43 protein-coding genes, 3 tRNA genes, 1 pseudogene and 1 riboswitch are annotated in these 53,476 nt (G+C 66.8%); of the genes and pseudogenes, 25 read left to right on the top strand and 22 right to left on the bottom strand.

Features of this window, described 5'->3' with window-relative positions; all coding sequences use genetic code 11:
- Positions 1-63 precede the first annotated feature (63 nt).
- The 9 genes from hslU to QPK32_RS23750 form a co-directional block, all read right to left on the bottom strand.
- Positions 64-1,401, bottom strand: coding sequence for an ATP-dependent protease ATPase subunit HslU (gene hslU, locus QPK32_RS23790; RefSeq protein ID WP_290415258.1), 1,338 nt, complete (start codon positions 1,399-1,401; stop codon positions 64-66).
- Positions 1,402-1,434: 33 nt separating this feature from the next.
- A complete protein-coding gene (hslV, locus tag QPK32_RS23785) occupies positions 1,435-1,971 on the bottom strand; it encodes an ATP-dependent protease subunit HslV (RefSeq protein WP_290415257.1) in 537 nt (178 codons plus the stop codon).
- Positions 1,972-2,161: 190 nt separating this feature from the next.
- Positions 2,162-3,481 carry an STAS domain-containing protein gene (locus QPK32_RS23780; RefSeq protein WP_290415256.1) on the bottom strand — a complete coding sequence of 440 codons (1,320 nt, stop codon included), beginning with the start codon at positions 3,479-3,481 and terminating at the stop codon, positions 2,162-2,164.
- 256 nt (positions 3,482-3,737) lie between these two features.
- Entirely contained in the window at positions 3,738-4,190 is a 453-nt protein-coding gene (gene dksA, locus QPK32_RS23775; RefSeq protein ID WP_308632666.1) for an RNA polymerase-binding protein DksA, read from the bottom strand.
- A 169-nt stretch (positions 4,191-4,359) separates the two neighbouring features.
- A complete protein-coding gene (locus tag QPK32_RS23770) occupies positions 4,360-5,427 on the bottom strand; it encodes a GTP-binding protein (protein WP_290415254.1) in 1,068 nt (355 codons plus the stop codon).
- 104 nt (positions 5,428-5,531) lie between these two features.
- Positions 5,532-6,485, bottom strand: a complete 954-nt coding sequence (gene xerC, locus QPK32_RS23765) for a tyrosine recombinase XerC (RefSeq protein WP_290415253.1) — start codon at positions 6,483-6,485, stop codon at positions 5,532-5,534.
- Positions 6,485-7,147 carry a DUF484 family protein gene (locus tag QPK32_RS23760; protein WP_290415252.1) on the bottom strand — a complete coding sequence of 221 codons (663 nt, stop codon included), beginning with the start codon at positions 7,145-7,147 and terminating at the stop codon, positions 6,485-6,487. Before QPK32_RS23760 ends, xerC begins: the two co-directional genes overlap by 1 nt.
- Positions 7,148-7,265: 118 nt before the next feature.
- Positions 7,266-8,540 (bottom strand): porin, encoded by a 1,275-nt coding sequence (locus QPK32_RS23755; protein ID WP_290415251.1) that lies wholly within the window; start codon positions 8,538-8,540, stop codon positions 7,266-7,268.
- 236 nt (positions 8,541-8,776) lie between these two features.
- The gene (locus QPK32_RS23750) at positions 8,777-9,859 is read right to left on the bottom strand and encodes a porin (protein WP_290415250.1); all 1,083 of its coding nucleotides are present in this window, start codon (positions 9,857-9,859) and stop codon (positions 8,777-8,779) included.
- A gap of 443 nt (positions 9,860-10,302) precedes the next feature.
- Between QPK32_RS23750 and QPK32_RS23745 the strand changes: the two genes are divergently transcribed.
- Entirely contained in the window at positions 10,303-11,880 is a 1,578-nt protein-coding gene (locus QPK32_RS23745; protein ID WP_290415249.1) for a hypothetical protein, read from the top strand.
- A 210-nt stretch (positions 11,881-12,090) separates the two neighbouring features.
- Here QPK32_RS23745 and dapF read toward each other — a convergent pair whose 3' ends face one another.
- The 3 genes from dapF to QPK32_RS23730 are packed head-to-tail and all read right to left on the bottom strand — an operon-like array spanning position 12,091 to position 14,689.
- On the bottom strand, positions 12,091-12,954 hold the full coding sequence (gene dapF, locus QPK32_RS23740) for a diaminopimelate epimerase (protein WP_290415248.1): 864 nt from the start codon (positions 12,952-12,954) through the stop codon (positions 12,091-12,093).
- Positions 12,955-12,977: 23 nt separating this feature from the next.
- Positions 12,978-13,841, bottom strand: a complete 864-nt coding sequence (locus QPK32_RS23735) for a lysophospholipid acyltransferase family protein (RefSeq protein ID WP_290415247.1) — start codon at positions 13,839-13,841, stop codon at positions 12,978-12,980.
- Positions 13,838-14,689, bottom strand: a complete 852-nt coding sequence (locus QPK32_RS23730; RefSeq protein WP_290415246.1) for a lysophospholipid acyltransferase family protein — start codon at positions 14,687-14,689, stop codon at positions 13,838-13,840. The genes QPK32_RS23735 and QPK32_RS23730 overlap by 4 nt, the downstream gene beginning before the upstream one ends.
- 182 nt (positions 14,690-14,871) lie before the next feature.
- Between QPK32_RS23730 and metK the strand changes: the two genes are divergently transcribed.
- The 4 genes from metK to metF all read left to right on the top strand — a co-directional run bounded on the left by metK (position 14,872) and on the right by metF (position 19,020).
- Complete coding sequence (gene metK, locus QPK32_RS23725; RefSeq protein WP_290415245.1) at positions 14,872-16,041, top strand: methionine adenosyltransferase; 1,170 nt, start codon at positions 14,872-14,874, stop codon at positions 16,039-16,041.
- Between the two features lie 97 nt (positions 16,042-16,138).
- A riboswitch (S-adenosyl-L-homocysteine riboswitch) is annotated at positions 16,139-16,211 on the top strand.
- 28 nt (positions 16,212-16,239) lie between these two features.
- Positions 16,240-17,655, top strand: coding sequence for an adenosylhomocysteinase (gene ahcY, locus QPK32_RS23720; RefSeq protein WP_308632665.1), 1,416 nt, complete (start codon positions 16,240-16,242; stop codon positions 17,653-17,655).
- Positions 17,656-17,849: 194 nt separating this feature from the next.
- Positions 17,850-18,203 carry a phage holin family protein gene (locus QPK32_RS23715; RefSeq protein WP_290415243.1) on the top strand — a complete coding sequence of 118 codons (354 nt, stop codon included), beginning with the start codon at positions 17,850-17,852 and terminating at the stop codon, positions 18,201-18,203.
- Complete coding sequence (metF, locus tag QPK32_RS23710; protein ID WP_290415242.1) at positions 18,190-19,020, top strand: methylenetetrahydrofolate reductase [NAD(P)H]; 831 nt, start codon at positions 18,190-18,192, stop codon at positions 19,018-19,020. The genes QPK32_RS23715 and metF overlap by 14 nt, the downstream gene beginning before the upstream one ends.
- A gap of 71 nt (positions 19,021-19,091) precedes the next feature.
- Here metF and QPK32_RS23705 read toward each other — a convergent pair whose 3' ends face one another.
- Positions 19,092-19,622: a 5-formyltetrahydrofolate cyclo-ligase gene (locus tag QPK32_RS23705; protein ID WP_290415241.1), complete on the bottom strand. Its 531-nt coding sequence runs from the start codon at positions 19,620-19,622 to the stop codon at positions 19,092-19,094.
- Positions 19,623-19,740: 118 nt separating this feature from the next.
- Here QPK32_RS23705 and QPK32_RS23700 point away from each other — a divergent pair, with 118 nt between their 5' ends.
- The 7 genes from QPK32_RS23700 (at position 19,741) to QPK32_RS23670 (ending at position 26,010) form a co-directional block, all read left to right on the top strand.
- Positions 19,741-21,765, top strand: a complete 2,025-nt coding sequence (locus QPK32_RS23700; protein WP_290415240.1) for a lytic transglycosylase domain-containing protein — start codon at positions 19,741-19,743, stop codon at positions 21,763-21,765.
- 10 nt (positions 21,766-21,775) lie between these two features.
- Complete coding sequence (locus QPK32_RS23695; RefSeq protein WP_290415239.1) at positions 21,776-22,738, top strand: complex I NDUFA9 subunit family protein; 963 nt, start codon at positions 21,776-21,778, stop codon at positions 22,736-22,738.
- A 22-nt stretch (positions 22,739-22,760) separates the two neighbouring features.
- Positions 22,761-23,477 carry a glutathione S-transferase family protein gene (locus QPK32_RS23690; protein WP_290415238.1) on the top strand — a complete coding sequence of 239 codons (717 nt, stop codon included), beginning with the start codon at positions 22,761-22,763 and terminating at the stop codon, positions 23,475-23,477.
- A 5-nt stretch (positions 23,478-23,482) separates the two neighbouring features.
- On the top strand, positions 23,483-24,592 hold the full coding sequence (locus QPK32_RS23685; RefSeq protein ID WP_290415260.1) for a multifunctional CCA tRNA nucleotidyl transferase/2'3'-cyclic phosphodiesterase/2'nucleotidase/phosphatase: 1,110 nt from the start codon (positions 23,483-23,485) through the stop codon (positions 24,590-24,592).
- 53 nt (positions 24,593-24,645) lie between these two features.
- Positions 24,646-25,308: a GNAT family N-acetyltransferase gene (locus QPK32_RS23680; protein ID WP_290415237.1), complete on the top strand. Its 663-nt coding sequence runs from the start codon at positions 24,646-24,648 to the stop codon at positions 25,306-25,308.
- 127 nt (positions 25,309-25,435) lie between these two features.
- Entirely contained in the window at positions 25,436-25,636 is a 201-nt protein-coding gene (locus tag QPK32_RS23675) for a hypothetical protein (RefSeq protein ID WP_290415236.1), read from the top strand.
- A gap of 17 nt (positions 25,637-25,653) precedes the next feature.
- On the top strand, positions 25,654-26,010 hold the full coding sequence (locus QPK32_RS23670; RefSeq protein ID WP_290415235.1) for a hypothetical protein: 357 nt from the start codon (positions 25,654-25,656) through the stop codon (positions 26,008-26,010).
- A 1-nt stretch (position 26,011) separates the two neighbouring features.
- On the opposite strand, the gene QPK32_RS23665 is transcribed toward QPK32_RS23670, so the two are convergent.
- The 3 genes from QPK32_RS23665 to QPK32_RS23655 are packed head-to-tail and all read right to left on the bottom strand — an operon-like array spanning position 26,012 to position 29,284.
- Positions 26,012-26,965 (bottom strand): carbohydrate kinase, encoded by a 954-nt coding sequence (locus QPK32_RS23665; protein WP_290415234.1) that lies wholly within the window; start codon positions 26,963-26,965, stop codon positions 26,012-26,014.
- Positions 26,965-28,176, bottom strand: a complete 1,212-nt coding sequence (locus tag QPK32_RS23660) for an AGE family epimerase/isomerase (protein ID WP_290415233.1) — start codon at positions 28,174-28,176, stop codon at positions 26,965-26,967. Before QPK32_RS23660 ends, QPK32_RS23665 begins: the two co-directional genes overlap by 1 nt.
- 58 nt (positions 28,177-28,234) lie before the next feature.
- On the bottom strand, positions 28,235-29,284 hold the full coding sequence (locus QPK32_RS23655; protein ID WP_290415232.1) for a LacI family DNA-binding transcriptional regulator: 1,050 nt from the start codon (positions 29,282-29,284) through the stop codon (positions 28,235-28,237).
- A 531-nt stretch (positions 29,285-29,815) separates the two neighbouring features.
- Here QPK32_RS23655 and fucP point away from each other — a divergent pair.
- Together fucP and QPK32_RS23645 are read left to right on the top strand one after the other, a co-directional pair.
- A pseudogene (gene fucP / locus QPK32_RS23650) lies at positions 29,816-31,039 on the top strand (L-fucose:H+ symporter permease); the annotation flags it as partial.
- An 85-nt stretch (positions 31,040-31,124) separates the two neighbouring features.
- Positions 31,125-33,368: a beta-glucosidase gene (locus QPK32_RS23645; RefSeq protein ID WP_290415231.1), complete on the top strand. Its 2,244-nt coding sequence runs from the start codon at positions 31,125-31,127 to the stop codon at positions 33,366-33,368.
- 66 nt (positions 33,369-33,434) lie between these two features.
- Here QPK32_RS23645 and QPK32_RS23640 read toward each other — a convergent pair whose 3' ends face one another.
- Positions 33,435-33,935, bottom strand: a complete 501-nt coding sequence (locus QPK32_RS23640) for an Lrp/AsnC family transcriptional regulator (protein ID WP_290415230.1) — start codon at positions 33,933-33,935, stop codon at positions 33,435-33,437.
- 168 nt (positions 33,936-34,103) lie between these two features.
- Between QPK32_RS23640 and QPK32_RS23635 the strand changes: the two genes are divergently transcribed.
- From QPK32_RS23635 to QPK32_RS23620, 4 genes are all read left to right on the top strand, one after another.
- Positions 34,104-37,667, top strand: a complete 3,564-nt coding sequence (locus QPK32_RS23635; protein WP_290415229.1) for an indolepyruvate ferredoxin oxidoreductase family protein — start codon at positions 34,104-34,106, stop codon at positions 37,665-37,667.
- A 186-nt stretch (positions 37,668-37,853) separates the two neighbouring features.
- A complete protein-coding gene (locus QPK32_RS23630) occupies positions 37,854-39,428 on the top strand; it encodes a S41 family peptidase (protein ID WP_290415228.1) in 1,575 nt (524 codons plus the stop codon).
- A gap of 183 nt (positions 39,429-39,611) precedes the next feature.
- A complete protein-coding gene (locus QPK32_RS23625) occupies positions 39,612-41,372 on the top strand; it encodes a M14 family metallopeptidase (RefSeq protein ID WP_290415227.1) in 1,761 nt (586 codons plus the stop codon).
- Between the two features lie 258 nt (positions 41,373-41,630).
- Positions 41,631-42,536, top strand: coding sequence for a hypothetical protein (locus QPK32_RS23620; RefSeq protein WP_290415226.1), 906 nt, complete (start codon positions 41,631-41,633; stop codon positions 42,534-42,536).
- A gap of 13 nt (positions 42,537-42,549) precedes the next feature.
- On the opposite strand, the gene QPK32_RS23615 is transcribed toward QPK32_RS23620, so the two are convergent.
- From QPK32_RS23615 to QPK32_RS23595, 5 genes are all read right to left on the bottom strand, one after another.
- Positions 42,550-43,263, bottom strand: coding sequence for a YjjG family noncanonical pyrimidine nucleotidase (locus QPK32_RS23615; protein WP_290415225.1), 714 nt, complete (start codon positions 43,261-43,263; stop codon positions 42,550-42,552).
- Positions 43,264-43,273: 10 nt separating this feature from the next.
- Complete coding sequence (locus tag QPK32_RS23610) at positions 43,274-44,566, bottom strand: sugar MFS transporter (protein ID WP_290415224.1); 1,293 nt, start codon at positions 44,564-44,566, stop codon at positions 43,274-43,276.
- Positions 44,567-44,846: 280 nt separating this feature from the next.
- Entirely contained in the window at positions 44,847-45,782 is a 936-nt protein-coding gene (gene ttcA, locus QPK32_RS23605; protein WP_290415259.1) for a tRNA 2-thiocytidine(32) synthetase TtcA, read from the bottom strand.
- Positions 45,783-45,793: 11 nt separating this feature from the next.
- On the bottom strand, positions 45,794-46,192 hold the full coding sequence (locus QPK32_RS23600) for a dihydroneopterin aldolase (RefSeq protein WP_290415223.1): 399 nt from the start codon (positions 46,190-46,192) through the stop codon (positions 45,794-45,796).
- Positions 46,193-46,213: 21 nt separating this feature from the next.
- Positions 46,214-47,050, bottom strand: a complete 837-nt coding sequence (locus QPK32_RS23595) for an SDR family oxidoreductase (RefSeq protein WP_290415222.1) — start codon at positions 47,048-47,050, stop codon at positions 46,214-46,216.
- 67 nt (positions 47,051-47,117) lie between these two features.
- On the opposite strand from QPK32_RS23595, the gene QPK32_RS23590 reads away from it, so the two are divergent.
- The 7 genes from QPK32_RS23590 to QPK32_RS23560 all read left to right on the top strand — a co-directional run bounded on the left by QPK32_RS23590 (position 47,118) and on the right by QPK32_RS23560 (position 53,346).
- Entirely contained in the window at positions 47,118-48,266 is a 1,149-nt protein-coding gene (locus QPK32_RS23590) for a class I SAM-dependent methyltransferase (RefSeq protein WP_290415221.1), read from the top strand.
- Positions 48,267-48,459: 193 nt separating this feature from the next.
- On the top strand, positions 48,460-49,413 hold the full coding sequence (locus tag QPK32_RS23585; RefSeq protein ID WP_290415220.1) for a J domain-containing protein: 954 nt from the start codon (positions 48,460-48,462) through the stop codon (positions 49,411-49,413).
- A 145-nt stretch (positions 49,414-49,558) separates the two neighbouring features.
- Positions 49,559-51,208: a tetratricopeptide repeat-containing response regulator gene (locus QPK32_RS23580; protein WP_290415219.1), complete on the top strand. Its 1,650-nt coding sequence runs from the start codon at positions 49,559-49,561 to the stop codon at positions 51,206-51,208.
- A gap of 18 nt (positions 51,209-51,226) precedes the next feature.
- Positions 51,227-52,801 carry an HDOD domain-containing protein gene (locus QPK32_RS23575; protein WP_290415218.1) on the top strand — a complete coding sequence of 525 codons (1,575 nt, stop codon included), beginning with the start codon at positions 51,227-51,229 and terminating at the stop codon, positions 52,799-52,801.
- A 219-nt stretch (positions 52,802-53,020) separates the two neighbouring features.
- Positions 53,021-53,105 (top strand) — tRNA-Tyr (locus QPK32_RS23570).
- A 55-nt stretch (positions 53,106-53,160) separates the two neighbouring features.
- Positions 53,161-53,234: transfer RNA gene (locus tag QPK32_RS23565), tRNA-Gly, on the top strand.
- A gap of 37 nt (positions 53,235-53,271) precedes the next feature.
- Positions 53,272-53,346, top strand: a tRNA-Thr gene (locus QPK32_RS23560).
- The last annotated feature ends 130 nt before the right edge of the window (positions 53,347-53,476 follow it).

The following is a 53,476-nucleotide window of genomic DNA, read 5'->3' as shown; positions in this document are numbered from 1 at the left end:
TCCCCGGGAAAGCGCGATGAACCAAAAAAAAGGCGCCCTCGCGGGCGCCCGTGCAGCGTCGCGTTACAGCACGTAGCGCGACAGGTCTTCGTTGACGGCCAGCGCGTCGAGGCGCTCGTTGACGTAGCCGGCGTCGATCGTCAGGGTCTGGCCAGACTTGTCGCTGGCCGAGTAGGAAATCTCCTCGAGCAGCTTTTCCATCACCGTGTACAGGCGGCGCGCGCCGATGTTCTCGGTGCGTTCGTTGACCGAATAGGCGATCTCGGCCAGGCGATGGATGCCGCCCTCGGCGAACTCCAGCTTCACGCCCTCGGTCGCCAGCAGCGCCTCGTACTGCTTGGTCAGGCTGGCGTGGGTGGCGGTCAGGATGCTCTTGAAGTCCTCGATCGACAGCGATTCCAGCTCGACGCGGATCGGGAAGCGGCCCTGCAGCTCCGGAATCAGGTCCGAGGGCTTGGACAGGTGGAAGGCGCCCGAGGCGATGAACAGGATGTGGTCGGTCTTGATCATGCCGTACTTCGTGTTCACCGTCGTGCCCTCGACCAGCGGCAGCAGGTCGCGCTGGACGCCGGCGCGCGAGACGTCGGCGCCGCCGTGTTCCGAACGCGAGGCGATCTTGTCGACCTCGTCCAGGAACACGATGCCGTTCTGCTCGACGTTGGCGATGGCCTTCTGCTTCATCTCGTCTTCGTTGACCAGCTTGGCGGCCTCTTCGTCGATGAGCAGCTTCAAGGCCTCCTTGACCTTCATCTTGCGCGGCTTCTTGCGTCCGGCCCCGACGCCGGCGAACATCGACTTGATCTGCTCGGTCATTTCTTCCATGCCCGGCGGCGCCATGATTTCCATCTGGGGCGCAGCGTCCGATACCTCGATCTCGACTTCCTTGTCGTCGAGCGCGCCTTCGCGCAGGCGCTTGCGGAAAGTCTGGCGGGTGGTGTCTCCGCCTTCCTTGCCGTCGCCATTGCTGACGTTGAAGCCGAAGTCGCGTGCCGGCGGCACCAGGATGTCGATGATGCGGTCTTCGGCCGCGTCCTCGGCGCGCTGGCGCACCTTCTTCATTTCGCTGGCGCGGGTCTGCTTGATGCCGATGTCGATCAGGTCGCGGATGATGGTGTCGACGTCGCGGCCGACATAGCCCACCTCGGTGAACTTGGTCGCTTCGACCTTGATGAAGGGCGCGTCGGCCAGCTTGGCCAGGCGACGCGCGATCTCGGTCTTGCCGACGCCGGTCGGGCCGATCATCAGGATGTTCTTCGGCGTGATCTCGTGGCGCAGCGGTTCCTCGACCTGCTGGCGCCGCCAGCGATTGCGCAGGGCAATCGATACCGCGCGCTTGGCCTTGCCTTGGCCGACGACGTGCTTGTCCAGTTCCGACACGATTTCGGAAGGGGTCATATTCATGAGTTGGTTCATTTCAGGTTCCCTGTCGGACGCTCAGTCGAGCGTCTCGATGATGTGCGACATATTCGTATAGATGCACAGTTCGCCGGCGATGGTCAGCGCCTTCTTGACGACGTCGGCCGGGGCCATGTCCGTGTTTTCCTGCAGGGCCTTGGCGGCCGACTGCGCATAGATGCCGCCCGAGCCGATCGCGCCGATGCCGTCTTCCGGTTCGAGCACGTCGCCGTTGCCGGTGATGATCAGGGTCTTCTCGCGGTCGGCCACCAACAGCATGGCTTCCAGGCGGCGCAGGACGCGATCCGTGCGCCAGTCCTTGGCCAGCTCGACCGAGGCGCGCAGGAGGTTGCCCTGGTGTTTTTCCAGTTTCGCTTCGAAGCGGTCCAGCAGGGTAAAGGCGTCGGCCGTGCCGCCGGCGAAGCCGCACAGCACCTTGTTCTGGTACAGCTTGCGCACCTTGCGCGCCGAACCCTTCATGACGACGTTACCCAAGGTGACTTGTCCATCGCCGCCGAGCGCTACCTGGTTGCCGCGCCGGACGCTGACGATCGTCGTGCCGTGAAATTGTTCCATATTTGCCTCGTGGTTGATCTGCTCACCGCAAGTGGGGATGTCATATGAAATTGCAAGATATTGACGTGTCGATCGTCAATTCTTGCCTATTCGGCAAGAGTGTGATCGTAGGGTGGGCACCATGTGCCCACCGAGCGCAGACGCAGTGCCGACATTTGGCGGGCACATGGTGCCCACCCTACGGTTATGATCAATACTTGTGGGCGTAGAGACGCACCTGCCCGCCCGCACCCAGCAGCCGCAGCAGCACGGCGACGACGTGGTTCAGGTCGCGCAGCACGACCTCGCGGCCATGGCCGGCAATGCCGCGCAACTGGGCTGCCAGCGCGTTCGCGGCCGCGTAGTCGATGTGCGCCAGGCGCGAGCAATCCAGCACCAGCGCCGGATGCTGGGCCGCGTGCGCGGCGATGGCGTCGAGGAGCGCCGTGGCGTCGCCGCGGATGGCGGCCGGCAGCAGGAAGCGGTCGGCCGTCGGCCCCGGACTGGCGCCCAGGCTGATGGCGGCCAGCTTCGGCGCTTCGAACGAGGGCGGCGAGACTTCGAAGGTGAGGCAGTAATCCATCGCCGTTTCCTCGAAATCCTTTTCGCGGTTGGCCAGCAGCAGCAGTTCCAGCAGCAGCAGCCAGGGCGCTTCGGACGCGGCGCGCTCGCCGATGGCAAGCATCGGGCGCAGCAGGGCGGCGAGCTGGTCGGCGCCGGCCAGCACCAGTTCGCGTTCGCTGCCGCGCAGCGTCTGCAGGGCGGACAGCAGCAGGAAGCAGCCGGCCGGGGTGGCGTCCGTCACCGCCTGGAACTCGAAACGCACCAGCGGACTGGGGGAGGACGCGAGGGCGCGCGCCAGTTGCGGTCCGATCGATTCGTCCAGCCTGCCGGACAGGATCGCGGTCGGCACGGGGCCGGCGAACTGGCGCGCGGGTGCGGCGGCGCCAGGCGCGGACAACGGCGTCCAGGCCGGCGGCGACGTCTCGAAACGGCTCGCATAGTCGATCGCGACGCTGTCGAACTCGCGTTCCAGGCCCATGACCTGGTACAGGTCGAATAGCATCCACCAGGGCTGGCGCTCGCTTCCCGCTTCGGCCAGGCTGGCGCGCAATACCAGGCAGGCGGCGTCGAGCTGGTCGTTGGCGTACAGGATGGCGGCTTCCTCGACGGCCGGCGCGCTGGATGGCGCGGCCGCCGCATCGGGCAATTCCTCGGCGCCCAACAGGCTGTCCGCGTCGGGTTCCGGCGCGGCGGCCGCGGCGATGCCGGACGCCGCGGCGGGAACGCGGCGCTTGCCGGCCCAGGTCTCGTCGTCGAAGATGTCGGCGATCATCTCCAGCTCGATCTCGTCGATCTTGGCGGCGGTGGCGCGCGCGATCTCGCGCTGGCGCTCGCGTTCCTCCTCGGTCTCGAGGCTCATGCGCGTGGACGGGCCGGCGAGGGCGGGCGCTGGAGTGGGCGCAGTAGCGGGCGCCTGAGCAGCGGCGGGCGCATCGTTCTTTTTCTTCAGGAAGGAGAAAAAACCCACGTGTTCCTCGTCGGCGGAAATCCAGTCGACATCGCGCTCGGCAGGGCCGGGATGCCGGTCGAAACAGTAGCACGGCCACGCGCGCTGCATGGCACGCACAACTGCGTTGCGTCAATCGCCGCGTGTGTCGCACGCGCGGCTGTCGCTCGTGTCGCTAGTGTAGACGATAGGAAATGTCTCGTGCATATATGTGCACGGGCCTGAAAACAAAAAAGCATGCGACAGGCGCATGCTTTTTCGTGGGGCGCGGCGGCGATCAGTCGCCGTAGAGCTTCTGCTTCAGTTCGCGGCGTTGCTGCGCTTCCAGCGACAGCGTGGCGGTCGGACGGGCGATCAGGCGCGGGATGCCGATCGGTTCGCCGGTTTCTTCGCACCAGCCGTATTCGCCGGTCTCGATCGAGGCCAGCGACTGCTGTACTTTCTTGAGCAGCTTGCGTTCGCGGTCGCGGGTACGCAGTTCCAGCGCGTGCTCTTCCTCGATGGTGGCGCGGTCGGCCGGATCGGGGACGAGTACCGTTTCGCGCAGGTGCTCGGTCGTCTCGCCAGCATTCTTGAGGAGTTCCTTTTCGAGCTCCTGGAGGCGGTTCTTGAAGAACGCCAGCTGTGCCGGGTTCATGTAGTCGTCGTCGCTCATGGCCCGAATTTCTTCTTCCGTCAGGAGGCGTTCTTCGGGCTGCGCAACGGTATTCGGTTTGCTTGTTTTAGTCATGACTTCACTTACCTTTGATACGACAGAGTTTCCATTTTAACAGCTAACTCGGCGCTGACCCTGTTGCTGAGTTGTGCGCGCGGGTGGCTACCGTAAGGCGCGAAACCCCTCCGCGCCTGCCCTGCCTTTCCGTGTGACAGGGCTTTTCAGTCCATAGAACCGGGCTAGTTTATACCAAACATTGTTCCAATCCGCGAATAAAGACGTCTTGCGGTAAATTTTTACCAATAAATACCATCTTGCTGCCACGCGCCTCGTTTTCCGCCCACTTTGCACCCAGGTCGCTGCCCATGATTTGATGCACGCCTTGGAAAACGACCTTGCGATCCGCCCCGGCCATCAGCAGCACGCCCTTGTAGCGCAACATGTTGGGGCCGAATACTTGCACCATGCTGCCAAGGAATTGATCCAGGCGCTCGGGGTCGAAGGCGCGCTCGCTCTTGAACACGAAGGCGGCGATGTCGTCCGTGTGGTGGCTGTGGTGGTGGTCATGGCCGTGGCCGCATGCCTCGGTGTGCTCGTGATCGTGACCGCAGCCGGGGCCGTGCTTGTGATCATGATCGTGGTCATGGTCGTGCTCGGCGGCGAGGAAGTCCGGATCCAGTTCCAGCTTGTCGTTCAGGTTGAAGCCGCGCAGGTCGAGCACTTCGCCGATCGGCGCGCGGCCGAAGTCGGACGTGCTGATCGGGGCGCGCGGATTGATGCGGCGGATGCGCGCCTTGAGCGCCTCGAGCGCGGCGGCATCGACCAGGTCGGTCTTGGACAGCAGGATCTTGTCGGCGAAACCGACCTGGCGCTGGGCTTCCTCGTGGCGGTCCAGCTGGTCCATGGCGTGGCGGGCGTCGACCACGGTCACCACCGCGTCGAGCAGGTAGTGGGCGCCGACTTCCTCGTCGACGAAGAAGGTCTGGGCCACCGGACCCGGATTGGCCAGGCCCGTGGTCTCGATGACGACGCGGTCGAAGTTCAGCTCGCCGGCCTCGCGCTTCTTCGCCAGGTTGGTCAGGGCGACGATCAGGTCGCCGCGCACGGTGCAGCAAATGCAGCCGTTGTTCATCTCGACGATCTGCTCGCTCGGATCCTGCACCAGGATCTCGTTGTCGATGTTTTCCTGGCCGAATTCGTTCTCGATGACGGCGATGCGCAGGCCGTGCTGTTCCTGCAGGATACGGTTGAGCAGCGTGGTTTTGCCGGCGCCGAGGAAGCCGGTCAGGATAGTGCTCGGGATCAATTCCATATGTCGTCATCCAATCAGAAGGGCCCGATGGGCTCCGGAGAATCGATGGATTATGCCGGAATTTATGGAATGTCACCACCAGCCACGGATGCGGCCGTATTCGCTCAGTCTTTGCCTGAGTCTCTGCGTTTGGCGCGCGGGTGGGCCTTGTCGTAGACGGCCGCGAGGTGCTGGAAGTCGAGCGCGGTATACACCTGGGTCGAGGTGATGCTGGCGTGGCCGAGCAGTTCCTGGACGGCGCGCAGGTCGCCCGACGATTGCAGCAGGTGCGAGGCGAAGGAGTGGCGCAGCACGTGCGGATGGACGTGCACCGGCGCGCCGGCCTTCTGGGCGTGCAGTTTCAGGCGCTGCTGCACGACGCGCGGACTGATGCGGGTACCGCGCGTGCTCAGGAACAGCGCGTGGCTGCCGTCGCGCGCCGGCGGGCGCACGGCCAGCCAGGCGGCCAGCGCGGCGCGCGCCGGTCCGCCCACCGGCACCCGGCGCATCTTGTTGCCCTTGCCGGTGACGACGACTTCCCCGGCATCCGCCTCCAGCCAGCCGAGCGAAGCCGGTGCGTGTTCGCCGGCCGCCACGTAGCGCACGTCGAGCCCAGCCAGCTCGGAGACGCGCAAGCCGCTCGAATACAGCAGTTCGAACATGGCGCGGTTGCACAGTTCGGCCGGATCCGGATGGCCGTGCGCATGGTGTTCCATCAGCTGCACGGCATCGTCCACGGCCAGCGCCTTCGGCAGGCGTTTCGGACGGCGCGGCGCGCGCACGCCGTCGACCGGGTTGGCCGCCAGCGTCACCTGGCGCGACAGCCATTCGAAGAAGCCGCGCCAGCCGGACAGCTTGCGGGCGATCGAGGTCGGGCCCTGGCCGTCGGCGTGCAATTTGGCGGTGAAGCGGCGGATGTCCGCATGGGTCAGGCGCGCCCAGTCGGCGTGGCCGGCCAGGCGGGCCAGTTCGGCCAGGTCGCGCCCGTAGGCGGCAATCGTGTGCGGCGAGAGCTGGCGCTGGGTGGCCAGCTCGGCCAGGTAGCGGCCGGACCAGGCATCGGCGGCCGCGATGTCCATCAGGCGCGCAGCGGCGCCAGCGCGGTGCTGGCGGTCTCGCCGATGTGGACGAGGAAATCGGTCGCCATCGCGGCGCCGAAGCGTTCCGGATCGTTCGAGCCCAGCACCAGGAGGCCGAAGGCGGTGCCGCCGGCGCGCAGGGCGACCAGCGCGGTCGAGCGGACGTCGTCGGCGTTCTCGAGCCAGCGCACGGCTTCGAAATCGCGGTTCGGGCCGCAGTAGGGCGCGCGCAGGCTGCTGGCGAACAGGCGGGCGTCGTCGCTGACGCCTGCCGTGTAGGCACTGCCTTCGTGGTCCGGCTTCAGGTTCCACAGGCGCAGCGTGGCTTGCGGGACGATGAAGTGTTCGACCAGGCCGTCGGCGACGGCGGCGGGCATGGCGGCCGCGTCATGGGTGCGCAGCAATTGCTGGGTCCAGCCGTGGAAGCGGTTGGCGATCGCCGCGTTTTCCTCGGCATGGCGCGCCAGGCCGGCCATGCGCAGTTCCAGCGCGTTGTACTTGGCGCGCATGACTTCCATCTGGCGCTCCTGCAGCGACACGGCACGGCCGGTCAAGGGGCTGGACAGCCTGACTTCGCCCAGCAGGGCGGCGTGTTCTTCGAAAAACTGCGGGTGGTCGGCCAGGTACTGGGCGACGGCGGTGGAATCCAGGAGAGCGCTCATTGCTGCGTGGTCGTGTTGCAAAAGTTGGTCGCTCATTTTACCTGACCGCAACGATTGCCATGCACAAAAACCTGGCGGACGGGGCGCCCGCGCCACGCTTTGCGCCGCCGGGAGCCGCCTAGAACCGGTGCCGCACGCCCAGCTGGAAGGCGCGCCCGTCTTCGCCGGGGAACTTGGTGAAACCGCCCGGCGCACCCGCCGTCGCCGGGCTGTACTGCGCCTCGTTGTCGTTCTTGATGAAGGACGCCACCGCATAGATGTCGGTGCGCCGGGACAGGTAATAGTTGTAGCCGAGCGCGAACAGGGTGGCGTCGCTGTCGGACGGCGTCTGGTCGTCCTGGTGCGCGACCGATGCCACGATGCGTCCCGGACCGCGCCGGTACTGCAGCCCGACCTGCACGCTGGCCGCATCCTGCTGGCTGTTGATCGTGATGTTGTCGACGAACACGGTGCGCAGGGCGGCCGCCGTGGCCGCGCCCAGCGGCGCCAGCGCCGGCGCGATCTGCGCATCCCAGCCGGCGATATAGGTCGGCAGCCAGGCCGAGTTGCGGTTGCGCTGGTCGTGCCAGCCGGCGAAGAACTTCCAGTCTTCCCACAGATACGAGCCGCCGATGGTGGTCGAGCGCAGGCTCGGCGCGCCGCGCGGGTCGTAGCCGTGGTTGTGGCCCACGCCCACGTCCCAGGGACCGGCCTTGTACGTGAGCGCCGCGCCCCAGAACTTGTTGTACAGGCCGAGGTAGCCGGAGCCGCGCCCGGCCACCATCAGCGAACCGCCCAGGCCCGAGGGCAGCGCGATGCGGCACTGCAGGGCGCGCTGGGAACGGATGTCGGCGCCCAGCGCCGTGAAGCCGGCCGTGCCCCCCGTGACGCTGCCCCAGGTGCCGCCGGTGCCCACCTCGAAGGCGTCGGCGGCGGCGAACACTTCGTAGCCGGGCGTGTACATGCGTCCCAGCAGGATCGCGCCGAACGGCGTCACCAGGCCGCCCATCGCGGTGCGGTCGAACAAGGCTTTTTCCGGATTCACGGCGGGACCGCCGGGCGGCTGCAGCGATCGGCGCACGGCGGCCAGGATGGGCGCGGGCAGGGATTCCATGCCGCGCGTGAGGTAGTAGCCCTGGTTCTCGTTGACCAGCGTGGGCCACTGGGTGCCGGTATCGAGTTCGATCCGCGCCTCGAGGTTGAAGACGGCCTTCAGGCCGCGCCCCAGTTCCTCGCTGCCCTTGATGCCCAGGCGCGAGCCGTCGGCGCCGCCGCTGATGATCTTGGGCGAGGAGCCGCGCTGCCACATCACGCCGGCGTCGGCGATGCCGTAGAGTTGGACGCTGGTCTGGGCCGGCGCCGCGGCGGGCAGCAGGGCGGCGGTGCAGATGGCGGCGCGCAGGGACTTGTTCATCGCTCCTCCTTCACAGGGCAGCGGCGGCAGGCAGGAACGCCGTGCCGTCTGCCCGGACAGCATGGGCGCGGGCGCCGGCGCCGCGTTTAAGCTTGTTCAATGAAGTGGCGGGGTGTGGCGCGGATCGGACGAGCGCTGCGGATAGCGGGGCCGAATGCAACAAGGGCGGACCCGGTTGCCCAGGTCCGCCCTTGCGGATCGCGCTGGCGGGGCGAGGCCCCGCGCTCGTGTCGCGATTAGAACGAGTGGTTGATGCCCACGTCGTAGTAGTTGACGGTCGGGACGCCAGCCAGGCCGCCGGTGACCGGGTTGATGATGTCCTTCTTGCGCGATGCGTCGATGTACAGGTAGGTACGCTTCGACAGGCTGTACTCGTAGCCCAGCGACATCTGCTTGGTCTTGGCGACCGAGTTGTCCTGGTCCTTCTGGCCGTAACCAGCCAGGATCTTGCCCGGGCCGACGGCGTAGGTCGCGCCCAGCACCCAGCCCTTGGTATCCGGACGGATGGTGTTGATGTGCTCCTGGTTCTGCTTCGAGAAGGTCGCCATCAGCTTCAGTTCCGGGGTCACGGCGAACGATGCGGCGCCCGACCAGACCTTGGTTTCGACGCCGTTGCGCTCGTAGGCCAGCATCGCTGCCGCCGGGCCGTTGTTGTAGGTACCGGCGACCGAGAACGGGTTCACCGAAGCCTGCGAGTTGGCAGCGTACGATGCCGCGCCGACGCCCTGGCCGGTGATGGCTGCGCCGCCGTTGGCTTCTTTCGACGCCCACGATGCGTTCACCTGGAAGCCGCCAGCGACCGGCGAGTTATAGAAGATCGCGTTCGAGATACGGTTCTGGTTGGCCGAGCCCGGGGTGCCGTTGCCGTAGCGGGCATCCAGCGGAGCGGACACGAAGCCGGCGACCGAGATGTCGGTATAGAAGCCGGCCTGGTTCGGCAGGCCGTGCCACGGTTCGAACGAACCGACGATTTCCTGGTACGGGGTCAGGCCGCGACCCAGGCGGACCATACCGAAGTCGCCCTGCAGGCCGACGCGGCTCTGGCCCTGGAACAGCGGACGGTTGTTGCCGTTTTCGGTGGTGCCGGTGTCCGGCTCGTAGCGCATTTCGATCTGGAACAGTGCTTTCAGGCCGTTGCCCAGGTCTTCAGTCCCCTTGAAGCCCAGGGTGTTGGCAGCGCGCTTGCCGATGTTCAGGGTCTGGCCGGAGCTCTTGTTGACGCCGACGTCGATGTTACCGTAGATCTGAACCGAGGTTTGAGCGTGTGCTACGCCGGCGAATGCGCCCAGCAGAGCGACTGCCAAGAGTGATTTTTTCATCTAGTTATGTCCTTATAAAATGAATCGAAGGAATCCGGAGAGCATTGAGATTTTTATTAGTTTCTGAACACTCGGATGTGTGAACCTTAAATGCTTAATGCGTCAAGATTGGTGGGTTGGTCAATTATGACCGTTTCACTTGGTGGAAAGCCAATAAAACCAATCGTGCTGTTGTATTTTCGAAACGCATCTGTCATGAGGAGGTAACAAACTTCGGGTTAGTTTAAGTTTCTCGAAGGCATTATTTCATCCGCATGACATGGTCATATTTGTGCCCGCTCAAAGGCTCGACAAATCGCAAACGAATCGTGCCGGCGCGGCTTTAGACTCTGGGCCATCCGACATCCCTGCCGTCGAAAAGCGCTCCAGATGAGTCCATTGGAGCCGATCCGTGCGCTTCTGCGCGCATTTTCTCGACGTCTCTTACATTCAAACAAAGAACGATGGCAAATCGCGAAGAATTGGCAGTGATCCGCGGTGCCCGGGCCGGACGCGCCGAGTCCCAGCTGGCGCTGGGACGACTCTATCTGTTCGGCAGCGCCGGCCTGCCGCGCAGCCTGCCCACGGCGTTGCACTGGCTCGACCGTGCCGCCCAACAAGGCTGCGCCGAGGCCTGGGAACTCATCGGCAACCATATTCCCCTCGACCTGGCCCGCCACAGCCCGCACCCGGTGACGCTCTGGTACGAACGCGCCTACGACAACGGCCTCACGCGCGCCGGACTGGTCTATGCCCAGTTGGTGCTCGGCACGCGCGACAAGCGCCCGGCCGCCCTCCAGCGCAGCAAGGCCTTGCGCGCCCTCGAGGAGGCGGCCCATGCCGGCTTCCCGGAAGCGCAGTGGCTGCTGGCGCGCGAGCATGGCGTCGCCCCGGAGCCGCAGGCGTCCCAGCCGCAGGCCGCCGCGTCCGCTCCCGTGCCCGCCGCGCCGGCACCTGCGCCGAATGCGGCCGCCGGCAGGCGCTGGCTGCGCGAGGCGGCCGACAACGGGCTCGAGCCGGCGCAGTTCGCCCAGCTCGAGCAGGACTGGGAGAGCGGCGACCGCGCCGCCTACCTGGCACGCGCCCTGCCGCTGGCGCGCGCGCTGGCCGGCTCCGAGGCCGCCCAGGGCCGCGCCGCCGCCCGCCTGGCGCCCGACGAGGTGCTGCTGCTGTCGCGCTGCGCCCGGCTGGTGGCCGCCAACGCGGCGGCGCACGACGTCGGGCCGGCCGAACTGCAGCGCTTCTGGGAGCTGGCGGCCACCGAGCAGGACCGTCATGCCCAGCTGGCGCTCGGCCTATGGTGTGCACGCATGCGCATCGACGGCAAGCGCATCCCGGGCGGCAGCGGGGCGGCCAATTTCAAGAAGGCGGTGCGCTGGCTGACGCAGGCCGGCGAGCAGGGCCTGGCCGAAGCCTGGTACGCGCTGTCGCGCATCTATATCAAGCCCGAATTTTCCCAGCGCAATGTCGTGGAGGCGCAAAAATACCTGGAGCAGGCGGCCGGCATGGGTTACCGCGATGCCCAGCTCGAGTGCGGCAATGCCGCCTGGCGCGCGCGCCGCGAGAACGAGAACAACGACGTGCGTGCCCTGTTCTGGCTGCAGCAGGCCGCACGCCAGGGCTGCCCGAAGGCGAGCGTGGCCGTGCGCAAGATCGCGCCGCGCCCGCCGGATGCCTGGAAGGGATTGGCGGGCCTGCTCGCCGGCCGCGACCTGTCCGCCCATCCGCTGCTGGCGGCGCGGCTGGAACTGGCACTGGCGTTCGGCCTCAGCCGGGCCGAGGCCCTGTTGCTGGATGTGTGCAGCGCCGATCGCGGCCACTGCCTCGTGATCGACATCCGCGCCAGCTATGGGCGCAGCCGGCGCCGTCTCGTACTGATCGAGACGGTCCAGGAGCGCCAACTGCTCGATCGCGTGCGGCTGCTGTTCGAGGGAATCGATTGCAGTCCGGGCGGTACGGAAGGAAATTACCGCCAGCGCCTGTATCGGCTGCGCAGCCTGCTGCCGGAAGACGTGGATACGGATTATTCACTGGCGGCATAGGGTCAGAGCCCGGTTCTTCGTTTAAAGCGGCTCAGGCAGGGGTCAGAGCCCGGTTCTTCCTTTAAGGGGCTCTGACCCCGGTGTTCAGCCGCAAAGCTGAAAGAACCCTGGCCGTCGGTGTTCAGCCGCAAAGCCAACCCCGGCTGTTCGACGGCAGGCAACTCCGGGGTCAGAGCCCTTTAGAGGCAAAACCGGGCTCTGACCCCTGGATCAGATCTCGATCTCGCCTTCGAAGACGGTCTCGGCCGGCCCGCTCATGTATACAGGCTCGCCTTCGCCGGCCCAGCGGATGGTCAGGCGGCCGCCGCGCGCCTGCACCTCGACGGGGGAGTCGAGCAGGCCGCGCCGGATGCCCGCCACGACCGCGGCGCAGGCGCCGGTGCCGCAGGCCAGGGTTTCGCCGGCGCCGCGCTCGAACACGCGCAGCTTCACGTGGCCGCGGTCCAGCACCTGCAGGTAGCCCGCGTTGACGCGTTTCGGGAAGCGCGGATGGTGTTCGATCTGCGGACCGGTCTCCAGCACGGGAGCCGTCTCGACGTCGTCGACCACCTGGACCGCGTGCGGATTGCCCATCGAGACGGCCGAGACCAGCACCGTGCGTTCCTCGGCGCCCACGCGTACCGCGAGCGGCCACAGCGTGTCGCGGCCCTGGGCCGTGCCGTCCAGGCCGGCGCTGTCGAACGGTACGCGCGCCGGTTCCAGGATCGGCGCGCCCATGTCCACCGTCACGCTGCCGTCGTCTTCCAGGCGCGGCGTGATGATGCCGGCCATGGTCTGCACGCGGATGCTGCGCTTGTCCGTCAAGCCCTTGTCGCTCACGAAGCGCACGAAGGCGCGCGAGCCGTTGCCGCACTGTTCCACTTCGCCGCCGTCGTTGTTGTAGATGCGGTAGCGGAAGTCGCAACCGGCCTCGGTCGGGCGTTCGACGATCAGGATCTGGTCGGCGCCGATGCCGAAGCGGCGGTCGGCGAGGCGGCGCCACTGTTCCGGACCCAGGTCGAGGGCCTGGTTGACGGCGTCGATGACGACGAAGTCGTTGCCCGCACCGTGCATCTTGGTGAACTTCAGTTTCATGTACTAAAAATCCTAATTAATACTTAGTCGTAGAACGACGGTTCGCCATTCGGGCGGGTCTTGAAGCGTTTATGCGTCCAGAAGTATTCCGCCGGATGCTCGCGCACGCGTTCCTCGATGAAGGCGTTCATCCGGCGCGTGGCGGCGATCATGTCGTCGCCGGGGAAATCCTGCCAGGCCGGATAGAACACGACGCGGTAACCCTTGTAGTTTGGCAGGAAAGTAGCGATGACGGGGATGACCTTGGCATTCGCGGCCGCGGACAGGCGGCCGAGCGCCGTCAGCGTGGCGGCCGGAATGCCGAAGAAGGGCACGAAAGCGGCATCCTTTTCGCCAAAATCCATGTCGGGCAGCATGAAATAGGGCAGGCCGTCGCGCAGCGCGCGCAGGATCGGCTTGACGCCGTCGGTACGGGTAAACAGGCGCACGGGGCCGAAGCGCTCGCGGCCGTAGCGCAGCAGGTCGTCGAAGGCCTTGTTCTTCTGCGGCGAATAGATCGTCGCCACGGGAATCACGCGCGATGCCACGCCGGCCACGTCCAGGCACACGAAGTGCGGGCACAGCAGGATGGTCGGGCCGCTTTCCATCTCGGCCTGCGGCACCGCCGGTTCGACATGGATCAGGCGGCGCAGGCGCGGGATCGGCGCCCACCAGATCAGCGAGCGTTCCAGGATGCTGCGCGAATAACTCTGGAAGTGGCGCTTGGCGATGTCCACGCGCTCGGCCTCGCTCAGTTCGGGCATGCACAGGCGCAGGTTGACCAGGGCGATCTTGCGGCGCTTCGGGATGGCGTAATACATCAGGCTGCCGACGGCGGTGCCGATGCGGCCGAGAATGGGCAGCGGCAGCCAATGCAGCAGCCACAGCAAGGCAATCAGGAACCTCATTGAACGACCTCGGCTTGCGGTGCATCGACGCCTTGCGGGCGCTTGTAGCGGTTGTAGCTCCAGAAATACTGGGACGGGCAAAGCGCGATCAATTGTTCCATCGCGCGGTTGATGGTGGCGGCCTGTTCGGTTTGGGTGCCGGCCAGCTCGCCCTCGAAGGGCACGAAGCGGATCGCATAGCCGCGTCCGCGCGGCAGGCGCTCGGCATATACGAGCAGGATGTCGGCCTTGCCCAGCTGGGCCAGCTTGGCGGGCAGCGTCATCGTGTAGGCATCGCGGCCGAAGAAGGGCGCCCATACGCCTTCGCCTTCCTGCGGCACCTGGTCGGGCAGCACACCGACGGGCTGGCCGCCCTTGAGCGCCTTGACCAGCATGCGCACGCCGGCCAGGGTGGCCGGCGCCAGGTGCATGTGCTGGCGCGCGCGCGCATCCTCGACCAGCGGCTTGAGCGCGCTCTTGCGCGGCGGACGGTACATGACCGTCAACTCGACGCGCAGCGAGACTTGCTGGGCGGTCAGCTCGAAACAGCCCAGGTGTGGCGTCAAAAATACAATCCCTTTGCCAGAGTCGAGCTGGCGCTGGACCAGTTCCCAATTCTCCATCGTGACGTGGCGGGTGACGCGCTCCTGCGGCGCGCACCAGACGAACGGCAGTTCGGCGATGGCCTTGCCGGATTCGGCGATGGCGGCCGACAGCCGGTTTTCATAGCCGGCCAGGGCCAGATTGCCCCGCAAGCGGCGGCGGTAGGAGGGGGAAGCGAGATAGACCAGCCAGCCGAGCCCGGCGCCGAGGGCATGCAGCACGGGCAACGGGAACACTGACATGAAGCGGAACAAAAAAACGAGCATGGTTTGATTCAGGATGGATAAGCGATGCCTTGCTACACCAAAATTTTTTAAGGAGCGTAAAATACCACTTTGAGCAGGATCCGCGGAGTTAATGACAACTTGCGAAGCGGAATATAAATATCGCTAAAGCGTCGCAGGCATCGGTACTGCGGCAATTATTTAACAGTATCAGGAGCCTCCAATTGTCCTCGAACGACTTCCTTTTTACTTCCGAGTCCGTCTCGGAAGGCCATCCCGACAAGGTCGCTGACCAGATTTCCGACGCCATCCTCGACGCCATCCTCGAGCAGGATCCGACGGCGCGCGTGGCTGCCGAAACCCTGTGCAACACGGGTCTCGTGGTGCTGGCCGGGGAGATCACGACGCACGCAAACGTCGATTATATTCAAGTTGCACGTAATACCATCAAGCGCATCGGTTACGACAACACCGACTTCGGCATCGACTACAAGGGTTGCGCCGTGATGGTCTGCTACGACAAGCAGTCGCCGGACATCGCCCAGGGCGTGGACGAAGGCGCTGGCATCGACCTCGACCAGGGCGCGGGCGACCAGGGCCTGATGTTCGGCTACGCCTGCGACGAAACCCCGGAACTGATGCCGGCCGCTATCTACTATGCGCACCGCCTGGTCGAGCGCCAGTCGCAGCTGCGCAAGGACGGCCGCCTGCCCTGGCTGCGCCCGGATGCGAAATCCCAGGTCACGCTGCGCTACGTGAACGGCCGTCCGGTGTCGGTGAACACCGTCGTGCTGTCGACCCAGCACGCGCCGGAAGTGTCGCACAGCCAGATCGAGGAAGCGGTGATCGAGGAGATCATCAAGCCGGTGCTGCCGAAGGAATGGCTGCAGGACACCCGCTACCTGGTCAACCCGACCGGCCGCTTCGTCATCGGCGGCCCGCAGGGCGACTGCGGCCTGACCGGCCGCAAGATCATCGTCGACACCTACGGCGGCGCGGCACCGCACGGCGGCGGCGCGTTCTCCGGCAAGGATCCGTCCAAGGTCGACCGTTCGGCCGCCTACGCGGCCCGCTACGTCGCCAAGAACATCGTGGCCGCCGGCCTGGCGCGCCAGTGCCAGGTGCAGGTGAGCTACGCGATCGGCGTGGCCAAGCCGATCAACATCACCGTCTACACCGAAGGCACGGGCGTCATCTCGGACGACCGCATCGCTGAACTGGTGGCCGAACACTTCGACCTGCGCCCGAAAGGCATCGTCCAGATGCTCGACCTGCTGCGCCCGATCTACCAGAAGAGCGCCGCCTACGGCCACTTCGGCCGCGAAGAGCCGGAGTTCAGCTGGGAGCGCACCGACAAGGCGGCGGCGCTGCGCGCCGCGGCCGGCCTGGCGTAATCGGCATGCGATGGTGGGCACCACGTGCCCACCACGCGCAGCCGCAAGCCCGGCAAAAAGCACGTAGCCCCGCGGCGCCACCCATGCTAGACTTATGAATTCCGAGGAGCGTTGCGACGAAAGAGTCCTCTTTCGCCAGGCTCGGATCATCAACACCGCGCTCACGTTACTTTTTTCTTAACTTGAAAGGAGGGCGTGATGAGCGCCGTACTCAAAGACACCACCCAGGATTACCTCGTTGCCGACATCTCCCTCGCGTCCTGGGGCGAGAAGGAAATCCGCATCGCCGAAACCGAAATGCCGGGCCTGATGGCCATCCGCGAGGAATACGCGGCCAGCCAGCCCCTGAAGGGCGCGCGCATCGCCGGTTCGCTGCACATGACCATCCAGACCGCCGTGCTGATCCGCACGCTGGAAGCGCTGGGCGCGCAAGTGCGCTGGGCCTCGTGCAATATCTACTCGACCCAGGACCACGCCGCCGCCGCCATCGCCTCGGTCGGCACCCCGGTGTTCGCCGTCAAGGGCGAGACCCTGGACGAGTACTGGGAATACACCCACCGCATCTTCGAATGGCCGAACGGCACCTACGCCAACATGATCCTGGACGACGGCGGCGACGCGACCCTGCTGCTGCACCTGGGCGTGCGCGCCGAGAAGGACATCTCGGTGCTGGACAAGCCGGGTTCGGACGAGGAAGTCTGCCTGTTCAACGCGATCAAGGGCCGCCTGGCCGTCGATCCGCAGTGGTACTCGAAGCGCCTGCCGGAAATCCAGGGCGTCACCGAGGAAACCACCACCGGCGTGCACCGCCTGTACCAGATGCACGCGGAAGGCAAGCTGGCCTTCCCGGCGATTAACGTCAACGACTCCGTCACCAAGTCGAAGTTCGACAACCTGTACGGCTGCCGCGAATCGCTGGTCGACGGCATCAAGCGCGCGACCGACGTCATGATCGCCGGCAAGATCGCCGTCATCGCCGGCTACGGCGACGTGGGCAAGGGCTCGGCCCAGGCCATGCGCGCCCTGTCGGCCCAGGTCTGGGTCACCGAGATCGACCCGATCTGCGCGCTGCAGGCGGCCATGGAAGGCTACCGCGTCGTGACCATGGACTACGCGGCCGAACACGGCGACATCTTCGTCACCTGCACCGGCAACTACCACGTGATCACCGAAGCGCACATGCAGAAGATGAAGGACCAGGCCATCGTCTGCAACATCGGCCACTTCGACAACGAGATCGAAGTCGCCGCACTGAAGAAGTACCAGTGGGAGAACATCAAGCCGCAGGTGGACCACGTCATCTTCCCTGACGGCAAGCGCATCATCCTGCTGGCCGAAGGCCGCCTGGTGAACCTGGGCTGCGGCACGGGCCACCCGTCCTACGTGATGAGCTCCTCGTTCGCGAACCAGACCATCGCCCAGATCGAGCTGTTCACCAACACGGCCGCCTACCCGGTCGGCGTGTACACGCTGCCGAAGAAGCTGGACGAGAAGGTCGCGCGCCTGCAGCTGAAGAAGCTGAACGCGCAACTGACCACGCTGACCGAAGAGCAGGCCGCCTACATCTCGGTGAGCCAGGAAGGTCCGTACAAGCCGGAGCACTACCGCTACTGATCGGTGCATGCGTTCGTGGGCACGGGGTGCCCATGAACGCCGGATCCATGCCGGCGTCGCAGGGTGGGCATCACATGCCCGCCAGGCAGCCGGCCGGTATGTTTTCTTGGTCTTCTGGTAATCTCTTCCGTGATATGGCGCTATATATATATATATCGAGCGCCCCGGATCCGTTCGCCCTCACGAAAGACACTATGCGTTTGCTCCTGACCTGGTTGATCAATGCCGCGGCCCTGATGGCGCTGCCTTACCTGATGCACTCCGTGACCATTACCCATATCGGCAGCGCCTTCGTGGCCGCGCTGGTACTGGGCCTGGTCAATACCCTGGTTCGTCCCGTGCTGGTAGTCTTGACGCTGCCCGTGACGGTACTGTCGCTCGGACTGTTCATCCTCGTCATCAACGCATTGCTGTTCTGGCTGGTCGCCCACCTCGTCGAGGGGTTCCACGTGGCCGGATTCTGGTCGGCCTTCCTGGCGGCTATCCTGTACAGCATCATTTCGTGGGCGCTTTCCACCTTATTGTTGAATAAAGATGGCAACCCCTGACATCAGCATCGAATTCTTCCCGCCCAAGACTCCCGAGGGCGCGGAAAAACTGCGTGCGGCGCGCCAGAAACTGGCCGAGCTGCACCCGAAATACTTCTCGGTGACCTTCGGCGCCGGCGGCAGCACCCAGCAGGGCACGCTGTCGACCGTGCTCGAGATCCAGGCCGAAGGCCACGACGCTGCGCCGCACCTGTCCTGCGTCGGCGCTACCCGCGACTCGATCCGCGCCATCCTGGCCGAATTCAAGGCCAAGGGCATCCGCCGCATCGTCGCCTTGCGCGGCGACCTGCCCAGCGGCTATGGCGGCGCCGGCGAACTGCGTTACGCCAGCGAGCTCGTCGAATTCATCCGCGCCGAGACGGGCGACTGGTTCCACATCGAAGTCGCGGCGTATCCGGAAATGCATCCGCAGGCCCGTTCGCCGCAGGACGACCTGCAGGCGTTCGCGCGCAAGGTGCAGGCCGGCGCGAATGCCGCGATCACCCAGTATTTCTACAATCCGGACGCCTATTTCCAGTTCGTCGACAATGTGCGCAAGCTGGGCGTGGACGTGCCCATCGTGGCCGGCATCATGCCGATCACTAATTACACGCAGCTGATGCGTTTTTCCGACATGTGCGGCGCCGAGATCCCGCGCTGGATCCGCCTCAAGCTGGCCAGCTTCGGCGACGATTCCGCGTCGATCAAGGCCTTCGGCCTGGACGTGGTGAGCGGCCTGGCCGAACGCCTGATCGCCGGCGGCGTGCCGGGCCTGCACTTCTACAGCATGAACCAGGCCGCGGCGACCACCGCGATCTGCCAGCGCCTGAAAGGCTGATCCGCCGCGGCGCCATGTCGATGCCCGCCCGGCCGACCGGCTGCGCGGGCATCGTCGCATCGGGCGCGGCGTCAGGTGATCCGGCTCGATTCCGTCACGATCACGTCCAGCGGCACGTCGTGCGGCGCATGCGAGAACTGCGCTTCCTGGTTGCTGTAGGCGATGCCCAGCGTGTAGGGACGCGGCGCGGCTTCCAGCGTGCGGTCGTAGTAGCCGCCCCCGTAGCCCAGGCGGTAGCCGTCGGCATTGAAACCCAGGCAGGGGATCAAGAGGGCGGGCGGGCGTTCGACGAAGCGCAGCTCGGCCGGCACCTGCACGCCCATCTCGTCCGGGATCATGGGTTCGCCCGGCGTCCAGTGGGTGAAGGACAGCGGCGCGTCGCGCTCCATCACGACCGGCAGCGCCAGGTGGACGCCGGCCGCGTGCAATTCGGCATAGGCGGCGCGCAAATCGGGTTCCCCGGCCAGCGGCCAGTACACGCCGATCGCCGCGACCTGGCGCAATCTCCACCAGGCCACGACCTGGGCGCCGATATGCGCATCCCACTGGACCTTGATGGCAGGATCCAGCGCCCCGCGTGCGGTTCTGAGTGCCTTGCGCAACGCCGTCTTCGCCATCTGCTTGTGATTCGCGCCCGGTTCTGGCTGTTGGTCCGGGTCGCGTGTTATTCTTGATTCGCCGGTCATGGATGAAATGAAGCCTCTCTTGAAAATTGGTTTGATGTTCCCGCAGAAACTGTTCGCCGGCGCTGCTTTCGCCGCCACCTTCGCCGCCTCGGGCCTGTTCCCGGCGCCTGCCGCCGCCCAGGTCGAGCCGGCTGCTTCCGCTCCCGCTTCCGCCGCCGCGCCAGCCGCGCCAGGAGGCAATATCGCCGTTCTCGCGCCCGCGCCGCCTGCCGACGCCCAGGACGATGTGTTCGCGCAACTGCGCGAAGCGGCGCGCAAGGGCGATGCCGACAAGGCGGCGGAACTGGCGGCGCGCCTGCCCGATTATCCGATTCCTTCCTACGTCGACTATTATCGGCTCAAACCGCGCCTGCGCGACGCATCGCCGCCTGAAGTGCTGGCCTTCCTGAAGCGCTGGGAGGGCAGCGCCATCGCCGACCGCATGCGCAACGACTGGCTGCTGGAGCTGGGCCGCCAGCGCGACTGGTTCAATTTCGACCGCGAACTGCCCCTGTTCGTCAAGAACGACGACTACCAGGTCAAATGCTATGCGCTGCTGTCGCGCGCCAGCAAGGGCCAGAATGTCGCCGCCGAGGCGCGCACCCTGCTCGACAATCCGCCGCTGTACGGCGAAGCCTGCGCGGCCCTGGTCGCCCAGCTGGCGCAATCGGGCCAGTTCACCACGAACGATTTGTATGCGCAGCTGCGCCTGGCCGGCGAACAGCATGCCACCGGTCCCGCACGCCGCACCACGCTGCTGCTGGGCGGTTCCGATACCCGAGCGGCCCAGGCCGTCGACTTGCCGGCCGTGGCGATGGCGCGCGGCGTGGGCAATTCGCGCCTGGAGCACGAGATCTACCTGGTGGCGCTGGGCCGCATGGCCCGCACGAGCCTGAAGCTGGCGACGGTGGCGCTGAACAAGAACGCCCCGAAATTGTCGGCCGAGGAACGGGCGATCGGCTGGTCGAACGTGGCGCTGGCCGCGTCGATGACGCTGGCGCCGGAAGCCTACGGCTACTGGCAGCAGGCGGCCAATGCGCCGCTGTCGGCCTACCAGCGCGAATGGAAGACCCGGATCGCGCTGCGCCGCGGCGACTGGAAGATGGTGCGCGCCACCATCGAATCGATGCCGCCGGAACAGCAGCAGCAGGCCGCCTGGACCTACTGGCTGGGCCGCGCCCTGCTGGCCCAGGGCCGCAAGGAAGACGGCCAGGCGCTGTTCCGCCAGATCGCCAGCCAGAACCATTTCTATGGCCAGCTGGCGATGGACGAGCTGGGCATGCAGGTCACGATCCCGCCCGCCGCCATGCCGCCGACGCCCGCCGAGCTGGGCCAGGTGAGCGCCGACCCGGGCTTCAAGCGCGCGCTGAAGTTCTTCGCGATGCGGATGCGCTTCGAAGGCACGCGCGAATGGAACTGGACCGTGAGCAACTTCAACGAACGCCAGCTGCTGGCCGCCGCCGACTACGCGCGCCAGAACGGCATCCTGGACCGCATGGTGAATACCTCGGAGCGCACCCGTACCGAGTTCGACTATACCCAGCGCTTCCCGGCCCCGCACGACGACATCCTGCAGCCCACCGCGCGCAACCTGGGCCTGGACCGCGCCTGGGTGTATGGCCTGATCCGCCAGGAATCGCGCTTCATCACCGATGCCCGTTCCGGCGTCGGCGCGTCGGGCCTGATGCAGGTGATGCCGTCCACCGCAAAATGGGTGGCGGGCAAGATCGGCTTGTCCGACTACGCGCACGACATGCTGCACGATATCCGCACCAACATCACGCTCGGCACCAACTACCTGAACATGGTGCTGGGCAATGCCGAAGGCTCGCAGGTGCTGGCCACCGCCGCCTACAACGCGGGCCCGGGCCGCGCGCGCACCTGGCGCGGCCTGCTGGACGCGCCGATGGAAGGGGCGGTGTTCGTCGAAACCATTCCCTTCGAGGAAACCCGCACCTATGTGCGCAACGTGATGTCTAACGCGACGAATTACGCGGCGCTGTTCGAAAAACGTCCCCAGTCGCTCAAGGCCCGGCTGGGCACCGTCACGCCGCGCGGCAACGGCATCGGCCTGCCCTAGCGAGGTTGACATGCACGCATCATCGGTGGTCGTATTCGGCGGTACCGGATTCATCGGACGTCATCTGGCGGCGCGCCTGTCCGAGCACGGCATGGCCGTCGCCATCGCGGCGCGCGGAGAGCGCCAAGCGACGCACCTGATGTCGCTGCCCGGCGTCGACGTCGTCCGCACCGACCTGCGCGACGACGCGGCGCTGCGCCGCCTCGTGGCCGGGCGCGATGCCGTCATCAACCTGGCCGGCATCCTGCATTCGCGCCGCGGCGACCCCTACGGTCCCGACTTCAAGGCCGTCCACGTCGACCTGCCGCGCCGCCTCGTCGATGCCTGCGCGGCCGGCGGCGTGCCGCGCTACCTGCACATGAGCTCGCTCGGCGCCGACCGCCACGGCCCGTCGATGTATTCCCGCTCCAAGGCCGACGGGGAACTGGCCGCGGCGAGCCGGACCGACGTCGCCGCCACGATCTTCCGTCCCTCGGTCGTGTTCGGCCCGGAAGACAATTTCCTGAACACGTTCGCGCGCCTGCAACGCTATGTCCCCGTGATTCCGCTGGCCGGCAGCCGGACGCGCTTCCAGCCCGTGTACGTGAACGACGTGGCGCAAGCCTTCGTGCGCGCGCTGCTCGACCCCGTCACGGCCGGCAAGACCGTCGAGCTGGGCGGGCCCCAGGTCTACACGCTGGCCGAGCTGGTGCGCCTGGCCGGGCGCTACGCGGGCCACGAGCGCCGCGTCCTGGCGCTGCCCGACGGCCTGGCGCGCCTGCAGGCCATGCTGTTCGAGGTGCTGCCTGGCGAACCGATCCTCACGCGCGACAACCTCGACTCGATGCGGGTCGATAATGTTGTCAGCGCGTCCATAAAAGCCTTGACAGCGGAGGCGCTGGGAATCAAAGTCACACCGCTCGAAGCGGTCGCGCCGCAATACCTGTCGCCGGCCGGCCGCCCGGGCGTCTTCGGGGCCCGCGCCGGGCGCTGAACCGTCACCCATTCCTTACGCCATGCAGACCATCGAACTCGATCCCACCCTCACGCAAACCCTCGACAACGCCCGCTCGGCCGGCCTGACCCTCGTCATCGGCAACAAGAATTATTCGTCGTGGTCGATGCGGCCCTGGGTGGCGGCCGTCGCCGCCGGGATCCCGTTCACCGAAGTGCGCGTGCTGCTCGACCAGCCGGATACCTCGGCCAACATCGCCAATTATTCGGCGGCCGGCCGCGTGCCCGTGCTGCTGGCCGGCGACATGACGATCTGGGACAGCCTCGCCATCTGCGAATACCTGGCCGAGCAGTTCCCCGACAAGCATCTGTGGCCGCAGGATGTCGCCGCCCGCGCGCTGGCGCGCTCGGTGGTGGCCGAGATGCACTCGGGCTTTCCCGACCTGCGCAGCGCCATGTCGATGAACATCAAGGCCAGCCTGCCGGGCCGCGGCCGCACGCCGGGCTGCCAGGCCGACATCGGCCGCATCTGCGAGATCTGGGAAGAGTGCCTGGCGCGGTTCGGCCACCACCGCTTCCTGTTCGGCGACTTTTCCATCGCCGACGCCTTCTTCGCGCCCGTCGTGACGCGCTTTAAAACCTATGGCGTGGCGCTGGCGCCGGCCGCGCAGGCGTATTGCGACCGCGTACTGGCCCATCCGGCCGTCGCGCGCTGGGTCGAGGAAGCGCTGCGCGAAACCGAGATCGCGGCCGGCCACGAAGACGACCTGCCTGGTTGACGGCGATGCAGGCGTATGTCGTCGGCGGCGCCGTCCGCGATGCCTTGCTCGGGCTGCCGGTGCAGGACCACGACTGGGTCGTGGTCGGCGCCACGCCGGAGCAGATGGTGGCCCAGGGCTTCCGCCCCGTCGGCAAGGATTTTCCCGTGTTCCTGCACCCGGACACGCACGAGGAATACGCGCTCGCGCGCACCGAGCGCAAGACGGCGCCCGGCTACCATGGCTTCGTGTTCCACACGGCGCCCGACGTCAAGCTGGAAGACGACCTCGTTCGCCGCGACCTGACCATCAATGCGATGGCGCGCGCCGCGGACGGCAGCATCGTCGACCCCTACGGCGGACGGCGCGACTTGCAGGACCGTATCTTCCGTCATGTATCCGATGCCTTCGCCGAAGACCCGGTGCGCATCCTGCGCCTGGCCCGCTTCGCCGCGCGTTTCGCCGACTTCCGCGTGGCCGACACCACCAATGCGCTGATGCGGCGCATGGTGGACGAGGGCGAAGCCGATGCGCTGGTGCCGGAACGCGTGTGGCAGGAAGTGGCGCGCGGCCTGATGGAGAACACGCCTTCGCGCATGTTCGCCGTGCTGCGCGACTGCGGCGCGCTGGCGCGCATCCTGCCCGAACTGGACGCCTGGTGGGGCCCGGCGCTCGCGCAGCGCATCGACGATGCCGCGGCGCGCGCGCTGGCCCTGCCGGTGCGCTTCGCCGTGCTGGTGCGCGAGTTGGACCCGCAGGCGATTGCCGCGCTGAGCAAGCGCCTGCGCGTGCCGGCCGATTGCCGCGACCTGGCCGTCATGACGGCGCGCGAGCAGGGCGAGATCCGCCGCGCCCAGGCGCTGGATGCCGAGGCGCTCGTCGCGCTGCTCGAGCGCAGCGACGGTTTCCGCAAGCCCGAACGCTTCGCGGACATGCTGAGCGCCGCCGGCGCGGAGGACGCGCAGGCGGCGCGCCTGGCGCGCGCGCTCGATGCCGCGCGCGGCGTGGATGCGGGCGCCGTCGCGGCGCGCTGCGCGGACGACCGGTCCAGGATCCCGCGGGCGGTGCACGCGGCTAGGGTCGATGCCGTCGCTGCCGCCGATGCCGCGCATGGCGAGCGGGCGTCGCGTCCCTGAGCGATCCTTTACAATAACGGGATTGCTGCGACGCACAAATCGGAAAGAGCACCATGCAGGACAATCCACTGCGGCGCTGGCTGAAGAGCCTCGCCGCCAGGAAGGGCGGCCGGACCGTGCTGGTCAAGGCCCTCTCCAAGCGCGACCGGCGCCGCGTGCTGCGCCATTTCCTGGCCCTCGACAAGGACGACCGCCTGCTGCGCTTCGGCAGCATGCTGGCCGACGAAGGCATCGTGGCGTACGTCGACAAGCTCGATTTCGCGCGCGACATCGTGTTCGGCGTCTACAACCCCACGTTCCAGCTGGTCGGCGTCGGCCACCTCGCGTTCACGTCGAAGGAAGCGCACCCGGACAGCATCCACTACACCGACAAGGAAAAAGTGGCCGAATTCGGCGTCTCGGTATCGAAGTCGGCGCGCGGGCAGGGCGTGGGCACGCGCCTGTTCGAGCGCGCCGCCGTCCACTGCCGCAACGTCGACGTCGACACGCTGTACATGCAGTGCCTGTCGTCCAACCGCACGATGATGCACATCGCGAAAAAAGCCGGCATGGAGATCCGCCGCGAATACGGCGAGGCCGACGCCCACCTGCACCTGCCGCCTCCCAGCCCGTCCAGCGTGCTGGCCGAAGCCCTGGAGGAACAGATGGCCAAGATCGACTACACGTTCAAGGCGAATGCGCGCGGCGTCCTGAAATTCTTCAAGCCGAAGCGCTGAGCGTTTGCATACATGAAATAACATGGCGATGTTCGCGCCCTGAATGTGGACGATTTTGCCGGTATCATTTTGTGTCCGTACAAAACGCGTAAAATATACGCAGAATTTACGTCACAAGGAAGTCGACATGGCTACGTCGTTCAATATCGATCCCAAGCTCGACCAAACGCTCGAGCAGTTGAAGAAACACTTTGGTGCTTCATCCAAGAGTGAAATCTTGCGCAAAGCCGTCGCTTTGCTGAACGTGGCGGCGAAGCACGAGAACGACGACGGCAGCGTTACTATTCTTCAGAACAAGAAAGACGAAACCAAGATCATCCTGCGCTGATGTATCCGGAGGCCGTCGTGAATGAAGATACTGTGGATCTGCGTGCCGGTAGCCCGGACGTGGAAAAGGTCGGCAGGATCGAAGCGGCCAAGGCACTGAGCATTACGTCCGACATCTGGCTGCGCGGTTTCATGGTTGCTGTCGTCAGTTCGATTTTTATCTGGCTCAACTGGCAAATCATCGATCTGGTGCGTGACGCGATGCAGAGCGACCTTGCGCAGATGGCCGCCAAGCCTCCCTTGCCGGCCACCGAAAGGCTGATCACGTCGAATGTGATCATGTCGCTGATTGGCGCCACCGTCGTGCAGACCGGTGTCGGTTTTATCGCGATTACGTCCTACCTTTTCCCGAAACGCATGGCGCAGGAAGCCTGACTCATCCAGCGAGATGCCGTCCCGCATCCATTCCCGCCAGCAGGCCGTCGATGGCATCGAGCGCCGGCGGCGTCGCGCCCGCCGCCAGGCAGGCCGCGGCGCCGGCCGCGACCGCGAAGCGCAGGTGCGCCAGGCCGTCGCGCTGCGGCGCATGCAGCATGCTCCAGGCCAGCGCCGCGATGCTGGCGTCGCCCGCGCCGACGGTATCGACCGGGGTGATGGCCGGCGCCGCCACTTCCCACGCGGCGTCCTTCCAGTGCAGCGACGCGCCCTGCGCGCCCTTGGTGTACAGGTAGCAGGCGTCCGGATTCCACGCGCGCAGGCGGGCGAAAGCGGCGTCGAGGTCATCGGTGCGCAGCAGGCCGGCCAGGTCTTCCTCCGACACCTTCACCACGTCGGCCAGCGCCGTCATGCGCGCCAGCGTGGCGTCGTAGCCCGCGTCCATGATGGCGCGGAAGTTCGGGTCGTAGCTGATGCGCACGCCCCGGGCCTTGAGCGCTTCGGCCAGGGCCACGAGCTTGCCGGCCAGCGGCTGGCGCGCCAGGCTGATGCCGCCGAAGTGGGCCCAGCGGCATGCCCCGTCCCAGCCCGGCGGCAGCAGCGCCGCATCGAAGTGCAGGTCGGCGCTGTCGTCGCCGACGAAGAAATAGCTGGGCGGGTCGAGCCGGTGCACGATCGCCAGCAGCGGCGATTTGTCCAGGCGCTGGACGAAGCGCGGGTCGAGCCCCGCGTCCAGGCTGGCCTGCCACAGCTGCTCGCCGAACACGTCGCGGCTGATGGAGCCGGCGAACGCGCTCGGCGTCCCCAGGGCCGCCATCGCGCGCGCCACGTTCCAGGTCGAGCCGCCCGTGACGCTGGTCCAGCGCGTCGCGCCTTGCTGGTCATCCGCCGCCACGATCATGTCGGTCAGGGCTTCGCCGGCGGCGACGAAGACGGGGAAATCGGGGCTCGCCATCAATCTTTCTCCAGTACGGTCAGCACCTCGTAGCAGGCGCCCATCGTGTGGTAGTCGACCTTGCCGGCCGGGCTCTTCTCGTCCGTCAGCTTCTCGTTGGCCGGGCCGAGGATGCGGTACCAGGCGCCGTGCGCGTGGTCGACGAAGTGTTCCCAGCTGTAGGCCCAGATGCGGTCGTACCAGTCCCAGTAGGCTTGTTCTCCCGTGCGCGCGCCCAGCAGGGCGGCGGCGGCCAGGCTCTCGGCCTGCACCCAGAAGTACTTGTCGGCGTCGCACACGCCGCCGTCCGGCGCGAAGCCGTAGACGATGCCGCCGTGCTCCGGGTCCCAGGCGCGCGACAGCGCGGCGTCGAACAGCTCCCTGGCGCGCGGCAGCAGCCAGTCGGACGGCGCCGCCAGGTGCGCCTTGTGGCGTTCCATGATCAGCAGCAGCTTGGCCCATTCGGTCAGGTGGCCCGGCTGGTAGCCCCAGGGACGGAAGATATTGGTCTTGTCGTCGCGGTTGTAGTCCGGGTCGACGCTCCAGTCGCTGCGGTAGTGTTCCCACACGAGGTTGCCGTACAGGGCGGCCTGGCGCACCGTGATGTTGCGGGCCAGCGTCTCGGCGCGGTGCAGGTAGCGCGCGTTGCCGGTGGCGTCGAAGGCCGCCAGCATCGCTTCGCAGGCGTGCATATTGGCGTTCTGGCCGCGGTAGCCGGATAGCGTCGACCAGTCGCCGCTGGCCTCGTCCGCATACAGGCCGTGGGCGGGCTCCCAGAAGCGCTGCTCCATCAGCGCATACGTCTCTTCCAGCCACAGGCGCGCCTCGTCCACGCCGGCCATCAAGGCATGCGCGTAGGCCAGCAGCACGAAGGCCAGGCCGTAGCAGTGGTTGGTGTCGTCGAGGACCTTCTTTTCTCCCTCGTTCCAGTCCAGCATCCAGGCATAGCCGCCGGTGGCCGGGCTGCGGTGCGCCTCGCGCAGGAAGCGCAGGCCGTGCAGCAGGCGCTCGCGGTCGGCCGCTTCGCCGAATTGGCGCGACGCCATCGCGAAGTTGAACACGAAGCGGGTGCTGCTCACCAGGTGGCGCGTGCGCGCGTCGTAGACCGTGCCGTCGTCCTTGTAGAAGTGGTAGAAGCCGCCGCTCGGGTCGACACAGCGCGGATCGTAGAAGCTGCGGGTATGGCGGATGTGCTGCAGCAGCACGGCGCGGGAATGGAAATCGGGTAGCATCGTGGGTCGTGGATCCTCGTGGTGGGGGCCGGCAGGCGCCGGCGGCGCGCGGCGGCGCTCAGCGCCGCGCGCGGTAGTCGTCGCAGACCGTGCTCGCGCGCACGATCAGTTCGACGGGAGAGACTTTTTCGAGCGGCGGTTCCTGCACCCCGCGCAGCAGCAGCTCGACGCCCAGCGCGCCCAGCTCCTTCTTGTCGATGCGCAGCGTGGTCAGGGGACGGTGGCCCAGCACCGCGCTCGAGATGTCGTCGAAGCCGACGATCGATACGTCGTGGGGCACCGTCAGGCCCTGCGCCAGGCAGCAGCGCATCGCGACGAGGGCGGCGGCGTCGTTGTAGCAGAACACGGCATCGGGCGGATGGGGCAGGGCGAGCAGCTGCTGCATCGCCTCGTAGGTCGCGGTCTCGAGGTCCACGCCGTCGGCCAGGCATACGTCCAGGCGCGGGTCGGCCAGGATGCCGGCCTCGAACAGCGCCTGGCGGTAGCCGCGGTTGCGCTCGCGCACGCTGTAGTGGCTCAAGGGGCCGGAGATCATGGCGACGCGTTCGCGCCCGAGGCCCAGCAGGTGGCGGGTGGCGAGGTAGCCGCCCATGTGGTTGTCCGGGTTGACGGAACTGTAGCCGCGCAGCTTCATGTCGATCAGCACCAGCGGCTTGCCGGTGGCGCGCAGCGCTTCCAGCAGCTCCGGTTCGAAGAAGCCGGCGCACACGATGGCGTCCGGCGCGTGCATGCGCAGCTGTTCGTTGACGCCGTCGGCCGGGCCCACGGCCATGAAGGACAGCACGATGCCCTGCTTGCGGCAGGCTTCCTCGGCGCCGTGCAGCACGGGAGAGTAGAACGGGCTGCTGGTGGCCGTGTTGTGCTGGCGGTGCAGCAGGAAGGTCAGGCGGCGGATGCGCTTGCGGCGCAGCTTGCAGAAATCGTAGCCCAGTTCGTGCGCCGCCGACAGCACCATCTGGCGCGTGTTTTCGGTCAGGCCGGGCTCGTTCTTCAGCGCCCGCGAGATGGTGCCGGTCGAGACGCCGGCGTACTTGGCCAGGTCGCGGATGGTGACCGGGGAAGGGCTGCTGCCCGTCGTGGCAGCGGCGTGCTGGGTATCTGGACTCACGCTGTCTCCAGGATTGGTGCGAATGGTGCGAACGCCGGCGGCGTCATGGTTGCGATGGAGTCTTGCATAGCGATTATGGGCGGTCAAACGCGGGGCGGTACTTACGCACGAGTTTAGCCGGCTTTACTAAACAGCCCGATGCAGATTATATTATCGACAAAAGAAATCGATTTCATTCGCGTCCGGGCCTGGCTGCGTCGTTGTTTAGTCCATCTCGCTAAACAGGCGCGACAGCAATGTGCCGTGTTTGACCCTGCATGCCCCCTTCGGCACAATCGATTTTTACCAAGACAGTTGTCGCCAGCCGGCGGATCCCCCGCGGCGGCGCTCGACTCGGAGACTTTGCATGGAACGTGTTTCAACGCCTATCCCACAGACGGCGCCCGCGCCTGAACATCAAGCCGCACCCACCGGCAGCACTACCTTCCCCCTCACCGTCGTCACCATCCTGTTCTTCATGTGGGGTCTCCTGACTTCACTGAACGATGTGCTGATCCCCCACCTGAAAGCCGTCTACACGCTGAANGCACTACCTTCCCCCTCACCGTCGTCACCATCCTGTTCTTCATGTGGGGTCTCCTGACTTCACTGAACGATGTGCTGATCCCCCACCTGAAAGCCGTCTACACGCTGAACTACGTGCAGGCGATGCTGGTGCAGTTCTGCTTCTTCGGCGCCTACTTCATCGTGTCGCTGCCGGCCGGCATGCTGATCCGCCGCATCGGCTACAAGCATGGCGCCGTCACCGGATTGACCATCGCCGCCTGCGGCTGCGCGCTGTTCTACCCGGCCGCCACCAGCGGCTACGGCCTGTTCCTGTTCGCCTTCTTCGTGCTGGCGGCAGGCATCACCGTGCTGCAGGTCGCCGCCAATCCCTACGTCACCGTGCTCGGTTCCCCGGCCACCGCGTCGAGCCGCCTGAACCTGACGCAGGCCTTCAATTCGCTCGGCACGACGCTGGCCCCGGCCCTGGGCGGCCTGCTGATCCTGTCCGGCACCGTGCTGGGTGCCGACCAGCTGGCCAAGCTGCCGGCAGCCCAGCAGGCGGCCTACAAGGCGCAGGAAGCGGCCGCCGTCCAGGGCCCCTACCTGGCGCTGGCCGCCGCGCTGCTGATCCTGGCCGTGCTGTTCGCCATCGTGCGCCTGCCGGCGATCCGCGAAGAGCAGGCCACCACCAGCGTGTCCGATTCGCTGTGGCGCCACAAGCACCTGGTGCTGGGCGCGGTCGGCATCTTCGTCTACGTGGGCGCCGAGGTCAGCATCGGCAGCTTCCTGATCAACTTCATCGGCGAACCGACCATCGCCGGCCTGTCGCACGCCGACGCCGCCCTGTACGTGACGTATTACTGGGGCGGCGCGATGGTCGGCCGCTTCATCGGTTCGGCCGTCATGCGCCGCGTCAGCCCGGGCCGCGCGCTGGCGTTCAACGCGCTGGTGGCGATCGTGCTGGTGCTGGCCGCTACCTTCGGCCACGGCCACGTCGCCATGTGGGCGCTGCTGGCCGTCGGCCTGTGCAACTCGATCATGTTCCCGACCATCTTCAGCATGGCGCTGCACCGCCTCGGCCCCCTGACGGGCCAGGGCTCGGGCGTGCTGTGCATGGCCATCGTCGGCGGCGCGCTGGTGCCCTTCGTGCAGGGCGCCGTGGCCGACGCCGCCGGCCTGCAGCCGTCCTTCCTGGTGCCGGTTGCCTGCTACGCCTTCATCCTGTACTTCGGCATGAAGTACGCCCGCCTGTACGCCGACAAGGCTTGACCGTTCCACCCGCCGCGGCCCCGTGCCGCGGCGCGCCGTTTCGCCCATACCAACCACAACTATACGAGAGAGAGAGGGACATCCCATGCGTCTTCGCCACCTGACCATCGTCGCTGCGCTTGCCGCCGTGTTTCCCGCCGCCGCCGTCCTGGCTGCCGCGCCCGAGCCCGCCGAACCCGCGCAAAAGCCCTGGCTGGACCGTTCGCTGAGCGCCGACCAGCGCGCCAGGCTGGCGGTGCAGGCGATGACGCAAAAGGAAAAGCTGCGCTGGGTGTTCGCCTATTTCGGCCACGATTTCGCCGGCAAGAAGAAGATCGAGGAAGCGCTGCCGCAGTCGGCCGGCTACATCCCGGGCACCCCGCGGCTCGGCCTGCCGGCGCTGTTCGAGACCGATGCCGGCGTCGGCGTCGCCTCGCAGGCCGGTCCGAACGTGCGCGAGCGCACCGCGCTGCCGTCCGGGATCATGACGGCTTCCAGCTGGGACCCGAAGGTCGCCTACGCGGGCGGCGCGATGATCGGCTCGGAAGCGCGCGCCTCCGGCTTCAACGTGATGCTGGCCGGCGGCGTGAACCTGATGCGCGAGCCGCGCAATGGCCGCAACTTCGAATACGCGGGCGAGGATCCGCTGCTGGCGGGCGTCATGGTCGGCAATGCGATCAAGGGCATCGAATCGAACAACGTGATCTCGACGCTGAAGCACTTCGCCCTCAACGACCAGGAAACGGGCCGCAACGAACTCGATGCCCGCATCGACAAGGCGGCGCTGCGCATGTCCGACCTGCTGGCGATGGAGCTCGCGTTCGAAGTGTCCGACGCCGGCTCCGTCATGTGCGCCTACAACCGCGTCAACGGCCCGTACGCCTGCGAGAACGGCTATCTGCTGAACGACGTGCTGAAACGCGACTGGGGCTACCCGGGCTTCGTGATGTCCGACTGGGGCGCGACGCACAGCACGGTGAACGCCGCCAACAACGGCCTGGACCAGCAGTCCGGCCACGAGTTCGACAAGTCGCCGTACTTCGCCGGCGCGCTGGAAGAGGCGATCAAGACGGGCGCCGTGCCGCAGGCGCGCCTGGACGACATGGCCTACCGCATCGTGCGCGCGATGTTCGCCAAGGGCGTGGTCGACAATCCGCTCAAGAAGGACGTGGCGATCGATTTCGCGAAGAACGGCGCCGTCAGCCGCGTCACCGCGGAAGAGGGCATGGTGCTGCTGAAGAACGAGGGCCGCGTGCTGCCGCTGGCCAAGGACGTGCGTACCATCGCCATCATCGGCGGCCATGCCGACGTGGGCGTGCTGTCGGGCGGCGGCTCGTCGCAGGTGTATCCGCGCGGCGGCATGGCGGTCAAGGGCCTGAAGCCGGACGTCTGGCCGGGCCCCGTCGTCTACTACCCGTCCTCGCCGCTGCGCGCCATCCAGGCGCAGGCGCCGAACGCCAAGGTCGTGTACGACGACGGCACCGACCCGGCCCGCGCCGCCAAGGTGGCCGCGCAGGCCGACGTGGCCCTCGTGTTCGCGACCCAGTGGATCGGCGAGGCGAACGATGCGCAGACGCTGGCGCTGCCGGACAAGCAGGATGACCTGATCGCCTCCGTGGCCGGCGCCAACAAGCGCACCGTCGTCGTGCTGGAAAACGGCGGCCCCGTCGCCATGCCGTGGCTGGCGCAGGTGCCGGCCGTGCTGGAAGCCTGGTATCCGGGCACCAGCGGCGGCGAAGCGATCGCCAACGTGCTGTTCGGCGCCGTCAACCCGTCCGGCCACCTGCCCGCCACGTTCCCGGTGTCCGAGCAGCAGCTGCCGCGCCCGAAACTGGACGGCGACCCGAAGGTGCCGGAACTGCAGTTCCACGTCGACTACCACGAGGGCGCCGCCGTCGGCTACAAATGGTTCGACCTGAAGGGCCACAAGCCGCTGTTCCCATTCGGCCACGGCCTGTCCTACACGACCTTCTCGTATTCGGGCCTGAGCAGCCGGATGAAGGATGGCCGCCTGCACGTGCGCTTCAAGGTGACGAATACCGGCAATGTGGCCGGCAAGGACGTGCCGCAGGTGTACGTGGAGCCGCTCGCCGCCAAGTGGGAGGCGCCCAAGCGCCTGGCCGGCTGGGACAAGGTCGCCCTGCAGCCGGGCGAGTCGAAGGACGTCGAGGTGGCGGTGGAGCCGCGCATGCTGGGCATGTTCGACGAAGCCTCGCGTACCTGGCGCGTCGCCAAGGGCAAGGTCAAGGTGATGCTGGCCGAGGATGCGTCCGGCGTCAACGCGACCAGCGTGACGGTCGACGTGCCGGCGGCAACCCTCGACGTGCGCGGCCGTCCGCAGAAGCGCTGAGGGAAAGGGGCGCAACGCCCCACCGTCCCCCAGGCCGCCGGTGCGGCGGCCTGGGCGCGGCGTGGCTTACACGATCGGCAGCGCCGTCGTTTCCTTGATGCGCTGCAGGGCGAAGCTGGACTTCACGTCCAGCACGGCCGGGTGGCGCAGCAGCGTCGCCATCATGAAGCGCGAGAAGTGTTCCATGTCTTCCACGTGCACGCGCAGCAGGAAGTCCATCTCCCCCGTCATCGCATAGCAATCGACCACTTCCGGCCACGCCGCCACCGCCTCGGCGAAGGCGAAGCGCGGTGACGTCGCCGGGATGCGCGCATTGGGCGCGCCTTCGCTGTGCTTTTCCAGGCGCACGTTCACATAGGCCAGCAGGCCCAGGCCCAGCTTGTCCGGGTCGAGCAGGGCCACGTACTGCTTGATCACGCCCGCTTCTTCCAGGCGCTTGATGCGGCGCAGGCAGGGCGACGGCGACAGACTGACTTTTTCGGCAACATCCTGGTTCGACAGGCGGCCATCTTCTTGCAAGATCGCAAGAATCTTGCGGTCCGTTTTGTCCAGCTCGATTTTTGACATGAGGTTCCTCGGCAATCGCGTATACCGCAATTTTATTGCGCAATCTGCTCGGCGGGGGGAATCGATTGAAATTTAATGTCGGCGGGTGAGGTCTATACTGGCTCAAAACCGACGCGGGCCGAGCCACACCGAGCCAACGCGCGCACACCACCACAATTGGAGACAAGCATGAACGCCCCCCTGGATCGCACCCAGCTGGAGCCGGCGCAGCCATCGCCCGCGCACGACATCACCCTCGACGACAAATGGACGCTCGAACGCGGCCGCGCCTTCATGACGGGCACGCAGGCGCTGATCCGCCTGCCGATGCTGCAGCGCGAGCGCGACCTGAAGGCGGGCCTGAACACGGCGGGCTACATCACCGGCTACCGCGGCTCGCCCGTTACCCAGGTCGACCAGACGGCGTGGAAGGCCAAGCAGCACCTGCAGGCGCACCACGTGCACTTCCACCCCGGCATGAACGAGGACCTGGCCGCGACCGCCGTGTGGGGCACGCAGCAGACCAATCTGTTCGAGGGGGCCAAGTACGACGGCGTGTTCTCCATGTGGTACGGCAAGGGTCCGGGCGTGGACCGCTGCGGCGACGTCTTCAAGCACGGCAACAATGCGGGCAGCGCCAGGCATGGCGGCGTGATCGTGCTGGCCGGCGACGACCATGCGGCCAAGTCCTCGTCCACCGCGCACCAGTCCGACCACATCCTGCACCACTGCGGCATTCCCGTGCTGTACCCGTCGTCGGTGCAGGAATACATCGACTACGGCCTGCATGCCTGGGCCATGAGCCGCTACAGCGGCCTGTGGGTGTCGATGAAGTGCGTGACCGACATCATCGAGTCGGGCGCCGTCGTCGACCTCGACCCGGACCGCGTTCGGATCGTCACCCCGACCGATTTCATCATGCCGCCGGGCGGCCTGAACATCCGCTGGCCGGACGCCGTGCTGGACCAGGAAGTGCGCATGAACCACTACAAGTGGTATGCGGCGCTGGCCTATGCGCGCGCCAACAAGCTGAACCGGATCATCTGGGACAGCCCGGCGCCGAAGATCGGCATCATCACCGCCGGCAAGTCCTACCTGGACACGCGCCAGGCGCTGGCCGACCTCGGCATCGACGAGCAGGCGGCGCGCGAGATCGGCCTGCGCCTGTATAAAGTCGGCATGACCTGGCCGCTCGACGCGCCCGGCGTGCAGGAGTTCGCGCGCGGCCTGGACGAGATCCTCGTGGTCGAGGAAAAGCGGCAAGTGCTGGAATACGCGCTGAAGGAAGAGCTGTACAACCTGCCGGACGGCGAGCGGCCGCGCGTGGTGGGCAAGTTCGACGACACAGGCGAATGGAGCATGGACAGCCGCTCCGGCCGCGGCGACTGGCTGCTGCCCGCCACCTACGAGCTGAACCCGGCCCAGATCGCGCGCGCGATCGCCTCGCGCATCACGCACTACTGCGCCGGCCACCCCGTCGCGCAGCGCGTCAAGGAGCGCATCGCCTTCCTGGAAGCGAAGGAGCTCGTGCTCAGGAACATCCCGGCCAAGGCCAATCCGGAAACCGACCGCATCCCCTATTTCTGCTCCGGCTGCCCGCACAACAGCTCGACCAAGGTGCCGGAAGGCTCGCGCGCCATGGCCGGCATCGGCTGCCACTACATGGTGCTGTGGATGGACCGCGAGACGTCGACCTTCACCCACATGGGCGCGGAAGGGACGACCTGGATCGGCCAGGCCCCGTTCACCGACGAGAAGCACGTGTTCGCCAACCTGGGCGACGGCACCTATTTCCACTCGGGCGTGCTGGCGATCCGCGCCTCGGTCGCGGCCAAGGTCAACATCACGTATAAAATCCTGTACAACGACGCCGTCGCGATGACGGGCGGCCAGGTCGTCGACGGTCCGCTCGACCCGGCCAAGATCAGCCGCCAGCTCGCGGCCGAGGGCGTGAAACCCATCGTCGTCGTGACCGACGAGCCGGACAAGTACCCGGCCGACTACCCGTGGGCGGAAGGCGTCACGGTGCGCCACCGCGCCGAGCTGATGGACGTGCAGCGCGAGCTGCGCGAGATGCCGGGCGTCTCGGCCATGATCTATGACCAGACCTGCGCGTCCGAGAAGCGCCGCCGCCGCAAGAAGGGCAGCTATCCGGACCCGGCCAAGCGCGCCGTGATCAACGAGGCCGTGTGCGAGGGCTGCGGCGACTGCTCGAAGCAGTCGAACTGCCTGTCGGTGGAACCGCTGGAGACGGAGCTGGGCCGCAAGCGCCAGATCAACCAGTCCTCCTGCAACAAGGACTTCTCGTGTGTGACGGGATTCTGCCCGAGCTTCGTCACCGTGGAAGGCGGCGGCTTGAAGAAGCCGAAGAAGGCCGCCACCAGCGAAGCGACCCCGCCGGCGCTGCCGATGCCGCAGATCCCGTCGACGTCGACCCCGTTCGGCATCCTCGTCACCGGCATCGGCGGCACGGGCGTCGTCACCGTGGGCCAGATCCTGGCGATGGCCGCCCACGTCGAGAACAAGGGCGCGCTGGTGCTGGACATGAGCGGCCTGGCCCAGAAGGGCGGCCCCGTGATGTCGCACGTGCGCCTGGCCGACCGCCAGTCGGACCTGCACTCGACGCGCGTGGGCACCGGCAACGCCGACCTCGTGATCGGCTGCGACCAGATCGTCACCGCCAGCCGCGACGCGCTGTCGCGCATGGGAGAGGGCCGCACCTGGGCCGCCGTCAACGGCAGCGGCGCGACCACGGCCGCCTTCATCAAGAACCCGGACTGGCAATTCCCGGCCGAGGGCTCGCGCGGCGCCATCGTGCAGGCCTGCGGCGAGGGCAACGTCGACTTCATCGACGCCGGCCACATCGCCACCACGCTGATGGGCGACGCCATCGCCACCAATATGTTCATGCTCGGCTACGCGTTCCAGAAGGGCCACGTGCCGCTGCAGGAAGCGTCGATCATGAAGGCGATCGAACTGAATGCCGTGTCGGTCGCCTTCAACAAGGCGGCGTTCGACTGGGGCCGCACGGCCGCGCACGACCTGGCGTCCGTGCTCAAGCTGACGACGCCCGCCAAGGTCGTCGAGTTCAAGCGCGCGCCCTCGCTGGCTGACCTGGTCGAGCGCCGCGTCGAACTGCTGACGGCCTACCAGGACGCCGACTACGCGCACGCCTACCGCGACTTCGTGGCCACCGTCCGCACGGCCGAGGAGAAGCTGGGCAAGGGCACGCGCCTCACCGAAGCCGTCGCCCGCAACCTGCACAAGCTGATGGCCTACAAGGACGAGTACGAGGTCGCGCGCCTGTACACGGACCCCGCCTTCATGCGGAAGATCGAGGCCATGTTCGAGGGCGACGTCACGCTGAAATTCCACCTGGCGCCGCCGCTGTTCGCGAAGAAGGACAAGGACGGCCACCTGGTCAAGCAGGAATTCGGGCCCTGGATGATGAAGGCCTTCGGCGTGCTGGCCAAATTGAAAGGCTTGCGCGGCACGGCGTTCGACCCGTTCGGCCGCACCGAGGAGCGCCGCACGGAGCGCGCGCTGATCCAGGAATACCGCCGCACGGTCGAGGCGCTGCTGCCGAAGCTGACCGGCGAGAACATGGCCCAGGCCGTGGCGATCGCGTCGATCCCGGAAGACATCCGCGGCTTCGGCCACGTGAAGGAGCGCAACCTGCAGGCGGCCAAGCGCAAGGAGGCGGGGATGGTGGCGGCGTTCCACGATGCAGGAACCGCTTCACGCGCCGCGTGATGCGTCGCCCCTGCGCAGGCAGGGGCCCGATTTGCTGGCACAGCGACGGTGCACGCCATATTCGGCCCGGCCTGCGCAGGGGCCACGGCGCCTCGGCGAGCGTCCTTGTGTGCGCCAAGGTGTCTCATCTTTCCAACGACGACATTTAGTTTTATTTAGCCTGGGTCGATGTCTATAATCGACCGCATGACTTCGCTTTCCGTTCCCTTCGCCCGCGCGGCCAGCCTGGCCGCTTCCCTCGCCGCCGCAACGTTGATGCTGTCCGCCTGCGGCGGTGGCGGCGGCGATCCGACCCGTTTCACGTCCGACGCCGGCGGCAATGCCGGCGCGACCACGCCAGCCGCGCCCACGACGCCGGCCACGCCCACGGCGCCGGTGACGGCAACCCCGGACCCGATCCCGGCCGACTTCATGAGCTACCAGAACCTGTGCGCCGTCCCGCGCACGGGCGCCGACACGGACGGCACCCCCTTCCCGGACCGCCAGGGCACGCTGCAGGACGAAATGCGCTTCCTGCGCGGCTGGGCGGACCGCCACTACCTCTGGTACGACGAAATCCCGGCGACCGTCCGCATGGCCGACTACACGAACGTGCTCGACTATTTCGACGCCTTGAAGACGCCGGCCGTGACGGCGTCGGGCAAGCCCAAGGACAAGTTCCACTTCACCTACACGACCGCCGAATGGAATGCGCTGAGCACGTCCGGCGAGGAAGTCGGCTATGGCCTGACCTGGTCGATCAATGCGTCGACGGCGCCGCGCACCTGGCTGGCCGCCATCGTCGAACCGGGTTCGCCGGCCGCGAAGGCGGGCCTGCAGCGGGGCGACATGCTGACGGCCGTCGACGGCGTCGACTTCGTCAACACCAGCACGGGCGAGGGCGTCGACAAGCTCAACGCCGGCCTGTTCCCGGCCGGCGCCGGCGAGACGCATACCCTCACCGTGCAGCGGGGTAGCGACAAGATCGCGGTGACGATGGATGCGGCGGTGGTCGCCAGCAGCTCGGTGAAGAACACCAAGGTGATCGATACGCCGACGGGCAAGGTCGGCTACCTGACCTTCGACGACCACAATGCCGTCGCCGAGAAGCAGCTGATCGACGCGTTCACGCAGCTGAAGGCACAGAACGTCAGCGACCTCGTGATCGACATGCGCTACAACGGCGGCGGCCTGCTGTACGTCGCCAGCGAGCTGGCCTACATGGTCGCCGGGCCGGCAGCGAACGGCCAGACCTTCGAGCGCCTCAGCTACAACGACAAGACGGCGCCGGAAGCGCCGATCCTGTTCCGCAGCACCGCCTTCGGCTATCCCGCGCCTAACCCGGCCCGCGCCGGCCAGGCGCTGCCCTACCTGGGCCTGAAGCACGTCACCGTGCTGGCGACCTCCGGCACCTGCTCGGCCAGCGAAGCGGTGATCAACGGCCTGCGCGGCATCGACGTGCAGGTCGACGTCATCGGCGGCCAGACCTGCGGCAAGCCCTATGGCTTCACTCCCGTCGACAACTGCGGCACGACCTATTTCTCGATCGAGTTCGCGGGCGTCAACGCGAAGGGCTTCGGCGACTTTGCCGACGGCTTCGCGCCGACCTGCGCCGTGGCCGACGACCTGTCGCACGCGGTGGGCGACCCGGCCGAAGGCATGCTGGCGGCGGCGCTGTCCTACCGCGCCAGCGGTACCTGCCCGACGTCGCGCGCGAAGGCGGTGCCGATGAAGCTGGCACGGTCGCAGGCGAAGGAGATCGCGGTACTGCCGCGGCGATAACCCGTCGTTCCTGCATCACCCCGTCGCCCTGCGAAGGCAGGGGCCCAATTTTCCAAGCGCAGCGGAGATGTTTGTAACATTGGGTCCCTGCCTGCGCAGGGACGACGTCGTAATCTGCTCGCATCGAGCATGCACGTCTATAATTTCCAGCTTAAAACTTTCTCAACCCTGCTGGAGTGTTAGATGATTCGTTCCGCGTTGCTGGCCGCCTTGCTGGCTGCCGTTCCCCTGGTCCACGCCGCACCCGACCTCGTCACCGTATCCGAACGCTCGGGCTTCACGGCCACCGGCCGCTATGACGAAGTCGTCAAGCTGTGCAGCGCCTTCCAGCAGGCGTATCCGAAGCAGGTCAAGTGCTTCCAGTTCGGCACCACGCCGGAAGGACGGCCGATGCTGGCGCTGGCCGTAAACGCCAACGGCGTGTTCAGCGCCGACGCCGCGCGCAAGGCCAAGCTGCCGGTGACGCTGATCCAGGGAGGCATCCACGCGGGCGAGATCGACGGCAAGGATGCCGGCTTCCTGGCCCTGCGCGAGATGCTCGAGGGCCGCCTCGCCAAAGGTGCGCTCGACAAGCAGGTACTGCTGTTCGTCCCCGTGTTCAACGTCGACGGCCACGAGCGCTTCGCCAAGTGGAACCGCCCGAACCAGCGCGGTCCCGTCGAGATGGGCTGGCGCACCACGGCCCAGAACTTCAACCTGAACCGCGACTACGTGAAGGCCGACGCGCCCGAGATGCAGGCCATGCTGGCACTGGTGAACGCCTGGGATCCGCTGACCTACGTCGACCTGCACGTGACCGACGGCGCCATGTTCCAGCACGATGTCTCGATCCAGGTCGAGCCCGTGTATTCGGGCGATCCGGAATTCCGCAAGGCCGGCCTGGCGCTGCGCAGCGGCGTCATCGCCGACATCACCAGGGAAGGCTCGTCGCCGCAGTCCTACTACATGTCGTTCAAGGAGACCGACGATCCGGCCTCGGGCTTCGTGGACAGCGTGTCCGAGCCGCGCTTCTCGACCGGCTACTTCCAGCTGCGCAACCGCATGGCGATGCTGGTCGAGACCCATTCGTGGAAGGATTATCCGACCCGCGTGCGCGTGACCCACAACTCCTTCGTCTCCGTGCTGGAGCAGGTGGCGCGCCACGGCAAGGCATGGCAGCAGGCCGCGGCCGAGGCGGATGCGCGCGCCATGCGCATCGCCGGCCAGCCCGTGGCGCTGACCTATAAGACGACCGACAAGGCCACGATGGTCGACTTCCAGGGCTATGCCTACACGCGCACGATGTCCGACGTGTCCGGCATGCTGATGACGCGCTACGACGAAACCAAGCCGCAAGTCTGGCACGTGCCGCTGCGCGAGGACGTGGTCGAGGACCTGCGCGTGGACGCGCCGCGCGCCGGCTACGTGGTGCCGGCCGCGTTCGCCCAGATCGTCGCCGCCAAGCTGACCCAGCACGGCATTGCCTACCGCCGCATCGACAAGGCGGTCGAGGACGCGCCGGTGCAGACCTTCCGCGCCGACAAGGCGACCTTCTCGCCGGTCTCGTTCGAATCGCACCAGCGCCTGCAAGTCGAGGGCGGCTGGAAGCCGGAACCGCGCAACCTGGCCAAGGGCGCGCTGTTCGTGCCGATCGCCCAGCCGAAGGCGCGCCTGGTGATGGCCATCTTCGAGCCGCAGGCGCCGGATTCGCTGCTGGCCTGGGGCATCTTCAACAATGCCTTCGAACACAAGGAATACATGGAAGAGTACGTGGCCGAGGACGTCGCGCGCGAGCAGATGGCCAGGGATCCGGCGCTGGCCGCGGAATTCCGCCGCAAGGTCGAGAGCGACGCCGCCTTCGCCAAGAACCCGCACGCGCGCCTGGAATTCTTCGCGCGCCGCCACGCGTCCTGGGATGAGCGGCTGAACCTGTATCCGGTGATGCGCACCGATACGGCGCTATAAAGCAAACCCTGCGTCGCCCCCGCGCAGGCGGGGACCCAATGTTGCAGGCGCTGCCGGATTGCTTGAAACTTGGGTCCCCGCCTGCGCGGGGACGACGGGGTAGCTGATCCCGCTCAAATCTCATCCATTCCGCTGCAACCCCTGCACGGCCCCATGATCTGACTGCATAGACGTCTTTGCAACCGCGAGGAGGGATCATGCAGCGCATCTTGCAGCACAGCTTTCAGCGGACATCGTCCCACGGCAGTCGTCGTCATCATGCGCGCTACCGACATTGATGCCAGCTGCGGCATCCTCTGCGGCGGTGCGCTCCCCGCGCACATCGAACGCCTGCTGCAAAGCCTCGCCGCCAGCCGTCCGCGCCTGGCGGTCTACCTGATCGGTCCTCCCGGCCAGTCCACACTCATCGCGCTCGCTGGGCGCTACGATGCCCGTTACCTGGACGCGCCGCCGCACCTGGGCGCGGGACATGCGCGCAACCTGTCGCTGCGCGCCGCGCTCGCCGACCGTCACCCTTACCACTTCCTGTTCACGCCGGACGTCGCCCTGCCGCTCGATGCCGTCGGCAAGATGCTGGCCTGGATCGCCGCGCATCCCGACGTCGGCCTGCTGGCGCCGCGCATCCGGCATCCGGACGGGCGCCTGCAACCCCTGTGCAGCCTGCTGCCCGGGCCGCTCGACGTGCTGCTGCGCGCCTGCGCGCCGCTGCTGTACCGCTCCAGCGGCGCCCAGGCGCGCTTCGAGCTGCATGCGGGCGGCTACCGCCACGTGATGGACGCGCCCGTGCTGCCCGGCTGCTGCCTGCTGGCGCGCACGGCGGCCGTGGAGCGCGCCGGCCTGTGCGACGAGCGCCTGCTGCGCGGCTTCGACACCGTGGACTTGGCGCGCCGCGTGGCGCCGCACGCGCGCTGCGTATTCGTGCCGCACGTGGGCGTGGTGCGCGACCCGGCCCGCGCGGGCGGACGCGGCTGGCGCGCCGGCTGCCACTACGCCATCTCGGCGCTGCGCTACTTCGGCAAATGGGGCTGGCGGCGTGACGAGGAACGCGCACGCGTCAATGCGCGCACGCTGCGCGCGCTCGGTATCGCGGGCAATACGGTACGCGGCGTGGCGCGGAAGGACGCCGGCGCTGCCGTGGCGGCAGGCCGGCATACGGGACGTTGATATCGTGGGTGGGTCAGGCCGGGGTACCTGCGTCGGCCAGCTTGCGCAGGGCCGGCACGACGCCGTGCAGCGTCGCCACTTCGAACGTCGGCAGCGCCTGCGAGGTATTCGCGAGGCCGCCGGGATTGAACCAGCAGCTGTCGATGCCGAAGCGGTTGGCGCCGAGGATGTCGGCATCCAGGCGGTCGCCGACGATGATGGTTTCCTGTTGGCGGAAGGCACGCGCCAGCTTGACCGTGTAGTCGAAGAAGCGGCTGTCCGGCTTGGCGAAGCCGCAGGCTTCCGAGGTGGCCACGAAGGACACGTGGGCGGCCAGGCCGGATGCGGCGATGCGGCGGTTCTGGATCGTGTCCACGCCGTTGGTGATGATGCCGACCTCGCCGATGGCGGACAAGGTCTCGCACAGCTGCACGGCGCCGTCGACGAGGACGACCGTGTCGGCCAGCGCATCCAGGTACAGGCTGCTGGCGGCCTGCGGATCGAGGTCCAGGCCGTGCGCGGCGAAGGACTGGCGGAAGCGCTCGACCTTCAGGAATTCCTTCGTGACGGTGCCCTGCTCGAAGCTGCGCCACAAGGCCGTGTTGATTGCCTGGTAGCGTGCGAACAGGGCGTCCAGGTCCTCGTGCGCCCCGAGCGCCTGCAGCGTGCGCGCGAACGACAGGCGTTCGGACGCGCGGAAATCGAGCAGCGTGTCGTCCAGGTCGAACAGGAACAGGCGGTGCTTCATGGGCGTCTGTTCAGCCGCGCTGCAGCGGCTTGCGCGCATACCAGCCGAACACGAGGATCAGCAGGTAGCAGACGGCCGGCACCGCCAGCGACATGCGCAGGCCCGCCACGTCGGCCGCATAGCCGGTGATCAGGGGCACGACGGCGCCGCCGACGATGGCCATGCAGATCAGGCCCGAGCCTTCGGCCGCGCGCTCGCCCAGGCCTTCCGACGCCAGCGTGAAGATGGTCGGGAACATGATCGAATTGACGAGGCCGATGGCCAGCAGCGACCAGCCCGACACGGCGCCCGTGCCGGTGGCGGACACCGCCAGCAGCACGGCGGCGATGCCGCCCGCCACCGCCAGCACCTTGCCCGGCGAGCACACGCGCAGCACGTAGGCGCCGAGGAAGCGGCCGACCATGGCGCCGCCCCAGTACAGCGGCACGTGCTTGCCGGCCGCTTCCTGGCCCAGGCCCAGCACGTCGTGCTGCATCAGGTAATTGACGATGATGGAACCGACCGCCACTTCCGCGCCCACGTACAGGAAGATGCACAGGGCGCCGAAGGCGAAGCGCGGCTGCTTGAGCAGGTCGAACGCGCTCCAGATGCTGCCCTCGGGGTTCGTGTGCTCGGCCAGCTTGTTGCGGTTGAGCCAGACCATGACGGCGACGACGGCCAGCGCGATCGCCAGGCCCATATAGGTGTGCACGACGACCTGGCTCTCGGCCGCGCGGTAGGCGGCGAGGGCCGCGGCATCCAGCGTCGCCTGGTCGACCTGGGCGAGCGAGCCGAGGATGACGATGGCGCCCACGTAGGGGAACACGGTGGTGCCGAGCGAGTTGAAGGCCTGGGCGAAGGTCAGGCGGCTCGACGCCGTGGCGGGCGCGCCCAGCATCGAGATCAGCGGGTTGGCCACCACCTGCACGATGGTGATGCCGGCCGCCAGCACGAACAGCGCCGCCAGGAAGGTGGCGAACAGGCCGGACGCGGCCGCGGGAATGAACAGCAGGCAGCCGACCGTCATGGTCAGCAGGCCGGCGACGGCCGTGCGCATGTAGCCGGCGCGGCGCACGATGGCGGCGGCGGGCAGCGAGACGATGAAGTAGGCGGCGAAGAAGGCCGACTGCACCAGCATCGCCTGGGCGTAGGACAGCGTGAACAAGTCCTTCAGTTTCGGGATGATGACGTCGTTCAGGCTGGTGATGCCGCCGAAGATGAAGAACAAGGCGAAGACGAAGACGCGCAGGCTGGCCATGTTGGCGTTCGACTGTGCGGGAGCGGTGCCGGTCTGGGCAGCACCGGCGGAAGGGCCGATTTGCATGGGAGAGATACTCGATGGATCAATACACCCGGCCATACCGCGTGCCGGAAAGACCGGAATATACCACCGCTTGACCGGATGCATGATTTCCCATTGCGCGGGTGACAACGCAAGCTCGTCGTTCCCGCGAAGGGTAAAACAGTCCAGTGGACTGTTTTACCCCATGCTGACGCTCCGAAGTCGGCGCCTGTAAATGCCGGGACGTGTTTAACAGACGGAATTCGGTTGCTCAGTATAGATTCCCGCCTCCGCGGGAATGACGATGCTTTTTCCGCTAGATTTACAGCGCTTGCAGCGGAATCGTCCCCGGCACAGTGGTCGGGGTCGAACACGGTTCCTCGTCGAACGCGATGTCGCCGTCCGGATTCGCGATGCCGTCCGTCTTGAGTTCGGCGAAGCCGAACAGGTCGCGGTCCATCAGGTGCGAGGGTACGACGGTCGACAGCGCCGAGAAGGTGTTCTCGACGCGGCCCGGGTATTTCTTTTCCCAGTCGCGCAGCATCGCCTTGATCTGCTTGCGTTGCAGGTTTTCCTGCGAGCCGCACAGGTCGCACGGGATGATCGGGAAGCCCTTCACTTGCGCATAGCGCTCCGTGTCCGCTTCCTTCACGTAGGCCAGCGGGCGGATCACCATGTGCTTGCCGTCGTCGGACACCAGCTTGGCCGGCATGCCCTTGATCTTCGCGCCGAAGAACATGTTCAGGAAGAAGGTTTCCAGGATGTCGTCGCGGTGGTGTCCCAGGGCGATCTTGTTGCAGCCCAGTTCATCGGCCACGCGGTACAGGATGCCGCGCCGCAGGCGCGAGCACAGCGAGCAGGTGGTTTTACCCTCCGGGATCAGGCGCTTGACGATGCTGTAGGTGTCCTGGTTCTCGATGTGGTACGGGACGCCCAGCTTGTCCAGGTAGGCCGGCAGCACGTCGGCCGGGAAGTTCGGCTGCTTCTGGTCCAGGTTAACGGCGACCAGCTCGAAATTGATCGGCGCGCGCTCGCGCAGCGTCATCAGGATGTCGAGCAGCGCATAGCTGTCCTTGCCGCCGGACAGGCAGACCATGACCTTGTCGCCATCCTCGATCATGTTGAAATCGCCGATCGCCTGGCCGACCAGGCGGCACAGGCGCTTGTGCAGCTTGTTGTTCTCGTAGGCCTGTTTTTCGAGCTGCTTGTCGCCCGGTGTGGCGGCCACGTCGTCTTCGAGCGCGCCGGGGCGCGCCATCGTCACTTCATTCATGCTTCATCCTTGATCTGGAATACTTCGACACCGACGCCTTCGCAGTCGGGGTACACGTCCGGTTTCATCGTCGACACGCTGACGGCGCGCACGCGCGGGTGCGCCAGCATCGCCTTGACCACGTCGTCGCACAGCGTTTCCTGCAGGTGGATATGGCCTTGCGCCAGGCGCTTGGCGATCGTCTCGCGCATGAAGTCGTAGTCGACCACTTCGTGCAGTTCGTCGTTCCGCGGGGTCGACAGGGCCAGCGGGACGTACAGCTCGACGTTGAACAGGACGCGCTGCTCGCCCTTCTTCTCGAAGTCGTGCACGCCGATATTGATCATGACTTCGTAATTGCGCAGGAACAGGCGACGGCAATCGCGCAGCTGCGGGTGGGACAGGGCGGACAACATAGGAAACCTTGGTAGTAATGGTTATTGATCGGTCAGGAACATCACGTCGCGGCCCAGCGGCACCAGGTGCTGGCCGCCGTCGACCAGCAGTGTGGTGCCGGTCAGCGCGCGCGCCTGCGCCGCGTACAGCACGGCGTCGACGATGTCCTGCGGCGTCGACGAGCGGCCCAGCGGCGTCGCCGTATGGGCTTGCTCGAAGCCGGCCTGGCTCTGGTCGCCGGACACCAGCGTGATGCCGGGCGCGACGCCGACCACACGCAGCTTCGGCGCCAGCGCCTGGGCCAGCATGGTGGTCGCCGTGTGCAGCGCCGCCTTGGACAACGTATAGGACAAAAAATCCGGGTTGAGATTGTACAGTTTCTGGTCCAGCAGGTTGATGGCGACCGCCTGTCCGCCATCCGGCACCAGGCGGTGCAGTTCCTGCGCCAGCACGAGGGGCGCGGCGACATTGCACTGCATGTGGGTCGCCAGCAGCGCCGGCGAAAACGCGTCGGGCTTGTCGTATTCGAACAACGAGGCGTTGTTGACGATGCAATCCAGCCGGCCCAGCAGGTGCAGCGCCTGGCCGGGCAGGGCCCGTACCGCGCCTTCGTCGGCCAGGTCCGCATGCAGGGCGGCGGCGCGCCGGCCCATGGCGCGGATCGCGTGCACGACCTCTTCCGCCTCCGCGGCCGACTGGCGGTAGTGGACGGCGATGTCCCAGCCTTGTGCGGCCATGCCGAACGCGATCGCCCTGCCGATGCGGCGGCCGGCGCCGGTGACCAGGGCGGCGCGCGCCGTTGCCGGGGCGGCAGTCGGGGCAGCCGATGCGGTGGATGCGGCCCGCGTGCCGCCTTCGTTCGAATTCGTTGTTAGCATGCTGGTATCTGGTGGGGCCGGGAAGGCGCCGTTGTTGGTCCGTGGCGATGTTCGCTACAATGACCGGATGTCACTTCCTCTGCCGAACAGCGACGCGCTGGCCGCGTCCCAAGCCCTGCAGCGCCTCATCGCTGCCGAGATCGCCGAACAAGGCGGCGCGATCCCGTTCTCGCGCTTCATGGAACTGGCGCTGTATGCGCCCGACCTGGGTTACTACAGCGGCGGCGCCGCCAAGCTGGGGCAGGACGGCGATTTCACCACCGCGCCCGAGATCAGCAGCCTGTTCGGCGCCACGCTGGCGCGCGCGGCCGCCGCTATTATGGCGCAAAGTGGCCCCAACATCATCGAATTCGGCGCCGGCACCGGCCGCCTGGCGCGCGACGTGCTGGCCACGCTGGCGCAACTGGGCGTGCAGGTCGACAGCTATACGATCATCGAACTGTCCGGAGAATTGCGCGCGCGCCAGCAGGAAGCGCTGAAGGATTTCCCGCAAGTGCGCTGGCTCAACGGCTTTCCCGAGGAATTCCGCGGCGCCGTGCTGGCCAACGAAGTGCTCGATGCGATGCCCGTCGAACTGGTCGTCAAGGAAGGCGGGCGCTGGCGGCGCCAGCTCGTCACGGTCGAGGAGGGCCGGTTCGCCTTCGTCCACGGCGAAGCGGACGCGGCGCTGCAGGAACAGATCCGCGGCCAGATCGTCGATGCCGACACCTTGCACGACGGCTACCTGACCGAGGTGCACCCGGTCGCCGCCGGCTTCATGCGCTCGCTGGCGCAGATGTTCAAGAACGGCAAGGGCGCTGCCATCCTGATCGACTACGGTTTCCCGGGCCGCGAATACTATTTCGACGAGCGCACCGGCGGCACTCTGATGTGTCATTACCGCCACCATGCCCATCCCGATCCCTTCTTCCTGCCCGGCCTGCAGGACATCACGGCCCACGTCGACTTCACGGCGATGGCGCTGGCGGCCCAGGATGCGGGGCTGGACGTGCTCGGCTACATGAACCAGGCCGCCTTCCTGCTGGCCTGCGGCATCGGCGAACTGCTGCTGCGGACGGATCCGGAAGACGCGCTGCGCTACCTGCCGCAGTCGAAGGCGGTGCAGAAACTGGTGTCGCCGGCCGAGATGGGGGAGCTGTTCAAGGTGCTGCTCGTGGGCCATGGCATCGAGCCGGACCCGGCAATCGTGCGCGCCGACCGCAGCCACCGGTTGTAGAATTTTTGACATCTTGCGCTACGGACACAAACCCGGCTATGCTGTGCTGCCGCAGGCCTGTACGGTACATGGCTCTGCCGTCCGGGGGGAATGCGCTAATATTGAGCAGCTAAGATTGAGCAAGTAATAATGCAGCCCGCGCTCCGACGTCGCGGGCATTCGTGCGTGGCGCTTCGTACAAAGACTCCGACCAATGGCCAAGATCCATACCCACTATGACAACCTGAAGGTGTCGCGCCACGCGCCCCAGGAAGTCATTCGCGCGGCCTACAAGGCATTGAGTCAGAAATACCACCCGGACAAGAACCCGGGCGACGAGCGCGCCGCGCGCATCATGGCCATCGTCAATACCGCCTACAACATCCTGTCCGATCCCGTGCGCCGCAAGGAGCACGACGAATGGATCGCGTCCGAGGAATGGGAAGTCGAATGGCTCGAGGGCGGCGAGGAAGGCCGCGACAAGTCCCGCGGCGACGCCCACTGGGAACCGCGCCAGGTCCCGGCGCCGTCCCGCCTGCGCTTCCTGCGCGAGCCGCGCTGGTGGGGCGGCATGCTGGCCTTCTTCGCGGCGGGCGCGGCGCTGGCCGTGGTGCTGGTCGACCCGCCCAGGACGCTGCCGAGCGCGCTGGCCTGGGCCAAGCCGCCGTCCCACGGGCACGCCAATTCCCCCACCGATCCACTCGGCAGCGACGCCAGCGGCGACGGCTGGGCCCGTCCGGCAGGGCAGGGCGACACGCCGCCCGAGGTCAAGGCGCTGGCCGTGACCCAGCTGGTGGTGCCGGCGCGCGCACCCGATTGCGATACCGACCTGCAGAGCCAGGTATCGCCGACGGGCGAGCCGTGGCCGGCCCAGTCCGGCTATATCGACGGTTTCCCGGTCGGCAACCAGGGCGATGAAATGCAGGTCCTGGTCGACAACAGCGACAATCCTTCCCCCGTGCTGGTCAAGATCTACGACCTGGACCGCCGCTCCAACGTGCGCCACGCCTATGTGCTGGGGCGCGCCAAGTTCCTGGTCGACAAGCTCTCGGCCGGCAAGTACGAGGTGCGCTACCAGAACATCCTGATCGGCGGCGGCCGCCCCGAATGCGTCAACGGCCGCCGTGCCCAGTTGCGCCAGGCCGCCGCGCACCAGCCCGACGCCTGAGCGCCCATCGCGCAAATCTGTGGTTTTTCGGGTCGCCACAGGCCCGTAAAACGCCGTAAATTCAAGTAATTTATTCCCTGGACGTAATATACTTCCGTAAAGAAAGGCCGACGGCGCCTGCGCAGAACACGGGAAAACCGGGGATATGAACGAACTCGAAGGCCTCAGCGCCATGATCATCGAACCGCAGGCCGGCATGCGGGCGACGATCCACAATATGTTGACCCTGTGCGGCCTGACCAAGGTCGACCATGCGGCCAGTTCCAACCAGGCCGTCAAGCACCTCGGGTTGAAGGCCTACGACCTGATCCTGTGCGAATACGCGCTCGAAGGCGGCCAGGACGGCCAGCAATTGCTCGAGGACGTACGCCACCACAAGCTGATGCCGCTGTCGACCATGTTCTTCATGGTCACGGCCGAGGGCGACTACGGCAAGGTCGTCAGCGCCGCCGAGCTCGGCCCCACCGACTACATCCTGAAACCCTTCACGGCCGACCGCCTGCTCGAACGCATCGCGCGCGGCCTGGAGCGGCGCAATGCGCTGCTGCCCGTCTACACGCTGATGGAAGAGGGCAGCCAGCGCGAGGCGATCGACGCCTGCCTGCACGGCGAAGCGAAGCATCCGCGCTACCTGGTCGACTTCCTGCGCCTGCGCGCCGAACTGCACATGTTCCTGGGCGAGCCGGAGCAGGCCGAGCCCATCTACCGGCAACTGGCCGATACCCGGGCGATCGCCTGGGCGAGGCTGGGCCTGGCCAAGACGCTGTTCCTGCGCGAACGCTTCGTCGAGTCGCGCGACATGCTCGAAGAGCTGGTCGACAGCAACAAGAACTTCGTCGACGCCTACGACTGGCTGGCGCGCACCCACGAGGCGATCGGCGAGCTGGGCCGCGCCCAGGAAGTGCTGACCGAGGCCGTGGCCGTCTCCCCCCACGCCGTGCGCCGCCTGCGCAAGCTGGGAGAAACGGCGTTCGAGGCGGGCGACCACGACACGGCCGAGAAAGTCCTCAAGCAGGTCGTGACCAAGGCCAAGTATTCCGAATTCCGCGACCCGCAAGACCATGTGCGCCTGGTACAGACGCTGATCCGCAAGGGCGATCCGGTGCAGGCCGCGTCCGTGATCCGCGACCTCGACAAGTCGATGGCCTTCCAGAAGAACACCCCGCTGTGCAGCGCCATCGCCTCCAGCATGGTGCACGAGTACACGGGCAACGAGGCGCGCCTGGGCGAGGCGCTGGGTGCCGCGCTGGCCGGCAACCGCGAGGCGCCGGAACTGCGTCCCGAACTGAAGCTGGAACTGGCCCGCGTGTGCATCGACAACGGCATGCAGGAAGGCGCCGACGAGGTGGTGCGCGAAGTCATGCGCAACGCCCGCGACGGCGCCGCCATGGCGAAGGCGATGGCCGTGTTCGAACAGGCCGGCCAGGCCGAGCGGGCCAAGCAGTTGGCGTCGGAAAGCCGCCAGCAAGTGGTCGACCTGGTCGCGGGCGGCGCCGCCCGCGCCAAGAGCGGCGACTTCAAGGGCGCGGTGGCGCTGATGCAGGAAGCGGCGATCAAGCTGCCCGACAATCCGCAGGTCGTGTTCAATGCGGCCCTGGCCACGCTGAAATGCCTCGATGCCGACGGCTGGGACGAGAAGCTGAACCAGCAGGCGGCCGGCTACATCGCCGGCATGCGCCGCCTGGATCCGGTCAACCCGAAGCTGCCGGCGTTGGCCGGCCTGCACCAGCAGATTCTGAGAAAATACAACAAGAACAAGGCGCCGCGTCCCGTGCCGGCGAACAGCGCAGGCTAAAGTGGGTAACATCGTCGCATGAGCGCCTCGCCTTCCATCGAACCGGACCCGCGCCGCGTGCGCGCCGCCCTTCTGGGCAAGGTCGGCGGCAGTCCGGACATGGCCGCCCTGGGCGCGGCGCTGGCGCGCGTGGTCGGCATGGCATCGTCGGACGACCGCGGCACCCAGGACCTGACCCGCTACGTGCTGTCCGACGCCGCGCTGACGAAACGCATCCTGCGCCTCGTGAACACGGTGCGCTACCGGACCGCGTCCGGCATGGCCGTGACGACGATCTCGCGCGCCATCACCCTGCTCGGCTTCGACAACGTCAAGACGACGGCGCTGGCGATGCTGCTGGTCGATGGACTGGCCGCGGCGGCGGCCGACGGTCCCCATGCGCGCTGCGTGCGCGTCGAACTGGAAGCGGCACTGTGCGCCAGCCTCGTCGGCGGCGAGCTGGGCCACGCCAGCAGCTGGCCGGCCGCGGAAGAGGCGGCGTTCGCCGCGCTGTTCAAGAACCTGGGGCCGCTGCTGGTGGCGGTCCACGAGAACGAACGCTACCTCGAAGTCCAGGCGCTGGCCGCCGCCGGCGAGCACACGCCGCACCAGGCCGCGCGCATGATCCTCGGCTGCAGCTACGAGGCATTGTCCGAAGCGGTCCTGGATGCGTGGCAGATGCCGGCGACGATCTCCCGCGTCCAGGTGGCGCCGCCGGACGGCGTGCTGCCGGTGGCGCTCGAGCGCGCGGCGTGGATGCGCCAGGTGGCCGCGTTCGCCCACGACGTCGCGCGCCTGCTGGGCCGCACCCACGATCCGGCCGGCACGCCCGAGGCGCAAGGGCTGCTGGAGCGCTACGGCATCGCGCTGGGCCTGGATGCCGTGCGCCTGGAGACGCTGTTCGAGACGGTGGGCTCGTCCCTGGCCGGCCTGCTGCAGAGCATGGGCCTGCAGCCGATGCCGCGCCTGGAGCGGCGCGACGGCAAGGAACCGGAAGGCTTGCCCAACGTCCTGCTGCTGGCCACGCTCGGCGCCGGGGAGGCGGAAGAGCAGGGCGTGCATCCCAGCGGCAAGCCCCGCAATGCGGCCGACCTGCTGCTGGCCGGCGTGCAGGACGTGACCCAGATGCGCGCCTGCGGCGAACGCAAGGCCAACGAGATCATGCTGGCCGTGCTGGAAACGCTGTACCAGGCGCTCGGCTTCCGCTTTGCCGCGCTGGTATTGAAGGACGTGCGCACGGGCCAGTTCCGGGCGCGCGCCTCGTTCGGATTGGGAGACAAGGGCGTCCAGGACGGTTTTGCCTTTCCCGCGATGGCGCCGGGCGGCGTGCGCGACATCTTCCACCTGGCGCTGGGCAACGATGCCGACCTGGTGATCACGGATGCGCACGCGCCCAAGATCCGCGACCTGCTGCCGACCTGGCACCGCATCCTGTTGCCGGATGCGGCCAGCTTCGTCGTGCTGCCCCTCGTCGTCGGCAAGGCCCAGCTCGGCATGTTCTACGCCGACCGCACCGTGGAGGCGCCGGAAGGCATTCCGCCCGACGAGACGGCCTTGATCAAGGCCCTGAAGATGCAGGTGTTGACGGCACTCGGCTGCGCTCCGAGTGTCTGACAAAAGCCCATGGCTGCGTTGCATCGTCTCGCCGTACTAGCGTCTAAATTCCCTTACCGAACAACTTTCGATCTTTTCCGCATAAACAACCCTTGCGGAGTTGGAATTGGATCGCTACAATCACGCCCCGAAGCAACGACACTCTGTGCGTTAGATCAGTTTGCTAACGGAAGTAGTTGACAGAAGATTGTTTGTTCTTCATACTCTGCGGTTCTTCGCGGTGGGGTGGCCGAGTGGTTAAAGGCAGCAGACTGTAAATCTGCCCTCTCTGAGTACGCTGGTTCGAATCCAGCCCCCACCACCAAATGCGTGGATCGTGAAGTTGAATCGAATGTAGTTCTGTTGTTGTTGTACCTCGTGCGGGTGTAGCTCAATGGTAGAGCTGAAGCCTTCCAAGCTTATGACGAGGGTTCGATTCCCTTCACCCGCTCCAGTTTCAATGCGGTGCAGTTCATGTATCGCAAAAATAAGCCCTTGTAGCTCAGTGGTAGAGCACTCCCTTGGTAAGGGAGAGGCCACGTGTTCAATCCACGTCAAGGGCACCAGAATTTTGTACGGCAGTCGCAGTACTCGACCGTCAGGTGTGCCTGGTACTTTTCAAATATTGTTAGGATCTTAGGAGTCTAGAATGGCTAAGGAAAAATTCGAACGGACCAAGCCGCACGTCAACGTCGG

This window comes from Massilia sp. YIM B02763 (assembly GCF_030412015.1).
Classification (GTDB): Bacteria; Pseudomonadota; Gammaproteobacteria; order Burkholderiales; family Burkholderiaceae_D; genus Telluria.
This window is presented reverse-complemented; position numbering and strand designations above follow the sequence as displayed.

Excerpts from the sequence above, each read along its gene's own strand:
- hslU (WP_290415258.1), bottom strand. The coding sequence starts at position 1,401 with ATGAATATGACCCCTTCCGAAATCGTGTCGGAACTGGACAAGCACGTC.
- hslV (WP_290415257.1), bottom strand. The coding sequence starts at position 1,971 with ATGGAACAATTTCACGGCACGACGATCGTCAGCGTCCGGCGCGGCAAC.
- dksA (WP_308632666.1), bottom strand. The coding sequence starts at position 4,190 with ATGACTAAAACAAGCAAACCGAATACCGTTGCGCAGCCCGAAGAACGC.
- QPK32_RS23770 (WP_290415254.1), bottom strand. The coding sequence starts at position 5,427 with ATGGAATTGATCCCGAGCACTATCCTGACCGGCTTCCTCGGCGCCGGC.
- xerC (WP_290415253.1), bottom strand. The coding sequence starts at position 6,485 with ATGGACATCGCGGCCGCCGATGCCTGGTCCGGCCGCTACCTGGCCGAG.
- QPK32_RS23760 (WP_290415252.1), bottom strand. The coding sequence starts at position 7,147 with ATGAGCGCTCTCCTGGATTCCACCGCCGTCGCCCAGTACCTGGCCGAC.
- QPK32_RS23755 (WP_290415251.1), bottom strand. The coding sequence starts at position 8,540 with ATGAACAAGTCCCTGCGCGCCGCCATCTGCACCGCCGCCCTGCTGCCC.
- QPK32_RS23750 (WP_290415250.1), bottom strand. The coding sequence starts at position 9,859 with ATGAAAAAATCACTCTTGGCAGTCGCTCTGCTGGGCGCATTCGCCGGC.
- QPK32_RS23745 (WP_290415249.1), top strand. The coding sequence starts at position 10,303 with ATGGCAAATCGCGAAGAATTGGCAGTGATCCGCGGTGCCCGGGCCGGA.
- dapF (WP_290415248.1), bottom strand. The coding sequence starts at position 12,954 with ATGAAACTGAAGTTCACCAAGATGCACGGTGCGGGCAACGACTTCGTC.
- QPK32_RS23735 (WP_290415247.1), bottom strand. The coding sequence starts at position 13,841 with ATGAGGTTCCTGATTGCCTTGCTGTGGCTGCTGCATTGGCTGCCGCTG.
- QPK32_RS23730 (WP_290415246.1), bottom strand. The coding sequence starts at position 14,689 with ATGCTCGTTTTTTTGTTCCGCTTCATGTCAGTGTTCCCGTTGCCCGTG.
- ahcY (WP_308632665.1), top strand. The coding sequence starts at position 16,240 with ATGAGCGCCGTACTCAAAGACACCACCCAGGATTACCTCGTTGCCGAC.
- QPK32_RS23715 (WP_290415243.1), top strand. The coding sequence starts at position 17,850 with ATGCGTTTGCTCCTGACCTGGTTGATCAATGCCGCGGCCCTGATGGCG.
- metF (WP_290415242.1), top strand. The coding sequence starts at position 18,190 with ATGGCAACCCCTGACATCAGCATCGAATTCTTCCCGCCCAAGACTCCC.
- QPK32_RS23700 (WP_290415240.1), top strand. The coding sequence starts at position 19,741 with ATGTTCCCGCAGAAACTGTTCGCCGGCGCTGCTTTCGCCGCCACCTTC.
- QPK32_RS23695 (WP_290415239.1), top strand. The coding sequence starts at position 21,776 with ATGCACGCATCATCGGTGGTCGTATTCGGCGGTACCGGATTCATCGGA.
- QPK32_RS23690 (WP_290415238.1), top strand. The coding sequence starts at position 22,761 with ATGCAGACCATCGAACTCGATCCCACCCTCACGCAAACCCTCGACAAC.
- QPK32_RS23685 (WP_290415260.1), top strand. The coding sequence starts at position 23,483 with ATGCAGGCGTATGTCGTCGGCGGCGCCGTCCGCGATGCCTTGCTCGGG.
- QPK32_RS23680 (WP_290415237.1), top strand. The coding sequence starts at position 24,646 with ATGCAGGACAATCCACTGCGGCGCTGGCTGAAGAGCCTCGCCGCCAGG.
- QPK32_RS23675 (WP_290415236.1), top strand. The coding sequence starts at position 25,436 with ATGGCTACGTCGTTCAATATCGATCCCAAGCTCGACCAAACGCTCGAG.
- QPK32_RS23665 (WP_290415234.1), bottom strand. The coding sequence starts at position 26,965 with ATGGCGAGCCCCGATTTCCCCGTCTTCGTCGCCGCCGGCGAAGCCCTG.
- QPK32_RS23660 (WP_290415233.1), bottom strand. The coding sequence starts at position 28,176 with ATGCTACCCGATTTCCATTCCCGCGCCGTGCTGCTGCAGCACATCCGC.
- QPK32_RS23645 (WP_290415231.1), top strand. The coding sequence starts at position 31,125 with ATGCGTCTTCGCCACCTGACCATCGTCGCTGCGCTTGCCGCCGTGTTT.
- QPK32_RS23640 (WP_290415230.1), bottom strand. The coding sequence starts at position 33,935 with ATGTCAAAAATCGAGCTGGACAAAACGGACCGCAAGATTCTTGCGATC.
- QPK32_RS23635 (WP_290415229.1), top strand. The coding sequence starts at position 34,104 with ATGAACGCCCCCCTGGATCGCACCCAGCTGGAGCCGGCGCAGCCATCG.
- QPK32_RS23630 (WP_290415228.1), top strand. The coding sequence starts at position 37,854 with ATGACTTCGCTTTCCGTTCCCTTCGCCCGCGCGGCCAGCCTGGCCGCT.
- QPK32_RS23625 (WP_290415227.1), top strand. The coding sequence starts at position 39,612 with ATGATTCGTTCCGCGTTGCTGGCCGCCTTGCTGGCTGCCGTTCCCCTG.
- QPK32_RS23620 (WP_290415226.1), top strand. The coding sequence starts at position 41,631 with ATGCGCGCTACCGACATTGATGCCAGCTGCGGCATCCTCTGCGGCGGT.
- QPK32_RS23615 (WP_290415225.1), bottom strand. The coding sequence starts at position 43,263 with ATGAAGCACCGCCTGTTCCTGTTCGACCTGGACGACACGCTGCTCGAT.
- QPK32_RS23610 (WP_290415224.1), bottom strand. The coding sequence starts at position 44,566 with ATGCAAATCGGCCCTTCCGCCGGTGCTGCCCAGACCGGCACCGCTCCC.
- ttcA (WP_290415259.1), bottom strand. The coding sequence starts at position 45,782 with ATGGCGCGCCCCGGCGCGCTCGAAGACGACGTGGCCGCCACACCGGGC.
- QPK32_RS23600 (WP_290415223.1), bottom strand. The coding sequence starts at position 46,192 with ATGTTGTCCGCCCTGTCCCACCCGCAGCTGCGCGATTGCCGTCGCCTG.
- QPK32_RS23595 (WP_290415222.1), bottom strand. The coding sequence starts at position 47,050 with ATGCTAACAACGAATTCGAACGAAGGCGGCACGCGGGCCGCATCCACC.
- QPK32_RS23590 (WP_290415221.1), top strand. The coding sequence starts at position 47,118 with ATGTCACTTCCTCTGCCGAACAGCGACGCGCTGGCCGCGTCCCAAGCC.
- QPK32_RS23585 (WP_290415220.1), top strand. The coding sequence starts at position 48,460 with ATGGCCAAGATCCATACCCACTATGACAACCTGAAGGTGTCGCGCCAC.
- QPK32_RS23580 (WP_290415219.1), top strand. The coding sequence starts at position 49,559 with ATGAACGAACTCGAAGGCCTCAGCGCCATGATCATCGAACCGCAGGCC.
- QPK32_RS23575 (WP_290415218.1), top strand. The coding sequence starts at position 51,227 with ATGAGCGCCTCGCCTTCCATCGAACCGGACCCGCGCCGCGTGCGCGCC.